At 48.3% G+C, this 57,671-nt stretch carries 42 protein-coding genes (1 of these 42 running past the window's edge); 29 read left to right on the top strand and 13 right to left on the bottom strand.

Annotated features, from left to right (window positions below; all coding sequences use genetic code 11):
* The 5 genes from BMZ54_RS33645 to sucD all read left to right on the top strand — a co-directional run.
* Positions 1–1,355: the 3' portion of an NADP-dependent malic enzyme gene (locus BMZ54_RS33645; protein WP_089920396.1), read on the top strand. It extends 955 nt beyond the left edge of the window; the window shows 1,355 of its 2,310 coding nt (coding positions 956–2,310); its start codon lies off the left edge, out of view; it ends in the stop codon at positions 1,353–1,355.
* Positions 1,356–1,435: 80 nt separating this feature from the next.
* The gene (locus BMZ54_RS29670; RefSeq protein ID WP_089920394.1) at positions 1,436–2,467 is read left to right on the top strand and encodes a hypothetical protein; all 1,032 of its coding nucleotides are present in this window, start codon (positions 1,436–1,438) and stop codon (positions 2,465–2,467) included.
* A 105-nt stretch (positions 2,468–2,572) separates the two neighbouring features.
* Positions 2,573–3,316 carry an MlaE family ABC transporter permease gene (locus tag BMZ54_RS29665; RefSeq protein WP_089920392.1) on the top strand — a complete coding sequence of 248 codons (744 nt, stop codon included), beginning with the start codon at positions 2,573–2,575 and terminating at the stop codon, positions 3,314–3,316.
* 107 nt (positions 3,317–3,423) lie between these two features.
* Positions 3,424–4,239, top strand: coding sequence for an ABC transporter ATP-binding protein (locus BMZ54_RS29660; RefSeq protein WP_089920390.1), 816 nt, complete (start codon positions 3,424–3,426; stop codon positions 4,237–4,239).
* Between the two features lie 189 nt (positions 4,240–4,428).
* The gene (gene sucD, locus BMZ54_RS29655) at positions 4,429–5,325 is read left to right on the top strand and encodes a succinate--CoA ligase subunit alpha (protein ID WP_089920388.1); all 897 of its coding nucleotides are present in this window, start codon (positions 4,429–4,431) and stop codon (positions 5,323–5,325) included.
* A 71-nt stretch (positions 5,326–5,396) separates the two neighbouring features.
* Here sucD and BMZ54_RS29650 read toward each other — a convergent pair whose 3' ends face one another.
* Positions 5,397–6,098, bottom strand: a complete 702-nt coding sequence (locus BMZ54_RS29650; protein ID WP_089920386.1) for a response regulator transcription factor — start codon at positions 6,096–6,098, stop codon at positions 5,397–5,399.
* A gap of 175 nt (positions 6,099–6,273) precedes the next feature.
* Here BMZ54_RS29650 and BMZ54_RS29645 point away from each other — a divergent pair, with 175 nt between their 5' ends.
* The 8 genes from BMZ54_RS29645 (at position 6,274) to BMZ54_RS29605 (ending at position 21,768) form a co-directional block, all read left to right on the top strand.
* Complete coding sequence (locus BMZ54_RS29645) at positions 6,274–12,273, top strand: alpha-2-macroglobulin family protein (RefSeq protein ID WP_162277702.1); 6,000 nt, start codon at positions 6,274–6,276, stop codon at positions 12,271–12,273.
* A gap of 117 nt (positions 12,274–12,390) precedes the next feature.
* Entirely contained in the window at positions 12,391–13,437 is a 1,047-nt protein-coding gene (locus tag BMZ54_RS29640) for an NAD(P)/FAD-dependent oxidoreductase (protein ID WP_162277701.1), read from the top strand.
* 127 nt (positions 13,438–13,564) lie between these two features.
* Complete coding sequence (gene aspS / locus BMZ54_RS29635; RefSeq protein ID WP_089920380.1) at positions 13,565–15,316, top strand: aspartate--tRNA ligase; 1,752 nt, start codon at positions 13,565–13,567, stop codon at positions 15,314–15,316.
* 254 nt (positions 15,317–15,570) lie between these two features.
* Positions 15,571–16,104 carry a glucosaminidase domain-containing protein gene (locus BMZ54_RS29625; protein ID WP_089920376.1) on the top strand — a complete coding sequence of 178 codons (534 nt, stop codon included), beginning with the start codon at positions 15,571–15,573 and terminating at the stop codon, positions 16,102–16,104.
* 112 nt (positions 16,105–16,216) lie between these two features.
* Positions 16,217–17,596 carry a GDSL-type esterase/lipase family protein gene (locus BMZ54_RS29620; protein ID WP_089920374.1) on the top strand — a complete coding sequence of 460 codons (1,380 nt, stop codon included), beginning with the start codon at positions 16,217–16,219 and terminating at the stop codon, positions 17,594–17,596.
* A gap of 43 nt (positions 17,597–17,639) precedes the next feature.
* On the top strand, positions 17,640–18,893 hold the full coding sequence (locus BMZ54_RS29615; protein WP_162277700.1) for a GDSL-type esterase/lipase family protein: 1,254 nt from the start codon (positions 17,640–17,642) through the stop codon (positions 18,891–18,893).
* A gap of 33 nt (positions 18,894–18,926) precedes the next feature.
* A complete protein-coding gene (locus BMZ54_RS29610) occupies positions 18,927–20,414 on the top strand; it encodes an MBOAT family O-acyltransferase (RefSeq protein WP_089920370.1) in 1,488 nt (495 codons plus the stop codon).
* Positions 20,415–20,451: 37 nt separating this feature from the next.
* Positions 20,452–21,768 carry a porin gene (locus BMZ54_RS29605; protein WP_238386723.1) on the top strand — a complete coding sequence of 439 codons (1,317 nt, stop codon included), beginning with the start codon at positions 20,452–20,454 and terminating at the stop codon, positions 21,766–21,768.
* A 60-nt stretch (positions 21,769–21,828) separates the two neighbouring features.
* Here the strand turns inward: BMZ54_RS29605 and BMZ54_RS29600 are convergent, their stop codons facing one another.
* The 8 genes from BMZ54_RS29600 to BMZ54_RS29565 form a co-directional block, all read right to left on the bottom strand.
* The gene (locus tag BMZ54_RS29600; protein WP_202909392.1) at positions 21,829–23,823 is read right to left on the bottom strand and encodes an FAD-dependent oxidoreductase; all 1,995 of its coding nucleotides are present in this window, start codon (positions 23,821–23,823) and stop codon (positions 21,829–21,831) included.
* Between the two features lie 159 nt (positions 23,824–23,982).
* Positions 23,983–25,713 carry a RagB/SusD family nutrient uptake outer membrane protein gene (locus tag BMZ54_RS29595; protein ID WP_089920363.1) on the bottom strand — a complete coding sequence of 577 codons (1,731 nt, stop codon included), beginning with the start codon at positions 25,711–25,713 and terminating at the stop codon, positions 23,983–23,985.
* Between the two features lie 11 nt (positions 25,714–25,724).
* Entirely contained in the window at positions 25,725–29,288 is a 3,564-nt protein-coding gene (locus tag BMZ54_RS29590; protein ID WP_089920360.1) for a SusC/RagA family TonB-linked outer membrane protein, read from the bottom strand.
* Positions 29,289–29,324: 36 nt separating this feature from the next.
* Positions 29,325–30,329 carry a FecR family protein gene (locus BMZ54_RS29585; RefSeq protein ID WP_089920358.1) on the bottom strand — a complete coding sequence of 335 codons (1,005 nt, stop codon included), beginning with the start codon at positions 30,327–30,329 and terminating at the stop codon, positions 29,325–29,327.
* A 114-nt stretch (positions 30,330–30,443) separates the two neighbouring features.
* Positions 30,444–31,067 carry an RNA polymerase sigma factor gene (locus tag BMZ54_RS29580; protein WP_089920357.1) on the bottom strand — a complete coding sequence of 208 codons (624 nt, stop codon included), beginning with the start codon at positions 31,065–31,067 and terminating at the stop codon, positions 30,444–30,446.
* Positions 31,068–31,106: 39 nt separating this feature from the next.
* Complete coding sequence (locus tag BMZ54_RS29575; protein WP_089920355.1) at positions 31,107–32,156, bottom strand: sensor histidine kinase; 1,050 nt, start codon at positions 32,154–32,156, stop codon at positions 31,107–31,109.
* A gap of 232 nt (positions 32,157–32,388) precedes the next feature.
* Positions 32,389–33,072, bottom strand: coding sequence for a response regulator transcription factor (locus BMZ54_RS29570; protein WP_089920354.1), 684 nt, complete (start codon positions 33,070–33,072; stop codon positions 32,389–32,391).
* Between the two features lie 152 nt (positions 33,073–33,224).
* Positions 33,225–33,974, bottom strand: a complete 750-nt coding sequence (locus tag BMZ54_RS29565) for a DUF1003 domain-containing protein (RefSeq protein WP_089920351.1) — start codon at positions 33,972–33,974, stop codon at positions 33,225–33,227.
* A 183-nt stretch (positions 33,975–34,157) separates the two neighbouring features.
* Here BMZ54_RS29565 and BMZ54_RS29560 point away from each other — a divergent pair, with 183 nt between their 5' ends.
* From BMZ54_RS29560 to atpA, 8 genes are all read left to right on the top strand, one after another.
* Complete coding sequence (locus BMZ54_RS29560; RefSeq protein WP_089920349.1) at positions 34,158–36,368, top strand: hypothetical protein; 2,211 nt, start codon at positions 34,158–34,160, stop codon at positions 36,366–36,368.
* A gap of 265 nt (positions 36,369–36,633) precedes the next feature.
* Positions 36,634–38,397, top strand: coding sequence for an ABC transporter ATP-binding protein (locus tag BMZ54_RS29555; RefSeq protein ID WP_089920347.1), 1,764 nt, complete (start codon positions 36,634–36,636; stop codon positions 38,395–38,397).
* A gap of 54 nt (positions 38,398–38,451) precedes the next feature.
* Positions 38,452–42,216, top strand: coding sequence for a DUF3857 domain-containing protein (locus tag BMZ54_RS29550; RefSeq protein WP_089920345.1), 3,765 nt, complete (start codon positions 38,452–38,454; stop codon positions 42,214–42,216).
* Between the two features lie 196 nt (positions 42,217–42,412).
* Complete coding sequence (gene atpB / locus BMZ54_RS29545; protein WP_238386722.1) at positions 42,413–43,570, top strand: F0F1 ATP synthase subunit A; 1,158 nt, start codon at positions 42,413–42,415, stop codon at positions 43,568–43,570.
* Between the two features lie 130 nt (positions 43,571–43,700).
* Positions 43,701–43,958 (top strand): ATP synthase F0 subunit C, encoded by a 258-nt coding sequence (atpE, locus tag BMZ54_RS29540; protein WP_089920341.1) that lies wholly within the window; start codon positions 43,701–43,703, stop codon positions 43,956–43,958.
* A gap of 147 nt (positions 43,959–44,105) precedes the next feature.
* Complete coding sequence (atpF, locus tag BMZ54_RS29535) at positions 44,106–44,600, top strand: F0F1 ATP synthase subunit B (RefSeq protein ID WP_089920338.1); 495 nt, start codon at positions 44,106–44,108, stop codon at positions 44,598–44,600.
* A gap of 67 nt (positions 44,601–44,667) precedes the next feature.
* Positions 44,668–45,228 (top strand): ATP synthase F1 subunit delta, encoded by a 561-nt coding sequence (gene atpH, locus BMZ54_RS29530; RefSeq protein ID WP_089920336.1) that lies wholly within the window; start codon positions 44,668–44,670, stop codon positions 45,226–45,228.
* 96 nt (positions 45,229–45,324) lie between these two features.
* On the top strand, positions 45,325–46,902 hold the full coding sequence (atpA, locus tag BMZ54_RS29525; protein WP_089920334.1) for a F0F1 ATP synthase subunit alpha: 1,578 nt from the start codon (positions 45,325–45,327) through the stop codon (positions 46,900–46,902).
* Between the two features lie 68 nt (positions 46,903–46,970).
* Here the strand turns inward: atpA and BMZ54_RS29520 are convergent, their stop codons facing one another.
* A complete protein-coding gene (locus BMZ54_RS29520) occupies positions 46,971–47,390 on the bottom strand; it encodes an SRPBCC domain-containing protein (protein WP_089920333.1) in 420 nt (139 codons plus the stop codon).
* Positions 47,391–47,769: 379 nt separating this feature from the next.
* On the opposite strand from BMZ54_RS29520, the gene BMZ54_RS29515 reads away from it, so the two are divergent.
* The 4 genes from BMZ54_RS29515 (at position 47,770) to BMZ54_RS29500 (ending at position 51,962) form a co-directional block, all read left to right on the top strand.
* A complete protein-coding gene (locus tag BMZ54_RS29515; RefSeq protein ID WP_089920332.1) occupies positions 47,770–49,923 on the top strand; it encodes a TonB-dependent receptor in 2,154 nt (717 codons plus the stop codon).
* A 40-nt stretch (positions 49,924–49,963) separates the two neighbouring features.
* Positions 49,964–50,611 carry a hypothetical protein gene (locus BMZ54_RS29510; RefSeq protein WP_089920330.1) on the top strand — a complete coding sequence of 216 codons (648 nt, stop codon included), beginning with the start codon at positions 49,964–49,966 and terminating at the stop codon, positions 50,609–50,611.
* 103 nt (positions 50,612–50,714) lie between these two features.
* Positions 50,715–51,017 carry a winged helix-turn-helix domain-containing protein gene (locus BMZ54_RS29505; protein ID WP_089920328.1) on the top strand — a complete coding sequence of 101 codons (303 nt, stop codon included), beginning with the start codon at positions 50,715–50,717 and terminating at the stop codon, positions 51,015–51,017.
* 96 nt (positions 51,018–51,113) lie between these two features.
* A complete protein-coding gene (locus BMZ54_RS29500) occupies positions 51,114–51,962 on the top strand; it encodes a class I SAM-dependent methyltransferase (protein ID WP_089920327.1) in 849 nt (282 codons plus the stop codon).
* Between the two features lie 171 nt (positions 51,963–52,133).
* Here the strand turns inward: BMZ54_RS29500 and pdxA are convergent, their stop codons facing one another.
* A complete protein-coding gene (gene pdxA, locus BMZ54_RS29495; protein ID WP_089920325.1) occupies positions 52,134–53,195 on the bottom strand; it encodes a 4-hydroxythreonine-4-phosphate dehydrogenase PdxA in 1,062 nt (353 codons plus the stop codon).
* A 75-nt stretch (positions 53,196–53,270) separates the two neighbouring features.
* On the opposite strand from pdxA, the gene rsmA reads away from it, so the two are divergent.
* The 4 genes from rsmA to BMZ54_RS29475 all read left to right on the top strand — a co-directional run bounded on the left by rsmA (position 53,271) and on the right by BMZ54_RS29475 (position 56,067).
* Entirely contained in the window at positions 53,271–54,023 is a 753-nt protein-coding gene (rsmA, locus tag BMZ54_RS29490) for a 16S rRNA (adenine(1518)-N(6)/adenine(1519)-N(6))-dimethyltransferase RsmA (protein ID WP_089920522.1), read from the top strand.
* Complete coding sequence (locus tag BMZ54_RS29485; protein WP_089920323.1) at positions 54,020–54,946, top strand: NAD(P)-dependent oxidoreductase; 927 nt, start codon at positions 54,020–54,022, stop codon at positions 54,944–54,946. The genes rsmA and BMZ54_RS29485 overlap by 4 nt, the downstream gene beginning before the upstream one ends.
* A 112-nt stretch (positions 54,947–55,058) precedes the next feature.
* Positions 55,059–55,532, top strand: a complete 474-nt coding sequence (greA, locus tag BMZ54_RS29480) for a transcription elongation factor GreA (protein WP_089920321.1) — start codon at positions 55,059–55,061, stop codon at positions 55,530–55,532.
* Positions 55,533–55,662: 130 nt separating this feature from the next.
* The gene (locus BMZ54_RS29475; protein ID WP_089920319.1) at positions 55,663–56,067 is read left to right on the top strand and encodes an HIT family protein; all 405 of its coding nucleotides are present in this window, start codon (positions 55,663–55,665) and stop codon (positions 56,065–56,067) included.
* Here the strand turns inward: BMZ54_RS29475 and BMZ54_RS29470 are convergent.
* Positions 56,042–56,812 carry a response regulator transcription factor gene (locus tag BMZ54_RS29470; RefSeq protein ID WP_089920317.1) on the bottom strand — a complete coding sequence of 257 codons (771 nt, stop codon included), beginning with the start codon at positions 56,810–56,812 and terminating at the stop codon, positions 56,042–56,044. The genes BMZ54_RS29475 and BMZ54_RS29470 overlap by 26 nt on opposite strands.
* Before the next feature lie 248 nt (positions 56,813–57,060).
* Positions 57,061–57,624 (bottom strand): crossover junction endodeoxyribonuclease RuvC, encoded by a 564-nt coding sequence (ruvC, locus tag BMZ54_RS29465; RefSeq protein ID WP_089920315.1) that lies wholly within the window; start codon positions 57,622–57,624, stop codon positions 57,061–57,063.
* Positions 57,625–57,671: the final 47 nt, after the last annotated feature.

Below are 57,671 nucleotides of genomic sequence, written 5' to 3'. Positions count from 1 at the left end.
ATAACGTGCTGGGTTTCCCCTACATTTTCCGCGGTGCGCTGGATGTAAGAGCCACGCAGATCAATGAGGCCATGAAGCTGGCAGCAGTACATGCACTGGCAGAACTGGCCAAGGAGCCTGTACCGGATATGGTAAACCTGGCCTATAATGAACGTAACTTATTTTTTGGCCCTACCTATATTATTCCCAAACCGCTGGACCCGCGCCTGCTTAGCATGGTAGCGCCTGCGGTGGCCCGTGCCGCCATGGAAAGCGGGGTAGCCCAGAAAGCCATCACTAATTGGGAGGCTTACCGGGATGAGCTGAATCACCGCCTGGGACTGGATAACCAGCTGTTCCGCGTAATTGGTACCAAAGCCCGCCAGGATCCGCGCAAGGTGGTATTTGCGGAAGCAGATAACCTGAAAGTGCTGAAAGCCGCACAGGTAGTACGTGATGAAGGTATTGCCTACCCAATATTGCTGGGTAACGAAGCCCGCATTCGCCGCCTGGCAGAGGAAAACGGTATTGAAATAGATGATACGGTGATCATTGACCCTAAGAGCGATGAAATGCAGGAAAAGCGACATCGCTTTGGGGAGCTGTTCTTTGCAAAGCGGCAGCGTAAAGGGTTTAATAAGTATGAGGCCAATAAGATCATGCGGGAACGTAACTACTTTGGCTGTATGCTGGTGGAAACCGGCGAGGCCGATGCCCTTATTTCCGGCCTTACCCGCAAGTACCCGGATACGATACGCCCGGCGCTGCACGTAATAGGTATGGAAGAAGGCGCCAAGCGCGTGGCCGGTATGTACATCATTAATACCAAACGCGGCCCGCTGTTCCTGGCCGATACCACGGTGAACTTTAACCCCACCTCCGAAGAGCTGGCAGAGATCACCATAATGGTGGCTAAAGAAGTGCGCCTGTTCAATATTGAACCGCGTATAGCCATGGTCTCTTACTCCAACTTTGGCTCCAGCCCCACGCCGGAAGCGCAAATGGTAAGCAAGGCCCGGGAGCTGGTAAAGAAAATGGATCCTACCCTGATAGTAGATGGGGAAATACAGGCTGCCATGGCCTTTAACCAGGAAATTTTAAAAGATAGTTATCCTTTTTCCGAGCTGATAGGGGAGGAAGTGAACACCCTCATTTTTCCAAACCTGAGCGCCGGTAATATTGCCTATAACCTGCTGCAGGAAGTGGCCGGCTTTGATGCCATAGGCCCTGTGCTGCTGGGTATGAAAAAGCCCGTGCATATATTACAGTTAGGCAGCACCGTACGGCAAATTGTGAACATGGTGAATATTGCCGTGGTAGATGCCCAGCATAAGTGCTGCAAGGAAGTAGAGGAACCGAAGAAAAAGAAAAAATAAGAGGTGCTAATATACTGATGTGCTAATGTGCTGGCTTATTTTGTATTAATTTACACGCCGGCATATTAGCACATTGATTTATGCAGCACATTTCCCGAAAAAAAATATTCTTTCCGCTCAACCCGGCATTCAGAAGATACCTGAAGCTGTATGAAAGGGAATTGCAGCTGCCGGTATCCTATGAGGAGCTGCGGTATTATGAAAGCGGTATACCGGTATATGATAAAAGCGGGAAAGATACTTTATGGGAAACCGTACTGTACCCGCAAAGCATGGTGGGGCAGCTGCACGCAGGGCTGAAGCGCATTTACTCCTTTCTGAAAGCCGGCGGCGACCAGGCTGCTGAAGAGCACCTGCATATAGAACGTATTGATTACTGCACCTTTGGTAACTCGCACCCTTTCCGTATTAAGATCGTCAATAACTATAATGAGGTGTACGACTATTTCTATATTAAAATAGCCGATGCCTCCCGTATTTACGGCCTGGAGCTGGAACACATCCTTTCCCCGTACTGGATGAACTTTTTGGTAGATGGGAATACCCTGGTGGAAGAGCATATTGCCGGGGTGCCGGGCGACCAGTTCATTCTGCACTACCTGCAGCGGCCGGAGTTTAACCCCAAACGTATAGCCAAGGAGTTTGTAAAATTCAATGAGCGCTGTTTTGTACGCCTGCTGGGCGATATGCGCTCTTACAACTTTGTATTTGATATTACGCCGGATTTTGATGACGTGCAGTTCCGCATACGCGCAATTGATTTTGACCAGCAGTTCTATGAAGGCAAGCGCACCCTGTACATGCCGCAGTACTTTAAGGAAAACCGCGTGTTTGTGGACCTGGCTATTAAACACCTGAATGCAGAAGTGGTAAAACAATACCAGCAGGAGGAGCGGGCGCTGATTGCCCGCCGTATTAAAGTACAGCGTCACCGTATTAAAGATCTGCGTGATGTTATTATGACGGACCATGTATCTTTCCCGGATAAAATTCAGCAGCTGGGCGATGAGCTGGCCCAGTATTATGAAGATCCTGTATTTGCCAAAAGTAAAACCATGGGGGAGATCATTGAGCGGAGCCTTAAGCGGCTGCTGGTACAAAGCCTGCGGTAGCAGCTATTAGCTTTTGGCTATTAGCTATTAGCTTTTAGCCAGGTTACAGCTAACAGCTAAAAGCTAATAGCTAACAGCTGTTAATTTTACTATCTTTGAAAATCTATGGAATTTAGATTCTTTTACCATTTTGGCGCTTATTTGCTGATGCTGAAGGGGATGTTCTCCAAACCGGAGAATCCGAAAATGTACTGGAAGCAGCTGATGCAGCAAAGCGTGGATATAGGCATTGGCTCATTAGGCATTGTGTTCATCATTTCACTGTTCATGGGAGGGGTTACCACCCTGCAAACCGCCTACCAGCTGGTAAGTCCCATTATTCCTAAAGCCACCATAGCCCAGATTGTAAGAGATACCATTATCCTGGAATTTGCGCCTACCCTCACCAGCATAGTGCTGGCCGGCGTGGTAGGGTCTAAAATAGCATCGGAGCTGGGTAACATGCGCATTTCCGAACAGATAGATGCGCTGGAGATCATGGGTATTAATACCAGGGGATACCTGGTGATGCCTAAGATCCTGGGCGCCCTGTTAACCATTCCCTGTTTGGTAGTCATTGCCGGTTTCCTGGGTATCTGGGGTGGTAAAATGGCCGGTGTAATGGCCGGTATTATTTCCAATGATGAATTTATACAGGGCCTGCGCCAGGAGCTGAAGGTCTATAACATCTTTTTTGCCCTCAGCAAATCGTACACCTTTGCGTTTATCATTTCCAGCGTATCTGCCTACTACGGCTACAATGTACAGGGGGGCGCGCTGGAAATAGGTAAGGCCAGCACCACGGCCGTAGTGGTAAGCTGCGTGTTGATATTGTTTTCGGATTATGCGTTATCGGCAATATTGCTGTAAAATAGTCCATTGTCCATGGTCGATAGTCCATAGCATACTCCGTAATACTTATACTACGATATATGCAATGGACCATGGACTATGGACCATAGACTTACGAAAGAACTATGATCGAACTAAGAGATATTAAAAAAGGATTTGGTGATAAGGAGATACTGAAAGGCGTGTCCGCTACCATGGAATCCGGTAAGGTGAACCTGATCATTGGCTCCAGCGGCAGCGGTAAAACGGTGATGATGAAGTGCATAGTAGGCCTGATGACGGTTAACAGCGGTACTATCCTGTATAATGACCAGGACTTTACTGCAATGGACGAACACGAAAAGAAAACCATCCGCCAGGAAATAGGAATGCTGTTCCAGGGATCTGCCCTGTTTGACAGTATGACGGTGGAGCAGAATGTGATGTTCCCCCTGGATATGTTTGGCAAAGGCAGCTACAAGGAAAAGAAGAAGCGGGTAATGGAGTGCCTGGACCGGGTGAACCTGAAAGACGCCGCCAAACGTTTTCCCGCTGAAATAAGCGGGGGTATGAAAAAAAGGGTAGGCATTGCCCGGGCTATTGTGCTGAACCCCAAATATTTGTTCTGTGATGAACCCAATTCCGGCCTGGACCCGCAAACTTCCCTGCTTATAGATAAGCTGATCAAAGAGCTGACCCTCGAATATACCATCACTACCGTGATCAATACCCATGATATGAACACCGTAATGGAAAGCGGGGATCATATCATTTACATGTATGAAGGCTACAAACAATGGGAGGGCAGCAATGAGGAGATCATTTTCGCAAAGGACGAGAAGCTGAACGACTTCATTTTTGCCTCCGAATTTCTCCGGGATGCCAAAGAAATGCGGCAAATGGAAATGTTCCGGGATAAAAACTGGCGCGACCGCCTGCAGGGCGGCAAACCGGAAAAGTAGTTGGCAGCCTGCAGTGGGCAGTTGGCAGTCAGGTGCCGCCGCTACAGCCAAAGTGAACTACTCCGGGACTGCCAACTGGCAATTGCCCACTGCCAACTTGCCAAAGGTTTGGTATTTGGCTTTGGTAGTTTTATTTTTGCCCCCTGAAAAGATTTAACTAATAATAGTATAACTAATAAACCAAGCGTAATGAGTGTTTTACTTAATAAGCAGAGCAAGGTAATAGTGCAGGGATTTACCGGTACAGAAGGTACTTTCCATGCTACGCAGATGATAGAATATGGAACCCAGGTAGTAGGTGGCGTAACGCCCGGTAAAGGAGGCTCCACTCACCTGGAGCGCCCGGTATTTAATACGGTGAAAGACGCGGTAAAAGCTACCGGCGCAGATGTATCTATCATATTTGTACCGCCTGCCTTTGCTGCAGATGCTATTATGGAAGCCGCTGAAGCGGGTATTGCGCTGGTAGTTTGTATAACGGAAGGTATTCCCGTGCAGGACATGGTAAAGGCCAAAGCTTACCTGCAGGGTCGCGAAACCCGCCTGATAGGGCCTAACTGCCCCGGCGTTATTACTGCTGAAGAAGCCAAAGTAGGCATTATGCCTGGTTTTATATTCAAGAAAGGCCGCATCGGCATTGTATCAAAATCCGGTACCCTTACCTATGAGGCGGCAGACCAGGTGGTAAAAGCCGGTCTGGGTATTTCTACCGCTATTGGTATTGGCGGTGACCCCATCATTGGTACTCCTACCAAAGAAGCGGTAGAGCTGTTGCTGAACGATCCTGAAACCGATGGTGTGATCATGATCGGTGAAATTGGCGGTAGCATGGAAGCTGAAGCAGCTTACTTTATAAAAGAGCAGCGCGAAAAAGGTAATACCAAACCCGTAGTAGGTTTTATTGCCGGCCAAACCGCGCCTCCCGGCCGCCGTATGGGCCACGCCGGTGCTATTATTGGCGGTGCAGATGATACTGCTGCCGCTAAAATGAAGATCATGGCTGCCTGTGGCGTGCATGTGGTAGAAAGCCCTGCAAACATCGGTAAAACCATGGCAGAAGTGCTGAAGAAAGAGCTGGTGAAATAATTTAATGATTTGTTCATAAAGCAAGCGCCCTGGTTGATGATAACCGGGGCGCTTTTTATTTGGAAGAAACATCAATGCATAAAAGCAGAAGCGTTAGGCCAGTGCAGAATGCGCACTACCAGCTCGCTTTTGGAATTTACATCCAGCTTGCGGTAAATGTTCTTGGCATGAAAACGTACTGTTTCAATGGAAATTTGCAGGTCGCCGGCAATGAGCTTATAGCTGCTGCCATTCATCAGGCGTTTTAATATTTCCAGCTCGCGCTTGCTGAGCAACGTAGTATAATTGCCGGGTTGCGCCATTACCAGGTCGTGAATAAATTGCTGTGTAATAAGCGGCGATAAAGGGAATCCCTGCTGCAGCAGCACATTACCGGCATATGCAGGTAATGCAGCATTTACTTCCTGCTTCAGCACATAACCATTAAAACCTGCTTTCAGGTAATTGATCACAATATTCAGATCACGGCAATCGGAGATACCTACTACCTGCATGGCATTGGGCAGCGCATGCCGGCTACCCATAAAACGTATAAGAGCAGCAGCTTCGTAAGAATCAATATCTATGAACAGTAACAGCTTATCGCCAAATTCATGGCTAAGCTGCAGGGCATGATCCAGGGATGCTGCGTGTATGCAAAACGGTTGCAGGTCAGGGATGGCAGTAATTAACGTATGATGAAAATGGGGATCAGCCGTAATAATAACCGGCTGTAATGAACTGCCGGTAACGGATGGTGAGGGGCCCTCCAGATGCCTTGAAGAATGCTGCATATTTATTTCAAAGGATATGTTTGGGGTGATCAAAAGCCTCTTCTACCTTGTAAATTTATGGTAATGGAAAGGAATGAAAAAAAATATTATGGGTATCTTAACATAAAATACACCATCCTATATGCGATGCAAATTCCTCTGGATACTTATTTTAGTTTGTTTTTATAAACCCGTTATGGCACAATACAACTATACGAATGAATGGAAAAAGGTAAGAGAGCTGGATGATAAAGGCCTGCCCCAATCAGCCCTGCAGGTAGTGGAGGGCATTTATAAACAGGCGGTAAAAGACGGGCGCGATACGGATATTGTAGCCTCCCTCATTTTCCGCATAAAATACCAGGAAGACCAGGAGAATGGCCAGGTAAAGAACCTGGAGGAAATAAACCGGCAGATAGCACAGTTTAAAGACCCGGTACGTGCAATACTGCAAAGCATAAAGGGGGAAATGTACTGGCGTTACCTGCAAAACAACCGCTACCGCTTTTATAACCGCACCGCGCTGGCCAGCGATACGGCTACGGATATTGCCAGCTGGGACATGACCCGTTTAAACCGGGAGATCACCCTGGCATATACCGCCTCCCTGGAAAATACGGAGCTGTTGCAAAAAACAGATCTGACAGTGTACGATGGCATACTGGAAAAAGGCAATGCCCGCGTGTTGCGTCCCACCCTATACGATCTGCTGGCGCACCGTGCGCTGGATTATTTTAAGTCCGGTGAAAATAACCTGAACCAGGCAGCTAATTTATTTGAGCTGGATGATGCGCAGGCTTTTGCACCTGCTGCTGATTTTGCAGCACATCACTTTACTGCAAGCGATTCCAGCTCCCTGCAGTTCAAAGCCATTTTGCTGTTACAGCAGCTGATCAGCTTTCACTTAAAAGATAATAACCGCGCTGCTTTGCTGGATGCAGACCTGGAGCGCATGCGTTACGTAAACCAGGTAGGCGTAATGGCAGATAAGGAAGAGCTGTATGTAAAAGCCCTGCAGCAAATGCAGCAGGCTTACGCGCAGGAGCCGGAAGTAACCCGTGTTATGTACATGCTGGCGCAGCTTTATTACCAGCAGGACCAGCAAAGTAAAGATAGCGCCACCGGCAAAGCTGCGCAGGCCGTGGCTTTGTGTAAGCAGGCCATACAACATGCGCCAGCCAGCTATGGCGCCAGCAATTGCAGGCAGCTGCTGCAGCAGCTGGAAGCCCATGAGCTGCAGCTAACCACAGAGCTGGTGAACCTGCCGGAGCAGCCTTTCCGCACGCTGGTTACTTACCGTAACCTGTCTAAAATATATTTGCGGGTGGCGCGTGTGAATGAATCGTTTATGGAGCAGCTGCGCAGCGCACAAAATGATTACCGCGATACCACTAACCGCTACTGGCGCCTGATCATTGACAGGAAACCCAGCCGCCAATGGGAGCAGGCCTTACCAGATCCTGTAGATTACAGGGAGCATAATACAGAAATAAAAGCGGAGGCTTTGCCGCTGGGCCAATACGTGCTGCTGGCAGGCACCACGCCGGATTTTGATATGGCGCAAAGCATACTTGCCGTGCAATTCATTCACATATCGCAGCTTAGTTACATTAACCGGAATAATGATTACCTGGCCTTGCACCGGGAAACAGGAGAACCGCTTTCCGGCGTAAAGCTGCGTATATGGGAAATGGTGAGGGACAGCCAAAGCGGGCGTATGGTAAGTAACCGCCTGCTGCAAAGCGCCACTACCAATAAAAGCGGACGCATTACTTTGGATAGGAGTGTGAATAAGCAAAACCGGAATGTACGGCTGGAATGGAGCCTGGGAAAAGATACCCTGTTCACCGATAACTATAAATACCTGTACCGGTATTACCAACCGGAGCCACGGGAAAAGGAAAAACCGCAAAGCTTCCTGTTCACAGACCGGGCTATTTACCGCCCGGGGCAAACAGTGTACTTCAAAGGAATTGTGGTTAAAACCAAGGATTCCACTAACGTTAGTAATGCAGTAGCAGATTATAAAACTATGGTGCAGCTAACGGATATGAATGGGGAAAAAGTAGATTCCATAGCCGTTACTACCAATGAATACGGCGCTTACAACGGTAAGTTCAAATTGCCGGAAGGTGGGCTGAATGGATCATTCACCATTTCAGATGTAATTACAGAAGGCCGCGCTTATTTTTCAGTGGAAGAATATAAACGTCCTAAATTTTATGTGGAGTTTGATACAGTAAAAGGCAGCTACCGTGTAGGCGATACCGTTACCATACATGGGAAAGCGCTGGCTTATGCCGGTAATAATATTGATGGCGCCGCGGTAAAATACCGGGTGGTGCGGGAAGCCCGCTACCCTTATTACTGGATGTTTATGTACCGGCCGATACCTGCGTTCGCATCCCGTGAAATAACGCATGGGCAGCTGCAAACCGGCGCAGACGGTACTTTTACCATTCACTTCAGCGCCCTGCCGGATAAACAGATAAAGCCGGAGCTGAAACCTATTTTCACCTACCGTGTTTATGCAGATGTGACGGACCTGAATGGCGAAACCCGCAGTGGTGAACAACGTGTATCCGCCGGTTACCAGCTCATGGAAATAAAGCTGGATGTACCAGATGAGCTATCTGCCAAAGAGCTGCAGCAGGTAAAAGTAACTACCGCTAACCTGAATGGTACTTTTGAACCGGCTACGGTGCAAATGCGCTTATTACCCCTGCAGCATCCCAACCGCCTTATGCGCGCCCGTTACTGGGAGGCGCCGGACCAGTTTGTATTAACGGAACAGGAATTTCTGCAGGCATTTCCGCTGGATGTATATAAAAGGGAAAATGAACCATCGCAGTGGCCGCGCAAAGCGCCGCTGCTGGAAAAAACATTCACCACCGCAAAGGATGGCCATACAGAGCTGTCTGTAAAATCACTGCCTCCAGGAGCTTATGAGCTGGAAGTAACTGCCAGAGACGCTGCAGGCGGTACTCTTACGCAGAAAAAAGTTTTTAACCTGGTAGATGCTGCTGCGTCCCAGTTGCCTTACCCGGACTACTTCCGCATACTGGCAGATGAGCAGCCGCATGAACCGGGAAGCGAAGTAAAACAGGTAGTAGGAACCACTGCCAAAGACCTGCATATACTGCAAACCATTGAAAGAATGGACCAGCAGCCGGTAGATGATTTTGTACAACTATCTGCCCAGCAAAAATCGTTTGCCTATAACATTACGGAAAAAGACCGCGGCGGCTTACGTATAACCTATACCGTGGTAAAGGATAACCGCGTATTCAGCCAAAAACAGGATATTGCTGTACCCTGGAGCAATAAAACGCTGGATATACAAATAGGCACGCACCGCGATAAGCTGCTGCCCGGAGAAAAAGAAAAATGGCAGGTGCAAATAAAAGGCTACAAAAAAGACCAGGTGGCTGCAGAGCTGCTGGCTGCTATGTACGATGCCTCCTTGGATGCTTTTGCACCGCAGCAGTGGACGCTGCCGCCGCTGTACCCGGTGTTTAGCCCGGGGCAAACCTGGCAGGATACGGATAACTTTACCAAACAACAATCCTTTAACCGGTACCCGCCGGTACCGCCGCTGGAAGATAGTGTGATCATCTATGATGCGCTGCGCTGGTCTGACTGGCTTGGCGGGTATGGTGGCGGAATGTATAAAAAAGAATTACGGGTGGGTGCCGCTGCACCAGGCCTTGCCCGTGACAGGGCTGCTGTGGCAGCTGCCGCTCCCCCGGCGCCGGTAATGGCGGAAGCGGCCATGGATAAAAATGCCTCGTTATCAGAGGTTGCAGTAGTTCAAAAGCCTGAAGCAGCCGCAAAAGAACTACCTGCCGCTGTTACACCGCGCACCAACTTTAATGAAACAGCCTTCTTCCTTCCGGACCTGCATACGGATAAAGACGGTAATATCACCTTTGAATTTACAGTGCCGGAAGCCCTTACCCGCTGGCGTTTCATGGGCCTGGCCCACACAAAGGAAATGGCTTTGGGCTATACGGAAACCAGTATTGTTACGCAAAAGCCATTAATGGTGCAGCCCAATGCGCCCCGCTTTATGCGCGAAGGTGACCGTATGGAATTCAGCGCCAAGATCAGCAACCTGGCAGATAGCACCTTGATAGGCCAGGCCCGCCTGGAGCTGCTGGATGCCACCACTATGCAGCCGGTAGACGGCTGGTTCCAGAACACTTTCCCGGTACAGCATTTTACTGCATACAAAGGGCAAAGCACCCTGGTAACCTTCCCGGTACAAATCCCTTACAACTTTAACAGCGCGCTGTTATATCGTGTGGTAGCACAATCCGGCCAGTTTAGCGACGGCGAGGAGAATGCGCTGCCCGTGCTTACCAACAGCATGCTGGTAACAGAAACCCTGCCGATGGCGCTGCGCGGCGATGGTAACCGCAGCTTTACTTTTGACAAGCTGCTGCATAGCGATACATCTGAAACCCTGCGCCAGCACGCCGTAACCGTGGAGTTTACCGGCAACCCGGCCTGGTATGCCGTACAGGCGTTACCGTATTTAATGGAATACCCGTACCAGTGTGCGGAGCAAACCTTTAACCGGTATTATGCCAATGCCCTGGCCACCCATATGGTAAATGCTTTACCTGGTATTAAAACAGTGTTTGACCAATGGGCTAAAAAAGATACCGCTGCCCTGCAAAGCAACCTGCAAAAGAATGAGGAGCTGAAAGCCGTGCTACTGCAGCAAACACCCTGGGTGCTGGAAGCTAAGAGCGAAGCGGAGCAGAAATCGCGCATAGCCCTGCTGTTTGACCTGCACCGTATGAGCAGGGAGCTGGAAAAAGCGCTGGGACAGCTAAAACAGATGCAGTTGTCCTCCGGCGCTTTTCCCTGGTTTACCGGTATGTGGGAAGACCGTTTTATTACCCAGTACATTGTTGCCGGCGTAGGCCGCCTGCAGCAGCTGGATGCGCTTTCCGCCGCACAAAAAGCAAGCTGCCGTGAGCTCACAGATAAAGCGCTCAACTATCTGGATATGCAGCTGGATAAGGATTACCACCAGCTGCTGCAGCAGAAGGTAAATATGAAAGAGCAGCATATTGGCGGTATACAGGTGCACTACCTGTACATGCGCAGCTTTTATAAAGACAAACCTTTAGCCGCTAAATACCAGGCCGCCTATAGCTATTACCTGGAACAGGCCAAAAAGTTCTGGCTGCCGCAAAACCGCTACGTGCAAGCGTTAGCAGCTGTTGCACTATATAAGAATAACGATAAGGAAACACCCGCCGCTATTTTAAGATCGTTAAAAGAACATGCTATTACCAATGAGGAAATGGGCATGTACTGGAAAGGGCAATGGGGCTACTGGTGGTACCAGGCGCCTATTGAATCACAGGTAATGATGATAGAAGCTTTTGACGTGGTAGCAAAAGATACCGCTGCGGTAGATGCTATGAAAACCTGGCTGCTTAAGAACAAGCAAACCAATAACTGGAATACCACCAAAGCCACGGCAGATGCTTGCTACGCCATGCTGCTAAGCGGTAACAACTGGCTGGCCGCCAGCCCGCAGGTAACTATACAGCTGGGGAGTGAAACCATTAGCAGCGCTAACCAGCATACAGAAGCCGGCACCGGTTATTTCAAAAAACGGCTGGAAGGTAAGGACGTAAAACCCGCTATGGGCAATATACAGGTAAGCATGCAGGGCAGCCAGGGGCAACCCTCCTGGGGCGCTGTGTACTGGCAGTATTTTGAGCAGCTGGATAAAATAACTCCTGCCGCCACACCGCTGAAGCTGGAAAAACAGCTGTTTATCCAGGAAGTAACTGACAAGGGCCCGGTGTTAACGGATATCTCAGACAACAAGCAGCTGAAAATAGGAGATAAGGTAAAAGTGAGGATCGTATTGCGTGCAGACCGTGATATGGAATACATTCACCTGCGCGATATGCGGGCCGCCTGTTTTGAGCCGCAGAATGTGATCAGCAGCAGTAAATGGCAGAATGGGCTCAGCTATTATGAAAGCACTAAAGATGCCTCCACTGATTTCTTTTTCAGCTATCTGCCCAAAGGCACTTACGTGTTTGAGTACACACTTTTTGTAACACATGAAGGCACTTTCTCCAATGGCATCAGCACCGCACAATGCATGTACGCGCCGGAATTCAGCGCGCATAGTGAGGGGCTGAACGTGAAAGTAGTGAAGTAGTTTTTTTAGTCCATGGTCCATAGTCCATGGTCCACTGCATATATCGTAGTACAATTATTACGGAGTATGCTATGGACTATCGACTATGGACCATGGACTTTTCACTACTTTCGCACTATGCAATTCGACTACCTCATAGCCGGCCAGGGCATAGCCGGCACTATGCTGAGCCACCGCCTGTTACAGGAAGGGCAGCGGGTGCTGGTAATAGATGCGTATAAACCCAACAGCGCATCGCGTATAGCCGCGGGGGTAATTAATCCTGTATCGGGCCGCCGTTTTGAAATGGCTTGGATGTATGAGCAGCTATACCCCTTTGCAAAACAAACGTACCGGCAGCTGGAACAGCTGTTGGGCGTACCGGTGTTTAAGGAAAGGGATATCTGGATGGCCCTGCCATCGGAGCAGCTGCGCACGGCTTTTAATAATAAAACCACACAGGGATTAGCGCAGCAATACACCCATCCGGCGAATGCCGCCCTCATGGAACCCTGGCTGTACCAGCCTTACGGCGCAGCCATAGTAAAAGGCGCTACCGTATTGCTGCATCACTTATTACCTGCATGGCGGCATTATTTAGCAGAAAAGCAATTGTTGCGGGATGAGCAGCTGGACCTTGCACAATTGCAGCACACTGCAGCCGGCGTACAGTATAAAGATGTGCAGGCCCGCGCTATTATTTTCTGCGAAGGGGCGCAGATCATTCATAACCCCTGGTTCAAACACATTCCTTTCCTGCTGAATAAGGGAGAGGTATTAAAGGTGCACATTCCCGGCCTGCATACAGAGAACATCCTCAAAAAAAGTATTACACTGGTGCCGCAGGAGCAGGAAGTGTTCTGGGCAGGCTCCACCTTTGTATGGGATTATGTAGATGAGGCACCCACAACAGAAAAAAGGCTGTTCCTGGAAGAAAGTTTGCAGCAGCTGCTGAAAGTGCCCTACACGGTGCTGGAACAGCAGGCCGGTATACGCCCCTCCGGTAAAGACCGCCGCCCTATTATGGGGTTGCACCCGCAATATCCTGCCCTGGGCCTGTTCAATGGGCTGGGAACCAAAGGCTGCTCCCTGGCCCCTTACATGGCGCATTTGCTTACACAGCACTTATTGCAGGGTGTGCCCCTGCTGCCGGAAGCCGATATTAAACGATATTTTAATAGATGAAGGGCTACAAATGCAGGCGTTAAAATGTATCTTTGCCCCCCATAAAATACTTTTTTGAGGTGTAATGTCTGGTGAACCATATCCACCAAACAGGCACTGTCAAAGTTCAAAACATCAACTTTTTTCTATGTATAGAACGCATACTTGTGGTGAACTCAGGTTGGAGCAGGCAGGCCGGCAGGTTACATTAGCCGGTTGGATACAAACAGTAAGGAAATTACATAAGACAGTTACGTTTGTGGACCTGCGCGACCGTTATGGCGTCACGCAATTGCTTTTTGGCGAATCCCTGGTTATCCAATTGGAAGAGCAACCCCTGGGACGTGAGTTTGTGATACAGGTAACCGGCACTGTTACAGAGCGTACCAGTAAAAATCCAAATATGCCTACCGGTGATATTGAGATCACTGTAAGCAATTTTTCTATACTGAATGCCGCCAAAACGCCTCCCTTTACCATCCAGGATGATACGGACGGTGGTGATGAGCTGCGTATGAAATACCGCTACCTGGATCTTCGCCGCAACCTGGTGAAGCAGAACCTGGAGCTGCGTTACCGCGTAAACCGCTCTGTACGCAACTTCCTGGATACCAGGGGATTCATGGATATTGAAACACCTTTCCTTATAAAATCCACCCCGGAAGGCGCCCGCGACTTTGTGGTGCCCAGCCGTATGAACCCTAATGAGTTCTACGCCCTGCCGCAGTCGCCCCAAACCTTTAAGCAGCTGCTGATGGTGAGTGGGTACGACCGCTATTACCAGGTGGTAAAATGCTTCCGTGATGAGGACCTGCGTGCCGACCGGCAGCCGGAATTTACCCAGATAGACTGCGAAATGAGCTTTGTAGAGCAGGAAGATATCCTGAACACCTTTGAGGATATGGTGAAACATGTGTTCAAAGAGATCAAGGGTATTACTTTCAACGAAGCTTTTCCCCGCATGACCTGGGAGCATGCCATGGAGTTTTATGGCAACGATAAGCCGGACATCCGCTTTGAAATGAAGCTGGTAAACCTTACTGATACTGTTCAGAACCAGGGCTTTAAGGTGTTTGACGATGCGGAGCTGGTAATTGCCATTTGCGCAAAAGGCTGTAGTGAATATACCCGTAAACAGCTGGATGAGCTGACCGATTGGGTGAAACGCCCCCAGATAGGCATGAGTGGCCTTATTCACCTGAAATATAATACAGACGGCACGCTGAAGAGCTCTGTGGATAAATTCTTTGACGAAACCAAGCTGAAAGGCTGGGCAGAAAAATGTAATGCCCAACCCGGCGATCTTATACTGGTATTGGCCGGCCGCGAAGAGCGTACCCGCAAAGCCATGAGCGAGCTGCGCCTGGAAATGGGCGAACGCCTTGGATTTCGCAACAAAAACGAGTTTAAACCGTTATGGGTCATAGACTTTCCGCTCTTTGAGTATGCTGAAGAGGAAAAACGCTGGGTAGCCCGTCACCATCCGTTCACCTCCCCCAAACCGGACCAGGTAGCGCTGATGGATGAACCATCCAGATATGGTGAGATCAAGGCCAATGCATATGATATAGTGTTGAACGGCACGGAGATAGGCGGTGGCTCTATCCGTATTTTCCAGCGCGAGCTGCAGGAGAAAATGTTTGCCGCCCTGGGTATGAGCCCGGAAGAGGCCCGTCATAAGTTCGGGTTCCTGCTGGGCGCCTTTGAGTACGGCGCACCTCCCCACGGTGGTATTGCCTTTGGTTTTGACCGCCTGTGCTCCCTGCTGGGCGGCAGCGAGAGTATCCGCGATTTCATTGCGTTCCCCAAGAACAACTCCGGGCGCGATGTAATGCTGGATGCTCCTAGTGATATAGACCAGTCTCAGCTGGATGAGCTGAAAATTGGGTTGATTAAGTAGTCTATAGTCCATGGTCCATGGCCTTTTGCGCAGTGCCGTACTACGCTCTATGCTATGGACTATCGACCATGGACCATGGACTGAGTGCCAATAGGCACGCTATTTGCGAGAGGCTGATGCTTTTGATAAAAGATCCCCTTTGGCGCCTGATCAAAAGGTACCAAAGGGGATTGGCACAATATAGAGAGCGTATTGATATTTAATTTATATTACATAAATTTGTAAATTATTAACACCACAAAAAATATACTGCCATGAGAGGCAACAAACTACTCAGTCGTGTGGTATGGTTTTGTGCAATGCTAATATGTGTGCTGATAGCACAAACAGCCTACCCACAACAGCATAAGAAGCGCTACCTCGACAAATACGAGGACCTGTCAGTGAAGCTGATGAATGAAACGGGTATCCCGGCCAGTGTAATACTGGGCATAGGCATGCTGGAATCAGGAATGGGCACCAGCCGCAACGCAAAAATGCTACATAACCACTTTGGTATTGTAGGGCGTAACAACCTGGCCAAGCGGCATGCCGGCTATCGTTCAAAATACAAGGAGTATAAAACGGATGAAGATTCTTATGAGCACTTTGTAAAGATCGTCCGTAAAAAGAAATGGTATGCAGAAATGAAAGGCAATACGGAATATTCCCTTTGGCTTAAGCATATGAACCATACCGGTTACAGTACTGCCGGTACAGAATGGATCAGAAGAGTAACAAACCTGATTAAACGATACAAATTGTATAAATTGGATGCGCAAATGGATTTTGCGAAACAAGACAATTAATTACGCAGAACGCATAATGCTCAACGCCGAACGCATAAAGCAAAAAGCAGAAAGCATAAAACAATCAGCGTTTAGCATTCAGCGTTAAGCCTTTAGCGTAACAACACGACTCATGCCAGCCAACAAATCCGCCCACCCGTTCTATATCATTGCCGGCACTATGATATGCTTGCTGGCCTTATCGTTTGTACATAACAGCTTCTCCTTCCAGGGTTTTACATCCCGGCAAATAGATCTGCTGGCCGATGTGAAAGCTACCCCGGCTCCTCCTGTTGTTAAGCACACCATTGTTGCCAAAGGAAAGCCAGGCGATTCTGCCAGGCAGGTTACCGGCATCCCGGAACCAGACCACCGCAGCTATGATTTTATGACCTACACCGGCATACAGGAGTATACGGATACGGTAGCAGTAGCCCCGGGCATGCAGCACTTTTTGCAGGCTTTGGAGGAGCTGAAAGCCGGTAAACGTAAAAAAGTGCGTATCGCCTACTTTGGCGATTCCATGATAGAAGGTGACCTCATCACCGGCGACCTGCGCGACAGCCTGCAAACACAGTTCGGCGGCGCCGGCGTGGGTTTTGTACCTGTAACCTCTGTAGTGGCTTCTTTTAGAACCACCATACAGCATACTTTTTCCAATAACTGGAAAGATTATCATTTCCGCAACAATCCCCCGCAGGACCTGCCGCTGGGCCTTTCCGGGCATACCTTTATACCTGCCACAGAAAGCTGGGCGCGGTATAGTCCTGTGCGTAAACATGGTTTGGACCGTTTCAGTGAAGTAGTTCTTTTCTATGGCCCGGGTAACAGTAATGTGATCATTAACGGTAAGCCCTACACGCTCTCCGGCGGCGACCCGGTAAATGAGCTGGCCTTTCAGCAGGACACTGCGCAGCCATCCGTACTGCTGAAGTACGCAGGCGGCAGCGCACAGCCGTTCTACGGGTTAAGCTTTGAAAGTAATAACGGGGTATATGTAGATAACTTTTCGTTCCGCGGTATTAGCGGCATAGAGCTGGGTAAGCTGGGCCGGGGCGTGCTGCAGCAAATGCAGCGCCAGCACCCGTATGACCTGGTAGTGCTGCACTACGGCGCTAATGTGCTGTTCCGCCCGGAGCTGACGGATTACAGCTGGTATGAACGCCCCATGCAAAGGGTAATAGACTCCCTGCGCAATAACTGGCCCCAAACCTCTTTCCTGATAGTAGGCACCGCAGATAAAGCTTACAAAAAAACAGACCGTTACATTACGGCGCCCGGTGTACCGGCCCTGCTGAAAGTACAGCATGAGCTGGCAGAGCAGCATGGCACCGCTTACTGGAACCTGTACGCAGCCATGGGCGGCGAAGGTTCTATGACGCACTGGGTAGAAGGGGATACCGTATTAGCTAATAAAGATTATACACATTTTAACAGGCAGGGAGCGGCCAGGGTAGGAGCGCTGCTGTATAAAGCGATCATGGATGAGTATAAGCAGGAGCTGCACCCCTAGCGGTTTTGTGAAAGCGCTTGTAAAAGCATATTTGGTTTTATTCATGGACAGTAAGGGTAAGAGCGCGAAGGTGCTGGTTTTTTTCATTGGAGTACTGTTGGTAACAGTTGATGCAGTGGCGCAACACGCCGCAGCAACAACTGCGTCCAATAATATCATACAGCAGGATACTGCCCTGTACCGATTTTTTGCAGCGCTGAACCAGGTAGATAGCAATGTGGTAAGCATATTACACCTGGGTGATTCTCATATACAGGCAGGCTTTTTCCCGGTTGCCACAGGTGGAGCGCTGCAGCAGCAGTTTGGCAATGCCGGCCGTGGATGGGTATTCCCCTATAACCTGGCAGGCACCAATGGGCCGGATGATTACCGCTGGAATAGTACGGTAAGATGGCAGACAGACAGGATCATAGATAAGCATAAAGACCAGGAGCCGGGACCCGGAGGTATTGTGATCTATTCACAAAGCGCCGCGCCCACACTGGCTTTCAACGGCCGGGGCGATAACGGGATGGAAGATGAGGTAACGCAGGCGCAATTGTTTTTTGATGCAGGAACAACTGATGTAAGTGTACAAACGCCGGGAGCGGAAGTAACGGTAATGCCGGCGCCCTATCCCGGTTCGCCTACGTTAAGCAGGGCTACCTTAAACTTTTCGCAGCCTATGTCTACTTTCCAGACACGCTGGGAAGATAATGGCAGCACCATTTTCAGGTTCTATGGCGCTATTCTGCAGAACGGGCATAACGGCATCCTGTACCATGCCATTGGTATTAATGGCGCGCAGTACCAGCATTACGTGGAAATAGATAATACGCTGGCCGCACAATGTCAGGCGCTGCAGCCGCAGCTGGTGATCATTTCACTGGGCACCAATGAAGCATACAGCGGCCTGGGAGCAGCGGCCATCCGCGATCAGGTGGATAATGCAGTGCGTTTAATAAAAGAGCAGCTACCCAATGTGAATATTTTACTGACCACGCCCCCGGATTGCATGCGCACATCCAAAAAGGCGTTCAGGAAAAAGGCAGGTAAAAAGTACCGCACCTATTACCGCATTAATTTCTATCCTAATCCGGCCATTAACATGGTTACGCAGCTGCTGATCGATTACAGCCGTGAGCATGGGCTGGCCTACTGGAATTTTAATGCGGTGAATAAAGCTATGAAAAGCAGCTTTGCCGGCGCCTGGGCGCCTGATCATATTCATTTCAGCGCAAGGGGTTACCAGCTGCAGGGACGCTTGCTGTATGAAGCGCTGCGCCGCTCATACGCCCTGTACCTGGACCGGAGATAAGAAGTAATAAGACCGTTAAATTGAACCGTTTAAATGATTGATGTTACTAAACTGTTGTCAACCTTGTTGTACGATCCTAAGGATCCTGTACTGTTCAACAGCGCATTTTTCTTTTATTACTTTGCCATTTTCCTGTTCTGCTACCTGGCGGTATCCGGCAGCAAAACCGGGCGGGTATGGGTTTTTACCCTGTTCTCCTTATACTTTTTTTACAAAGCCTGCGGGTTTTATGTAGGGCTGGTGATCTTATCGGCCATCGTGGATTTTAATCTTTCCCGGTGGATCTACCGCGCGCAGCAGCGATCATTGCGCGTGTTCCTGCTGGTGTTCAGCATTGTCATTAACATAGGACTGCTGTTCTATTTTAAGTATACTGATTTCTTTATCGGCATTGTGAACGAGGTAACGGCCGGGCATATACGCCCTTTGCATTTGCTGCTGCCTATCGGGATCTCCTTTTATACGTTCGAGAACCTGAGCTATACCATAGATGTGTACCGTAAGGAGTTTCCGCCAGTGGACAATTTTATGGATTACCTGTTCTTCCTTTCCTTTTTTCCCAAGCTCATGATGGGGCCTATTGTGCGGGCGGCAGACTTTATTCCGCAAATATCCCAGCCTTATGTGCTGGACCGGGAGGATATAGGCACCGGCATGTACCTTATTATCAGCGGACTGTTTAAGAAGATCGTAATATCGGATTTCATTTACCTCAATTTTGTACAATACATTTTTGACGATCCTTCCAAGCACACCGGCCTGGAATGCCTGCTGGGCGTATATGGTTACGCATTGGTGATCTACTGCGATTTTTCCGGCTACTCTGATATGGCCATTGGTATTGCCCGCTGGACCGGTTTTAAAATACCACCCAACTTTGCCACGCCTTACCAGAGCGCCAGCATTACAGAGTTCTGGCGCAGATGGCATATCTCCCTTTCCTCCTGGCTGCGCGATTACCTGTATATTCCGCTGGGTGGTAACCGTAAGGGCAGGGTGCGCCAGTATGTGAACCTGGCGCTGACCATGCTGATAGGCGGTTTCTGGCACGGGGCCAGCTGGAATTTTATTTTCTGGGGCGGCCTGCATGGCGTGGCCCTGGGGCTTGATAAAGTAAGGATAGACTGGCTGAAAAAGACCGGTAAGGTGTACACCGGTTTTAGCAAGTACTTTTTTAAAGTGCTGGGCATTCTCATTACTTTCCACTTTGTATGTTTCTGCTGGATCTTTTTTAAGGCATCTTCCTTTCACGATGCCTGGGCGCTGATACACCAGATCGCATACGACTTTCAGCCTGGTATCTGGTATGATCTGTATCAGGGTTATACCGCTGTATTTGCCTTAATGCTGCTGGGTTTTGTGCTGCATTTTGTAACGGCTTCCGGCGGCCAGCAGGTGATGGAAAAAACCATGGCGCGGGTACCTGTATGGGGCAGCGTGGCCATTATGGTAGTGTTCATCTGGCTGCTGATCCAGGTAAAATCCACCCAGCCCATGATCCCGATCTATTTCCAGTTTTAAAGGTTTCTGTTACATTTGCCCCCAAATAGCTATCAACATGCGAATTTCGAGGCGCCTGACGGCGTTATGCCTGTTCCTGTTACTGTCTGCCACTGCCGCCAGGGCTCAGTTCCTGATGGATATGATAGATACCACTACCGAATTGGGTAAGGGCATGTTTTCCATGTACAAGAAGTACGATGCGCTGCGCTTTAGCGGTTATATACAACCCCAGTTCCAGTATAGCAGCGGCAAAGGCGCTAAAGGCTTTGCCGGAGGCGATTTCCCTGCTGCGGTTGATAACCGTTTTACCTTACGCAGGGGCCGTCTGCGGGTAGACTATGAACGGGATAATGATAACCACATGCCGGTTGTGCTGTTTGCTTTCCAGTTTGACGGATCGGAGAGAGGGGTATTTATCCGTGATTTTTACGGCCGTTTCTTTGAAAATAAGTGGGATGTGCTATCCATTTCCGCCGGTATGTTTGCCCGGCCTTTTGGGTATGAGGTGAACCTGGCTTCCGCCGATAGGGAAAGCCCGGAAAGAGGGCGTATGTCGCAGCTGCTGATGAAAACGGAGCGTGACCTGGGCGCCATGCTTAGCTTTGAGCCCCGCCGTAAAAGCCATCCCTTACGCTATATAAAAATAGATGCCGGCTTTTTTAACGGGCAGGGTCTTTCCGGTACCACGGATTTTGATAGTCACAAAGACCTCATTACTCGTATATCACTGAAACCGGTAAAGCTGAATGCAGGCGGTATGCGGCTCTCCGCCGGTATCTCCTGCCTGTACGGCGGTATGCAGCAGTTCACAAAATATATTTACCGGTCAAACGGCGCCGCTGGTTTTAATATTGATTCCACAGCTGCCAATGAAGGCAAAATAGCGCCCCGCCATTATTATGGCGCAGATGTGCAATGGAGGATCCCTAACCGGAAAGGATTTACAGAGCTTAGGGCTGAATATATACGCGGCACCCAAACCGCTACTGCTGCCAGCAGTGAAACACCGGGAGTGATCCCGGTAGATGCTGCAGGGCATCGCCAGCCGTTATACATCCGTAAGTTCAATGGAGCTTATGTTTATTTTTTACAGCACCTGGGCAGTGAGCAGCACCAGCTGGCGCTGAAGTATGATTTTTATGATCCCAACAATGAGCTGCATGGTCACCAGATAGGGCAGGCTAACAGCAATACTACGGAAGCGGATATACGGTTTGATACTTTTGGCGGCGGTTATTTATACTACGTGAACGAGCACCTGAAGCTCACCCTCTGGTACGACCTGGTGCGTAATGAAGCTACCGACCTGCAGGGGTATACTAAAGATGTGGCGGATAATGTATTTACCTGCCGCCTGCAGTTCAGGTTTTAAATGCAAATGTGCCGGCAAAGCAAGCTTCCCGGCACATTTGCATATTAACAGATCAGCACATTATTTCTTCGGTACAAACAACAATGCATCTGCCATCAGGTTGCCCTGCGTACCAGGTGGCAGGCTGATATCCACATAATAAGGGGCTCCATTCTTATATTCAAAAGTGCCCAGCGGCAGCCATTCATTCCCTTCTTCCTGCAGGGGCAGCGTAACTGTTTTCTTTTCACTGCCGGCGGTAATGGTAAATACAGCGGTAGGCGCTTTCTCTTTCTGGTGAATATTGTAATAGTAAATAGTATAACGCCCGTTATGCTGCATGGGCGGGGTAAACCGCACACTGTTATTTGCGCCGGTAGCATTCAGCACCGACATGCCATAGTTACCGGGCGCTTTAATTTTTTGCCAGCTGCCTATGCGTTTTACATAAGCAGTGTCAGTATCGTCTACCAGCACTTCAGGTATGCTGCCATCTGCCAGTGGATCCTGTTTCAGCTTTTGCTGCAAGGCGCTAACATCAATATCCTGAATAGCCTGTTTGTTATTAATAGCCATTACTGCTGCTGCGGCAGATGACTGGCCCAGCACCATAAACACCGGTTCCATACGGATAGAGCCATAGGCAATATGTGTGGCGGATAAGCAAACCGGCACCAGCAGGTTTTTGCATTCGCTGGCTTTAGGTATTAAGGAACGGTAGCTAATGGGGTAGGGACCGGGTGTGCCCATCTGCACATCGCCTTCATTTTTTACCATACCGTTCACCACTACACGCTGGCAGTTGTGTGAATCCATGGTGTATGCTGCCATGCCAATGCCATCCTGCACTTGAGCATGCCCTTCGCAGTTAGCCTGCGTCATTACATAATCACCTACCATGCGGCGCGCTTCCCGTACATAAAGCTGAAAGCTCCAGTTGCCATTATCGGTATATTCATCTTTAGGGTAGCCCCATTTTAACATGAGCTGGCGTATGTTGGCAGGCACGCGCGTATCATGCCCCAGGAAGTACAGCAGGCCTTTGTTATAGTCCTCATGCATTTTAATGATCTTTTGCCGGGTGGCATAATCAGCTTCCGGGTAATCATAGTTCATGCCTATCATGTCTGTTGAAATAGGACCGTTGTTGTTGATGTCTGTTTTATGGTTAGGCATCAGGTCAAACTTAAGGCCGTTCCAAAGGCTGGTCCAGGGCGTTTTTTGCATGTAGCGGAGCACCAGCTCAAACTGCGTGGAATCATAATTATCCGGTTTGGTAATAGGTACCAGGTTATCCGGATCATCGGTAAGGCATATACGATAATTATAGGCCTGCACCTTTTTATCGCCGCTGCCATGCTCTGCTACCGGCGTAGGGCTAATACCCCATACCAGACCGCTTTCCGGCTTGCCGGGTATTTTATAAGGGTCTACCCCATCGGCAAACTGGTGTTTGTTCAGCAGCTGTACGCCGTTGTAGGTTTCCTGGTACTGGCTGTTGGCTTCGCGCCCTACTGTATAGCTTACGCCTGCTTTGGCCATCAGATCGCCCTCATAGCTGCAGTCAATAAACATTTTGGCCTGTATGGTGCGCTGTGCAGCGCCGGTGCCGCTTACTTTGGTAAGCGTAATGGATTGCAGGTTGCCCTGCTCTTTAGCGGCATTAGTAATGTAGTAGTGATATAACACCGGTACCTTTCCCTTTTGGATGTAGCTTTTAATAATATCCTCCGCTACATGCGGCTCAAAGACCCATTGTTCAAACTTACCATAGTGCTGCCCTATGCGCCGGTAAAAATCCCGCGCCAGCCCGCTGATGGCGTATTTGTTACCAATATCCGTATAACCTAATCCGCCGGTGGTCATACCGCCCAGGTGCGTACCCGGTTCAACAAGCAGTACGGTTTTACCCATTTTCTGCGCTGTATAAGCGGCTATTACCCCGGCTGCCGTGCCGCCGTACACACAAATGTCATAACTATTGGCCTGCTGCGCCAGTGCCGGTTTTGCCGGCATTAAAAAAGGCAGCGTTACCGCCAGCATAATTGACCTGCTAATTTGTTTCCGTATATTCATTACTGTTAGTTTATATTCCTGTTTAATAAAACAATCACTTCACCGTTTTATACACAACACAATCTCCGCTGCATTCTAATTACTCACATCATAATTTATTTTCAATGGCATTCGTGAATGCTTCGCATTTCGTAATTTGTAATTGAACAATTCGTAATTCTACTTGTATCCCGGGTTCTGCTGCAGCGTTGCCTGCCCGTTCACATAACTGTTCTGGATCTCTGTTTGAGGAATTGGGTAATATTCATCTTCATTTTTGGTGAACGTGGCGCCTTTAAGATATACTCTTTTAATGGATTCTTTAGCCAGGTAGGCATTCAATTCTGTATCGGCAATACCCCAGCGTACCAGGTCAAAAAAGCGGTGCCCTTCCATGGCCAGCTCCAGCTTGTTCTCAAAACGTATAGCCTTCAGTGCGTCAGTGCGGGATGTCCAGGGTGCCTGGTAAATATCCACATGATAATCTGCGGCCGGCGTGCCATCCGGCTGCTGTACATAACAGCCGTTGCGGGCGCGGGTGCGCAGCTGGTTCACGTAGCTGCGGGCTTTATCCGGATCGCCAATTTCCGCTTCGCATTCTGCGGCCCACAGGATCACTTCTGCCAGCCGCAGCAGCTTAATGTTGTTGGCCACAGCGGTAGGGCTGGATGCATCGGAGAATTTGCCCTGCTGCTCTTTATAATACACATTCTTTTTAGGGCTGTAAGGGCCGGCATAGGCCTGGTTACGGATCCAGGCAGCGCCCGGGTGCGGACCCCAGTCCAGGTAGGGAATGCCCCGGCGGCCTACGGTCCAGTCTACCCGCGGATCCAGCTGGCCGGTGTAAGGCGTGAACGGCTGGTCGGAAGGAATACCTTCATCGTTCTTCACATCTTCATCGCCATAGTTCACTAACAGCGGTAACCCGTTCACATCTGTTTTATAGGAATTTACCAGGTCCTGGCTGGGCTGAAAAGTGCCGCAACATTTACCCGGGCCGCCGGTGTAAGGGTAGTTGAGCACATCCGAATTACCATTGGCGCCGTTTGCACCGTCGTTTACAGAGGTTTGCGCTTCCAGGATGGCTTCCGGGCTGTTCTTGGTAGCGGGGTTAAAGTTGTCCTGGAAACAGTTGTTCAGCTGGTACTTAACGCCACGGGAATTTTTACCACTGGTGAGTACCGCTTCTATTAAAGGTTTAGCTTCTGCAAACTTACGCTGGTACATATACGCTTTTGCCAGGAAGGCGGTGGCGGCCCATTTGTTTACCCGCCCTATCATATCCTGTGTTTCCGGCAGGTTATCGGCAGCAAACTGCAGGTCGGCAACAATATCCGGCCAAATGTCCCGGTTGTTGGGGATCTTCGGGTTCAGGTCTGTAAGGCTATCGCTCAGGTAAGGCACGTTATTCCATAGCTTTTTGGCTTCAAAATGGTAAAAGGCCCGCAGAAAGCGTGCCTGCGCCGTTACGTTCTTCTTTTCATCGTCCGTCATATCATTCACCAGGCGTAATACTTTCAGCGTATTATTGGCCCGTACCACCCCTTCGTATATGGTACGCCATTTACCCAGGTAATAATTATCCGTTGGGTTGGATTCATATCTTTCAATGTTATTAATATCCGGCTGGCTGCTGGGATCTGCGCCTTTATGAGCATCCCCGCCGCGTATGCTGCCAAAGCTCCAGTTGGAGGTGGTGTTCTCGTAGCTGCCTCCTGCGCCCCTGCCTTCCAGCAGTGAGTAGGCGCCTATGAGGATGGCATTTACCCCTTTTTTATTGGCCAGCGCTGTTTGGTCCAGTGAAAGCGGCTGCTTATCTAAAAAACCATCAGAGCATTGCACGTGGCAAAACAGCAAAATACACAGGCCGCTAATGAGCGCTATTTTATGATGTTTGAAAAACTGTTGCATAACCATACACATTAAAAAGTAAGTGAAATACCCACCAGCACCTGCCGGGAGTTGGGATAAAAACCATAATCCACACCTTTGTTCAGATCTCCACTGCCGCCAAAATCGGCATTCATAATATCCGGGTCCAGGCCGCTGTAACCGGTGATGGTGAACAGGTTGGTGGCCTGCACATACAGGCGCAGCTGATCTATTTTTGCTTTTTTCAGAAGGGATGCCGGCAGTGTATAACCGATCTGCAGATTCTTCGCGCGCAGGTAAGAGCCGTTCTCTATATAATAGCTGTGGGAAATGCCGTTGCTGATGTTATCATTAGCATCCAGTATAGGGAGTTTTGCATTGGGATTATCCGGCCGCCAGGAATCATATAGCATGCGCTTGCTGCGGTTACCGGCAAAGGTCTGGAAGTCTGTATAATACTTGGTGATGTTGTAAATATCGTTGCCCTGAGAGCCATATAGGTACAGGTTCAGATCAAAGTTATGCCAGGCCAGGCTAAGGTTAAAGCCATAGGTAAAATCAGGATGCGGATTGCCAATGAAGGTACGGTCGTTCAGGGTTACTACGCCGTCGCCATTCACATCTTTCAGCTTATATTTTCCTACAAACTTGGCCGGGTTATTTTTATCCATACCGGTTTGCAGGGCATGCGTTTTTACTTCGTTCTCATTCTGGAAAATGCCTTCTATCTGGTAGCCATAGAACATGGATACGGGCTGCCCTTTCTGGGTAAGTGTAATGGTGCCGTAACGGGTGCCGCCGCTGAAGATCTGCTCTGTACCGCTATCGCCTAAACGAAGCACTTCATTTTTATAGTGGCTGAAAGTAACGCCCACTTCATAGCGGAGGTCACCGCCTATTTTATCGTGGTAGTTCAGGTTCAGGTCTATCCCGGTATTCTTCATATCGCCAATGTTCACAAAGGGCGCATTAGCACGGCCGGCCAGCGCAGTAAGCTGAGGCTGGGTAAGCATGCCGTTGGTGCGGCGGTCATATACTTCTGCATTCAGCTCCATACGGCCATTGAGAATGGTAAGGTCCAGGCCAATGTTGGTCATTACCGTAGATTCCCATACGGTTTCAGGATTGCCTAGGTTAGCCAGGTAATACCCGATCACGGTGCTGTTGCTGGTACCGCCCAGGTCATAGTTGGAGGTACCGGGGCTGGTGCCGTATTCATAGGCGTAGTTATATGCACGCGGAATTTCCTGGTTGCCCGTAGCGCCCACACCGGCGCGCAGCTTCAGCTCATCTATCCAGGTTACGGATTTCAGGAAAGGCTCTTCAGACAAACGCCATCCCACACTGGCAGCAGGGAAAATACCATAACGGTGGTCCGGCGCAAAGCGGGAAACCCCATCCCGGCGCAGGATGCCGGTAAACAGGTATTTATCATGGTAAGCATAATCAACCCGCCCGAACATAGATGCCAGCGCCGTTTGCGTACGGTTGCTGCCGTTGGTTTGTGTACTGGGATCGCCATTATTCAGGTCCCATACAAGCGGCGATGTGCTGAAATAATTAAAGCGCCCGGCTTTCAGGTTACGGCCATTTTCTGAAATGGCTTCTGTGCCTAATAAGACGTTCAGCGAATGATAACCAAAGTTCCTTTTATAATTGAGCGTGTTGGTAAATACCCAGCGCAGGTTGTAGTTGGATGATTCGTTGAAAGAGTTATTGGCCGCAGGCTCTGAATGTTCCGGGTTCAGGTAGGAGAAGCTATAGCCGGTGCTGTTGGTATAATCAATACCAAAGCTGGATTTGAACTGCAATCCCTTCAGCAATGTAATTTCCGTATAGGCATTACCGAATGCGCGGAAGCCTTTTGTTTTATTATCCTTACCGCGGTATAACATTGCATAGGGGTTAGAAGCATTGCCCAACCCCGCCCCGCGGGTACCGGCAAAATTGCCGTCAATATCATACACCGGTATAATGGGCGGCAGGCGCATGGCATTTACAATGGCATTGCCTTCCCCGCTGGCATAATCCCCGCCGGTAGACTCTGTGAAGGATACCTGCAGGTTCTCCCCAAAACGGATATGCTCCTTTACATTCAGCGCCGTATTAATGCGGGCGGAGTAACGTTTGAAGTTGGTGTACTTTAAAATACCCTGCTGGTTAAAATAGTTGAGCCCAAAAGCATAATTGCCTTTGTCAGAACCGCCGCTGCCGGTAAGCTGGTGGTTCTGGATAGAAGCGGGTGCAAATATTTCCTTATACCAGTTAGTGCCTGCCTGGTTAGCCTTTACGATCTGGTTGGTGCTAAGGTCGTATTTACTTTCATCCACCGTACCCTGCGCTTTGCCGGCAGGTAATATGTAATAAGGCACTACCGGCTGCGCGCCATTGCCAAACTGCGGATGATTGGGATTGCCGTTGCCGCTTACCTGGCCTGCATTTTTAAGGCCGGTCCAGATCAGGTTTGCCCATTCATTGGTGTTCAGCAGATCCGGTCCTTTGCCGGGGTACTGCATACCGTAATACGCATCGTAAGATATTTTAGATACGCCGGCCTTACCTTTTTTAGTGGTGATGATCACTACGCCGTTGCTGGCCTGTGCGCCGTAAATAGAGGCGGATGCAGCATCCTTCAGCACCTGTATGGATTCAATATCGTTCGGGTTTAAGCTGTTCAGGCTTTGACTGCGGGTAGATACCCCGTCAATTACATACAGCGGGCCATTATCATTAATGGTACCAATACCACGTATACGCATGGATACGCCGGCGCCCGGGGCTGCGTTGCTGGTAACGGTTACACCGGCTGCCCTGCCCTGCAGCTGCTGTCCGAAGTTGCCGGCCGGTACCGATAGCAGGTCTTTAGTATTCACCACTGCAACGGAACCGGTAATATCTTTCTTTTGCTGCGTGGTATAACCGGTTACCACTACTTCTGAAAGTGAGCTGGTGCCGGATGACAGCGCCACGATGGCGGTTGCCTTATCCGTAGCGGCCAGCTCCCTTGAATCAAAACCAATGTATTGATACAGCAGAATGGCATTATGGTCTGGTACCTGTAAATGGTACACACCATCTGCATCAGACACTGCGCCTTTATTACTGCCTTTTACCAATACGCTTACACCTGGCAGCGGCTGCCCGTCTGCGGCAGATACAATGCGGCCCTGGATAGTGGTATCAGCCGGTAGGGGAGCAGCAGGTGCAGTGGTGCTGTTTAACCTTTGCACAGGCGGCGCTCCGGGGATATAGATGGTATAGCTGCTGCTGCCAAACTGCTTTACCTTCATCCCAAAAGGGGAGAGCAGGTCTTTTAACAGCGTATCCAGCGTAGTGTACTGGCGGTTATTCCTGATGTGTTGCAGCACCTTTTCAGCCGTAACCTGTTTTTGCTGCAGGGCTTCACTGTCATAGTCAAAAGTAACATGGTAGCGGCTGGCAATGTTGGATAGCGCTTCTGTAAGCAGCATGCTTTTAGACGCTGTTTTGCCCTGGCGCTGTTCCCCGTGGCTGTTCCAGGAAAGGTCCTGGGCAGCGGCCGCCTGCTGAAAGCACAGGCAGCACCCCAGGAAAAATAAGCGCCCGGAGCATCTTTTGTGAAAGACGTTCTTCATAACTGGAATATTTATTAATTGCGGTTGTTGTACTAACTAATGCTTGCTGCTTTTGCTGATAAATACCGTGTCGGCACGGCGTTCCATCTTTAGTTGATAAATGGTGCTGATCTTTTCCAGCAGCTGGCCGGGGGCATTTGCCGGCGCAGTGCCATTAAAACGTTTATTCCCCAGGGTTAGCTGGTCCTGTATAACAAATTGCCATCCGTAAACATCCGTGAGGTAAGTGAAGATCTCTGCCAGCGGCGCGTCGGAAAACAGCAGCTGGTTATTACGCCAGGCCGTGTGCCATGCGGCGTGTACGCGTTTGGTATGTAGTCCGTGCGCATCCATCGTAACCATTTCCCCTGGCTGCATTTTTTTTGCAGGCAGCTTGGGGTTAGCGGGTACTACCTGCACAGCGCCCTGTTCCAGCACTACTTTTAAGAGCTGCTGCTGCGTATTTACATTAAAAGCGGTACCCAGCACCTGTATATTGCCCCGGCTGCATTGTACGGTGAAAGGGGCATGGGCGCTTTTTTGTATAGTAAAATAGGCTTCGCCTTCCAGCTGTACCGTATAGGGATGCCGGTTATTATACCGCAGGCGGGATTGCTGGTTCAGCACTACCTGTGAACCATCTGCAAAAGTAATGCGGCGCATTTCACCGGCACCGGTTATTACCACGGTGTTTACTGCCCTGAAATGGCGGTAGCTGAAAATGCCGGCTGTGATCAGTAACAATATAGCGGCTGCATAACGCCACTGTTTGCCAAGCCTGCGTAACAGGGAGCTGCGCTGAGATATATTTTCCTGTGTAAGCTGCAGCTGCTGCCAGATGTTTTCCACTACTACCGCATCTACCGGCGCCGGCGTAAAGGTGTAGTGCAGCAGCAGGGCACGGGCTTCCCGCAGGGTAGTGGCTTTGTGCGGATGATCGGCCAGGAATTTTTCCCAGAAGCTATTGTCCGCCGCATCCGGTGTTTTTACCCAGCGGATAAAATCATCGTCCAGCGCCAGGTCACAGGCAGTATATGTTATATAGGCGGCAGTTGTTTTCATGCAGGCCGGGCATTTTTACACAGAGTATCGGAAGCGCTGATTTTATCCCTCCGGATCTCAAAAAATTTTAGAATTGGATCTTTTTCAAAAAAGAGAGGATTCTTTGAATACTATTTAATGAAAGGAGGTACGGAGGAGTAAGTATAACCAGGCGAGTGCGGGCCCCGGCACTATCTGGCGCAGAGCTTCCAGCGCTTTATACACGGTTTTGTAGGCCGATTTCTGGTCTATCTCCATTATTACGGCAATTTCCGCATAGCTGAGCCCATGAAAAAAGCGCAGGTAGATGATCTCTTTTTGCCGGGCTGGTAAGCGGTTAATATATTGCTGCAAGGCGGCCAGCTGCTCTTTCTGTAAAAAAGCATCTAACTCCGGCGGCTGTGTGGTGGCTGGTTCCAGCTGCAGCACGGTTTCAAACAATTGTTCCCGCTGCTGTTTGCGCAGCAGCTTTAACAGCTCATTACGCACGCAGCGCAGCAAGTAGAATTTAACGGATTGCGGCAGGGGTAATTGCTGCCGGTGCAGCAGCAGGTAGGTGAATACATTTTGCACGGCATCCTCTGCCAGCGCTTTTTCCAGGCATATTTTATAGCTGTAATCCAGTAAGGTGTGAATGAAGTGCCGGTACAGCCATTCAAAGGAGCTCAGGTCATTGTCATGGGTAAATGCCTGCCAGGCAAGCTGGTCTGCTGCTCCCGGCAAAGGAACGTGGTCATCATATTTGTCCCTGGTTGACATCCAGCAACAATATAACGTGTAGATATGCAGATATGCAAATTATTCTCTTCCGGTATCCAGGGTAAAACCGAAGGTGGAGCCTATTTCCGGTTTGCTGCGTACGTTTATGGTTTGGTTGTGGGCTTCTATAATGTGTTTTACAATGGCCAGCCCCAGGCCGGTGCCGCCAATATCGCGGCTGCGGGCGCGGTCTGTACGGTAAAACCGTTCAAACACCCGGGGCAGGTGTTCTTCAGAAATGCCAATGCCATCGTCCGATATTTCCACCAGCACCTGCTTATCGTCCATCACATAAATGCTGGCAATGGTATGCCCGTCGTTCTTACCGTATTTAATGGAATTATCCACCAGGTTCATAAGCACCTGCCGGATCTTTTCCTTATCGGCCTGCACAGCTACCGGTGCTTCGCAGCCTTTTTTAATATTGAACTTAATGCCTTTGGTATTGGCTTTCAGGGAAAGGGTATCAAAAATATCCTTTATCATATCCTGGATCACAAAGGTTTCCTTGTTAATGGTCATTTCCCCGCTTTCCAGCTTGGATATTTCGTCCAGGTCATCCAGCAAATGGCACAGGCGGTCAACATTTTTGGTGGCGTTTTTCAGGAATACCTTGTTCACATTCGGATCGTCTATAGCGCCATCCAGCAGGGTATGTATATAGCCCTGCACGGCAAAAATGGGTGTTTTCAGCTCATGGCTCAGGTTCAGCAGGAACTCTTTGCGAAACTCCTCGTTGCGGCGTAAAATATCCAGCTCCTCTTTTTTCTGGATAGCCCATTTCTCTACATCCTCACTTACTTCCTCAATGGTTTTCAGGGGCAGTATGTTCTTGTTAAAGAACTCCTCCCGTTTGGATGCCTTGGTCTGGTAAATGAATTTGTAAATGAGCTTTATTTTCCGGTAAATAAAGTTCTGTAACGTGTATAGGTACAGGTAGTACGAAACCAGGAAGGTAAGTATAAAGGCGGTGAGCATTACCTGCCAGGAACCATCTGCGATCAAACTACCGAGCGCTATTACGGCAGAAATAATAAGCGCTGTAAATCCCGCCAGCTTTTGAGGCGATAAATTCTTTGCTTTAAACATACTCCAAAGTGAGTAATTATTGTAATAACGGGAAATTAAGGTAAATTTTTTAGAAGCGGAAAGCATAAAGCTAAAGGCGCAAAGCAAAAAGCATAAAGCAGAAAGCACAAACCCAAAAGCTGCTTGCTATTTGATATGAAAATAAATGAGTTGGATAAAATAGGTTAATGAAAATGCAGATCAGCAAACGGCAGGCAGCTTTCAGCTTTATGCTTTGCGCTTTCTGCCCGGCTTACATTTCAAACTTATAACCTACTCCCTTTACGGTGGTTACCAGGTCAATTCCTATTTTCTGGCGTATTTTACGGATATGTACGTCAATGGTGCGGTCGCCTACAATTACTTCGGTACCCCATACCTGGTTCAGGATCTCGTTGCGCAGGAACACGCGGCCTGGTTTGGATGCCAGCAGCTGCAGCAGCTCAAACTCTTTTTTAGCCAGTATTATTTCCTGTCCTTTATAGGTTACGGTGAATTTTTCGCGGTCAATGATCAGGTCTCCCAGCTGCATCTGCATTTCTTCTGTTTTATGCAGGCGGCGGAACAGGGCATTGATGCGGCTTACCAGTAATTTGGGTTTAATGGGTTTGGCTATGTAATCATCGGCCCCCATATTCAGGCCGTCTATTTCAGACTTTTCATCATTCAGGGCTGTGAGGAACAGCACCATGGTATCTTTAAATTCAGGTATTTTTCTGATCTCCCGGCAGGTATCTATCCCATTCTTATTAGGCATCATAATATCCAGCATAATAAGGTCGGGGCGGAAGATGCGGGCTTTCTGGATGGCTTCACTTCCATCTTTGGCGGTTACGGTATCGTACCCGGCTGATTTGAGGTTGTAGCTGATAATTTCCAGTATATCCGATTCATCATCCACCACTAATATTTTACCTACTACCGCTTGGTCTATCATAAAAATTGCACTTTATTAAGATGCCACAAAATTAAACAGCCGCTGCGTTAAGTTAACATTATCTAATTGTTAATTAGTTGTCACCAGGCTGTTTGGCCTACTGTAAGTTACGATAATTCCAGGTACCCGGACAGGGTGGCAGGGCTACATTATTATTTAGGCACATTTGTATCCTTTTGGTTATGATCGGTGTTTTTGCCATGCAATTGCTTCAGGGCATGTGTAAGCTCATTCAGCATCTCTACCTGCCCCTGTTGCAGCTCCAGCACGTTCTGTTGCTGTTTTAACTCCATGCGGTCTATTTTTTCATTCAGCAAACGTATTTCCAGCTCTGATTTCAGGTTGATCATATAGTCATTTTTAGCCCGCTGCCGGTCTTTTTCCTCCTGCCGGTTCTGGCTCATCATGATCAGGGGCGCCTGCAGCGCGGCCACACAGCTAAGCAGCAGGTTCAGTAAAATAAAAGGGTAGGGGTCAAAACCTTTGTTACTAAGCCAGTAAATATTTACGCCCGTCCAGGCCAGTATAAAACCCATGAACAGCATTATGAAGGTCCAGCTACCGCCAAAATCGGCTATCTTATCCGCCAGCCGCTGCCCATAGGTGAGCGGTATTTTTTGCATGTCTTCTTCCAGCTGCTCTGTAAGGGTTTCATGGTCGCGCAGTTTTTCCATCACCGTTTTTTCCAGCTCCGTCAGCTCTCCGATCTCTTTGGCAAAAAAAGCTTCATAATACTGCTGCCGGTAATGGTTCAGCTCCGGCATAGCCAGGCTGCATTTAATATTAAAGTGTGGATGATCTTTCCTGATCAGGTCAAACAGCTCTTTTTTAATAGACCGGCCACTTACCTTTTGAGAGGTAGGAAAGTGCTCGCCGGAAAGATCGCTCACAAAGGTTTGCATAGTATACTATTCTTCTAATATTAAAACGTTCAAGTATTTATAACTGTCATGCCGCACGCAGCATCTGGCTGCAATTTATTAAACTCTGGCCATCAACAACCATCTAAAAATAGCCGTCCCGCGGGGCAGTAAGGAAATTGGTCGTAAATTTGCTATAAGGGAAAGCGAAAAGTATAGCTATAAATGAATAAATTTTTAATACTCGTATGCCTGGCTGCCTTACAGGGCGCTGTGGTATATGGACAGAGCGAGCAAAAGATAGACATCCCTATCGGCCGCCAGGGTTTTCACGATAACATAGACAAAGAACAGGCAGCAGCAGCTAAATTTGACGGGAAGGCAGATGACCTGGTAAAAGTTTCCGACGACCAGACCATTAACCTGCAGGTAACGAATGCCCTGATAAAACAGGTGGATGATATGCAGCTGGATATAGAACGGGATACCACCCTGGATCACCGCCTCAAGATCCGCTACCTGTCTGGCTTATACAGCGTGCTGCACGACTACAATAATAAACGCGCCTACCATAAAATAGACCCGGCAGAAGCCCCCGCTATAATACAGGCCTACAGGAATATGATGCAGGCTAACATTAAGGGAGAAAGCATTCTGCCCATAGCCCGCGAGCTTTCCTTTAACTCCGGCGAGAACCTGATAGAGATCTTTAAGGAAAACCCCGGTTATAAAGAGGCCCGGGGCGTTATGTTCGGCAAATACGCCTTTCAGAACCTGGAAACCGTAATGGCGGAAATAGGCAACTACCTGGATTATCCGGTAACCGATTCTGTAATAGCCGCTGTGGCCCGTAAATATCCTAACCAGGTGCTTACCTATGCTACCTCTTACACACCGGTAGCTACTGCCATAAAAAAGAACCAAGACCCTGTAGTGCAGCTGATCGTAAAGATCGGCAACTCCGGCCAGTCAACCCGTATACTGCCTTTTATTGATGAGCTGATAGACGGCTCTATGAGCATAGATTCCCTGGAAACAGTGGTGGATAGTGACTATCCTTACTTTAAGCAGATGGTGAAAACCTCTGTTGTATTACAGCAAAAGAAAAGTAATGGCCAGAATCCGCTGGGGTTAAAAGCCATGATGGAAAATATGCAGGCCCGCTCTCTGCGCTACATTCGTGAGGTGAACGACCTGCACGAAGAACCGGCGCCCGTACGCTTCCGCGTGGTAAAGGATTTTACGCCGGAAGAGCTGTACTACCTGATCGTGAACGGGCAGGAAGAATTATTTACCTCCAGCTACACCAACCATAACAACGCCGGTTTGTACGACCAGATGATGGCTCGCATGAAACCTGCGCGTGGCGACAGCCTGCTGATGGTAGTAAGCTTTGACCGTTTTAAGAAGTTCATTGCCATGGCAGCCGGTTTTAACACCCTGGATAACTTCCTGAAATCCATGGAGCCGGAAAATGCCAATTACCTGATGAAAAAATACATCAGCAGCCTGGAAAAAACAGAGGACCTGGAAGATGCGGTGGATGTAGCCAACTCATTTGGCAGTATCCGCGATCCCAAGCTGCTGGACTTTTTGCGGGAGGAAGTGAAAAAGAACTACCTGTTTGTATCTAAAAAAGGTGATAAGCGCGGTACCGTGATCTATGAGCTGCTTTCCAGCCTGTTTGATACAGAGGTGAGCAAGGGCAGCGACTCCACCAAAGCTACTGATATGGCGGCCAAGTTTAAGCTGCCCCCGGTGAACTATGTAGATTTCAGCGGCCTGGTGAGCGACAGCGGTACGGTTTACCAGCAGGTATTTTTCTATGGTGATAAAGACGGCCAGGAATCTTATGCCAGCTTTATGACCAGCTTTTCCGGCGGCGACTGGAGAGTGAGCAAAGGCCCCTCCTGGACCACCATTACCTCTGTAAAAGGCAAGCCCATTACCATTTTTGCCAACCTGCCGCTGGATGAGCCCAAGGATAAGGAAGCCATTCAAAAGCTGAGCGATTACCTGGACGAAAAAGATATTCACCCAACAGTATTCATACACCGCGGCCATAGCTACCATGTAAATACTACGCTGGATAATCTGCAAAGCTCTGCCAAGATAGTGGTGCTGGGCTCCTGCGGCGGTTATCATAACCTGGCGGTAGTATTGCAGAAATCGCCGGATGCGCACATTATTTCTTCCAAACAGGTAGGTACCCGCTTTGTAAACGAGCCTATTATCCGTACACTGGAAGAGGTGATCCGCAGCGGTAAAAATGTTGACTGGGTAAAAATGTGGGCCAGCCTTAGCGCCCGTTTTGCCGGTGACGCCCGCAACAAAGAGCTTTTCAGCGATTACGTACCCCCGCATAAGAACCTGGGCGCTATTTTCATAAAGGCGTACAAGCAGATTATGAAGGATGATAAGATAGTGAGTAGATAGTCCATAGTCGATGGTCCATAGCCTAATTCGTATAGTAGATTAGCGTGGTATACCATGGATGATCGATGATGGACAACGGTCCACAGCACAGAGTTCACTGCCATACAATATCTGCAGTAAACCGTGGTCTGTGGACCGTTGGCATTTCAGGTGCCCTGCTTGACAAGTATAGCCTATAAACGTAGGACGCAATGGACTATGGACCATCGACCATGGACCCCAACTCACCCACTTTTAAGCAAAAAGCCGTAGGTTTGCATAACCCATGGAGAATTTTACAATCAAGCGGATTTTTGACTTCAGTTTGTTACGGCGCCTCTTCTCTTTTGCAGTACCTTACAAAGGCTCCTTTTACTTGTCTATGGCGCTTACCATTGTGCTGGCGGTACTATCGCCCCTGCGCCCTTACCTGATACAGGTTACCGTAGATAAATATATTACCAGCCAGTGGATGCAGATGCTGATAACCATTACCATTATCCAGATCCTACTGCTGCTGGTGGAAACCGTGGTACGCTTCTTTTTCTCTTACCTTACCAACTGGCTGGGACAGTCTGTAGTAAAGGATCTGCGGGTGGCAGTGTATAAAAAGATCGTGCACCTGAACCTTTCCTTTTTTGACAGAACCCCCATCGGAACCCTTACTACCCGCACCATTAACGATATAGAAGCTATTAACGACGTTTTTTCCGAAGGCATTATTTCCATTGTGGCTGATCTGCTGATGATCGTAGCCATCCTGGTAGTGATGTTTGCGGAAGACTGGCGCTTAACCCTCATCAGCTTATCGCCCTTCCCGGTGCTGATCATTGCCACCTGGATGTTTAAGGAAAGCGTGAACAAATCTTTCCATGCCGTAAGAAATGCCGTAGCGGCACTGAATGCTTTTGTGCAGGAGCATATTACCGGTATGGTGGTAGTGCAGGCCTTTTCTGCAGAAAAAAGGGAATACGCCCGCTTTAAAAATATTAACAAGGAACACCGCAAAGCCAATATACAGGCCATTTTTGCCTACTCCGTATTTTACCCGGTGGTGGAAATTATACTGGCCATTTCCCTGGGCCTTATGGTATGGTGGGGCTCCAACAAGGTACTGAGCTATGAAGTAACGCAGGGGGTGATGATCGCTTTTATCATGTACCTGAACCTGCTGTTCCGCCCGCTGCGGATACTGGCCGATAAGTTTAACACCCTGCAAATGGGCATGGTAGCCAGCGAGCGTGTATTTAAGGTGCTGGACAGCGAAGAGCATATACCTGATAACGGGACAGTGAAAGCCACTAACATGCAGGGCGATATTGTGTTTGATCATGTATCCTTTGCATACACGGAAGACCGTTATGTGCTGAAAGACATTTCCTTCCATGCCAAACCCGGTGAAACGATTGCCATTGTGGGCCATACCGGCTCCGGCAAAACCACCATTATCAGCATACTGAACCGCCTGTACGAGATCCAGAAAGGGCAGATAAAGCTGGATAACGTGAACATACAGGATTATGCGCTAGATGAGCTGCGCAGTAAAATAGGGGTGGTGCTGCAGGATGTGTTCCTGTTCTCCGGCTCCATTTATGAGAACATTACCCTGCGTAATTACGCTATTAGCCGGGAGCAGGTGGAACAGGCTGCCCGCCTCATAGGCATGCACGAGTTTATTATGCAGCTGCCGGGCGGCTACGACTACCAGGTAATGGAAAGAGGCAGCACCCTTTCACTGGGCCAGCGCCAGCTGATCTCTTTTGTACGCGCATTATTGTATAACCCTGCTATACTGATCCTGGATGAGGCCACCTCCTCTGTGGACACCGAATCTGAACTCCTGATCCAACAGGCCATAGACAAGCTGATTGCCGGCCGTACCTCCATTATAATAGCTCACCGTTTAAGTACCATCAGCAAAGCCAGCCAGATTATAGTGCTGGATAAAGGCGAGATCCGGGAAATGGGTACGCATGAGGAGCTGCTAAAGCAGGAAGGTTTTTACCACAAGCTACATAGCATGCAGTTTAAGAAAGCAGTAAGTATTTAGAAAAATCATATATTTATATCGTTTTTTAATTCGTAATTCAATCCTATACCTTTTATGAAGTTCTTTCTACGCAACGTGGGGGCTGCGTTATTGCTATTGTTACCCATTACACTGTTAGCCGGTGATTATGAAAAAGCCTGGGACGCTTTACACCGCAACGATAAGCAGCCTGCACGCGAATTTCTGCTTAAAGCAATTAAAAATAATGTGAACCGCGATAATGCGGTGGCAACACTGATCCTGCTGGAAACCTATGATGGCATTGGCACCAGCTATCTTGAAAGATATCCTGATCCGCTGGATCAATGGAGCCAGCCAGGTCCATATGCCTATGCATTTTGGTTCAATTACGCTGTGCTGGGTGAATACGGCAAAAAAAGCGGTAAGCAGCTGGCCAACCTGGAAAGGCTGGCAACAGACACTACCTTCAATGGCTCTCTGCGCGCGGCAGCCAATTATTTTAAAGGCTACCATTTATTCTTCTGTCAGCAGCAACAGCAGTCCAGGGCTATGTATCCTAAGATGGGAGCTTTGGAAGACTGGCAATGTGTGGGCCCGTTTGATAATATATCCCGTAGCGGTTTTAATAAGGAATATGGTCCGCTGAAGCAGCCTGCCACCGGCAAAGGATTTACCTCCTATAACAATGCCGAAGTTGATTGGTTTACCCCTCTGCATGGTACGGGCCAGGGCTGGATCTTTGTAGGCGCTTCTTTTCCCGCCACGGATGCAGTAGGATATGCGCAAACCTTTGTGCTGTCGGACCGTGAGCAGGATGCTGTACTGGCGCTGGGCGGAAACGGCGCGCTGAAAGTATGGATGAATGATAAGCTTTTACTGGCGGAGGAGGAAGAGCGGGCTACAGAGCTGGATGCCTTTAAAGCACGCTGCCACCTGCGTAAAGGATACAACCGGGTATTGGTGCAGATCGGTTTTACCCATGGTAATAACCTGCCCAATTTTATTGTACGCCTCACCGATGATCAGTACAATCCCCTGCGGAATATTTCAAGCACCTCCGTCTTACAAACCTACCAGGCAGATACCACTACAGCAGCCCCGCAAACCATTATGCATTTTGCGGAAGATTTTTTCCGCCGCCGTATGACGCAATACCCGCAAGATCCTGCGTATGCATTTTTGCTCAGTAAAGTATATGTGCGCAACCAGGAATATGACAAGGCCAAAGCCATAATGCATGACCTGTATAAAAAATATCCAAACAACCCGATTGTGCTGAACCAGTATGGGGAATGCCTTTCCACTAAATATGATGCAACAGAATTACAGGAGCTGCAGGAAAACATAAAGCAGCAGGACCCTGATAACTACTGGGTGCTGTACAGTAAAACCAATAAGCTGGAAGAAGAAAAGAAATTCCAGGAAGAGCTGGAAATAGTGAATGAAATGATAGCCCAGCAGGGGGAAACCCAGCTGACCCGCCTGAAGCGTATAGGCATTTATGCCAATCTGGAAAGAATGGATAGTACAGTATATCTTTTAAAAGATGCTTACGAGCGCTATGCCGATAAAGAGGATGTTATACTGGTAATGTACTATTACTATAAAAAGCTGATGAAAGACCCGGCCGCAGCGCTGGAAGTAATGGAGAAATTTTCTGAGCATAACTATTCCTACAAGGTTACCAAAGCCATGGCAGAGGAATATTTTGAACAGAATAAAGCGGATAAAGGCATTGCCGTGCTAAAAGCCATTATAGCCTCCGCACCTTATGATACAGATACCTATGACCCGCTGGCGGTGTATTTCTTCAGCAGGCAGCAATACGATTCTGCTATTTATTATATGAATGAAGCACATGGCATTAGCCCTTACTACCACAAAATAATGGGCGATATTGCCAGCTGTTATATGCAGCAGAATAATAAACAGCAGGCGCTGGCTTATTATAAAAAGGCGCTTAGCCAGTATGCCGGGGGCAGTAACTACCGCCGTAAAATAAGGGAGCTGGAAAACAAGCCGGATATTTTCTCCTATTTCCCTAAGCTGGATAATTACGGGGAGATCAATAAAGCATTAAAACAGCCCCGGGACACTGTGCAGCCCTACTATTTCATTTTTGATGAAAAAAACGTGGTGCTGTACCCAGAAGGTGCCAATGAGCAAATGATCAGCACTGCGGTATACATCAATAACAAAAACGGCATTGACAGCTGGAAAGAAATATCCGTGCCCTACAACAGTGTGTACCAGGATGTGACGATCCTGAAAGCAGAGGTTATAAAAGCTAATGGCGCCCACGTGCCGGCAGAAACTTATGAGAACAGCATTGTATTTACCCGCCTGGAAACCGGGGATGCTATTTACTACAATTATAAGCTCAGCAGCTTTGGCATTGGCCGCCTGGGCCGTGAGTACTGGGATAAGTACTATTTCACCGCTTCGGTACCTACAGGAATGGCCCGGTATAATATGCTGGTGGCTGATCAGCTGCATATAAACTATGTTTTCAGGAACAATGAAGCTGTCAAACCGGTAGAAAGCAAGCATGAGAACTTTCACCTGTATACCTGGGAAATGAAGAATGTGCCGGCTTATAAAAAGGAAAGCTACATGCCCAACCTGGATGATATTGGGCAGGTGCTGCATATCTCCACCGTGAAATCATGGGATGTGATCGCAGAATGGTATAGTGACCTTACCAGGGAGCAATGCCAGGAGGATTTTGACCTGAATGCCGCTTTCAAGGAAATATTCCCCGATGGAGCCGGGCAGCTGAATGACTGGCAAAAGGCCCGCAGCATTTATGAATATATAGAGCAGCGTATTGCCTATAGCTCTATATCCTTCCGGCAGGGAGCTTACATTCCGCAACGGGCATCCAAAACATTGAGCACCCGCCTGGGGGATTGCAAGGATCTTTCCGCCCTGTTTGTGTCTTTGGCGCGCAAGGCCGGGCTGGATGCTAACCTGATGCTGGTGAGCACCCGCCGGAATGGCCGCCATTCCATGGTGCTGCCCTCCATGGAGTTCAACCACTGTGTGGCGCGCTTTAAGGCAGATAATGAATATCATTACCTGGAGCTTACGGATAACCAGCTGCCATTCAATGCGCTGCCACAAAGCCTGGTAGCTGCCCAGGTGCTGAATATTCCTTTCAATTACAAGGGGAGTGAGAAAATAGAGCTGCTGCCGGAAGATGATAAGCATAAGACAGTGGTGCTACGCAAAACCAAAGTAGTGATAAACGATACCGATCAGCAGGTAGTAACCAGCAGCCGCCGTTCCGGTGAGCTGGCGAGCTTAATGCGCGGCCATTATGCCCATAAAACTAAAGAAGAGGTATCTGAGGGCCTCACATCCAGCCTTTCCTCGCAATCTAAAAATCCGGTGGTGCTGGACCAATATACCTTTAACAACCTGGATAATCTGCAGGATACCGTGAGCCAGGAGCTGCATTATACCATCAAAAATGATGTAATTAATGTAGGTGATTTCAGCATGATAAAACCGGTATTTGTAGATGTGGTGGCCACTGCCGACATTTTTAGCGCCGATGCACGGCAGTATCCCTTTGAATACTGGAACTACGAGAACACAGATCAGTATGTTACGGATATAGATGTAGAAATCCCGGCCGGTAAAGCGTTTGACCAGGTGCCTGCAGATGTGGAGGCCGGTTTTAATAATATGAGCTACCATCTGACCTATAAGAAGTCGGCGCCCAATAAGCTTAGTATCCGGCGCAGCTTTGCCACCAACCGTAACCAGCTTATTGAAGCAACAGATATGGGTAATATGAAAGATTTCTTTACTAAGATCATGAACGCAGAACAGAAATATATTTCATTTAAATAACTGGGTACCATACACTAAACCGCCTCATCAAAAAGGGGCGGTTTTTTTTGTTTTCTGAAGGTCCGTTAAGAGAAAATAAGTTATTGTTTGTCAATAAGTTAGGGTTTGTATTCCCTTTTTTTTAAAACCACTACCATTTTGAGTTAAAATCGGTTATCTTTGCGCAAAATTTCAGAAAACGGTGATTTCCTGCAACTTGCTCAAACATAGTCTGATAGCGCTGTTACTAGCCCTGAACATTATCGGTGTTAGCTCTTTTGCACATGCACAACCGCATGAAGAAAAAGAAACACATGATGGTTCCCAACATGCATTGGCCACTGCGGATGAACCGGGTGAACAAAAAAGCGGTTTTGATGCCAAGGAAGTGATCCTGGGCCACGTAAAGGATGCCCATGACTGGCACCTGGTAGATTTCGGAGAAACGCCCGTTACCATACCGTTGCCGGTGATCATTTACAATAAGGAAAGGGGCCTGTCTGTATTCTCCTCTTCCCGTTTTCACCACGGCCACGCTGCTTTTGACGGTTACCGCCTGGTAAATAGCCATTACCTGCATGAAAAGGGCCTGGACCCTACTAAATATATGGATGGTAAAGTGATCGCAGTAGATGAGAATGATAATCCTACCGGTGCAGAGATCTACGATTTTTCCATGACCAAGAACATTACTTCTATGCTGCTGGCCGCTGTGCTGCTGGTAATACTGATGCTGAATGTAGCCAAAGCATACCGTATCCGCGGATCCAAACAAGCCCCCAAAGGTTTCCAGAGCCTGATAGAGCCGGTGATCATTTTTATGCGGGATGAGGTAGTAAAACCTAACATCCCCGGCAAACACTACGAAAGATTTACTCCTTTTATATTAACGATCTTTTTCTTTATTCTCATTAACAACCTGTTGGGCCTGCTGCCGGGTTCTGCAAACGTAACCGGCAACCTGGCGGTAACCGCTGCGCTGGCTATCATTAGCTTTATAGCCATCCTGCTCAGCTCCAACAAACATTTCTGGGGTCATATCTTTAACCCCCCGGTACCGTTTGGTGTAAAGATTATTCTGGCGCCGGTGGAGCTGATCGGTGTGTTCACCAAACCTATTTCCCTGATGATCCGGTTGTTTGCCAACATCCTGGCCGGTCACATTATTATCCTGAGTATTATTTCCCTGGTGTTTATATTTGGCGCCATGAACAGGGTAGCTGGTTATGGATTTTTACCGGTAACCATTGTCTTTAACATTGTGATGATGATGCTGGAGGTGCTGGTAGCTTTCATTCAGGCTTTTATCTTTGCTAACCTTACGGCCGTGTTCATTGGGCAGGCTATGGAAGGCGCACATGATGAACACCATTAGATAGTTGGCAGTTAGCAGTCAATAACTGTTTTATACAGAGGCTTTTGACTGCAAACTGCCCACTGCCAACTGCGGACTAAAACAAACTGCGAACTAAAAAACATTCATTAATTAAATACATATAATAATCATGGCTCTTTTAACAATTTTATTGCAGGCTGCTGCAGGTGCTGGTCTGGCTAAAGCTGGTGGTGCTGTTGGTGCTGGTATTGCTGCTATCGCAGCTGGTATCGGTGTAGGTAACATCGGTAAAAGCGCGCTGGAATCCATCGCCCGTCAGCCCGAAGCTGCTAACGACATCCGCGCAAACATGATCCTGGCTGCGGCGCTGGTAGAGGGTGTGGCCCTGTTCGGCGTTATCGCAGGTCTGTTGGCAGTAGTGATGTAAGACAAAATTGATTACTGCATCCGGCGCACAGGGCAAAGGATGCAGTAATTATAATTACGAAAGATCAGTTATGTTATGCGAACTAAAACATATAATTTGATATCTGCCGTAATTCCGAATTAGTAAATCGTAATTAAAATAATAATCATGGATCTGTTACAGCCCGCGTTAGGCTTGTTTACCATTTCATTCTTAATATTCATCATTGTTTTCCTCATCCTGAAAAAATTTGCCTGGAAACCTATCCTGTCTACTTTAAAGGAAAGGGAAACTTCCATCTCAGATTCTATTGCAGCTGCAGAAAGGGTAAAGGAAGAAATGGCGCAGATGAAGGCAGAGCATGAGCATGTGCTGGCAGAAGCCAAGGCTGAAAGGAGCAAGATCCTGAAAGAAGCCAAGGAAGCCAAGGACCTGATCATTGGCGAAGCCAAGACCCAGGCCCAGGCAGAAGCGAAAAAGATCATTAACGAAGCCTATACCGCAATAGAGAACCAGAAAATGGCCGCTCTTACGGATGTAAAGAACCAGGTAGGCCGGCTGGTAATTGAAGTGGCAGAGAAAGTGCTGAGAAAAGAGCTGTCTGATAAACCTGCCCAGGAGCAGTTCATCAAACAACAGGCTGAAAGTATTAAATTGAATTAAGAGCTGTTGGCTGTTAGCATTTAGCCGCTAACCGCTAATAACTAAAAGCTAAAAGCTGATATAAAAAATGCAAAATCCCCGTTTAGCATCCCGATATGCAAAATCTTTGGTGGATCTGGCCGTTGAAAAGGGCCAGCTGGAAGTTGTCCGTGCAGATATGCAGGTGCTGCAACAGATCACCAAAGGCAATCCCGATGTGGTGACTTTGCTGAAAAGCCCTGTCATTAAACCGGACAAAAAACAAAAGATCCTGGCAGCCATCCTGGAAGGTAAAATAAGCAACATGACCTCCATGTTCATTCAGCTGCTGGTAGCAAAAGGCCGCGAAAGCAACCTGCCGGAGATCACTACGGAATTTGCCCGGCAGTACAACGTGTTAAACAATATCAGTAAGGTAAAGATCACTACTGCCGTACCGCTGGATGCCGCCATCCTCAGTACTATCAAGCAAAAGGTAGAAGCCGGCTCTGATAAAAAGATAGAGATGGAAACCGCTGTGGAGCCGGACCTGATCGGTGGTTTTGTACTGGAAACAGAAGACCGCCTGTTTGATGCTTCCATTCTGCGCGACCTGAAGGACATTAAAAAACAGTTTGCACAGAACATTTATACGCCTAATATCAAATAATAACGATATACCGGTTTTAGCAGCATGGTTTCCGGAATTGGAACGCAGCCTGAAACCTGAAAAATTCTTAAAGCACTCTTTTTAAAAAGCATAATTATGGTTGAGATAAAACCTGATGAAATTTCGGCAATATTGCGCCAGCAATTGAGCAATTTCAATGCCGCAGCTGACCTGGAAGAGGTAGGCACGGTATTGCAGGTGGGCGATGGTATTGCCCGTATATATGGACTGAATAATGTTCGTTACGGTGAACTGGTGGAGTTTGAGAATGGTGTAAAAGCCATAGCCCTGAACCTGGAAGAGGATAACGTGGGTGTGGTACTGATGGGTGAATCCGGCGAAATAAAAGAAGGCAATAAAGTACGCCGTACCGGTTTGATCGCTTCCATTAAAGTGGGCGAAGGACTGGTAGGCCGTGTTGTAAATACCCTGGGTAACCCTATAGATGGTAAAGGCCCTATTACCGGCGAATTATATGAAATGCCCCTGGAGCGTAAAGCACCGGGCGTTATCTATCGCGAGCCTGTAAAGGAACCCCTGCAAACCGGTATCAAGGCTATTGACGCTATGATCCCTGTTGGCCGCGGCCAGCGTGAGCTGGTGATCGGTGACCGCCAGACCGGTAAAACCGCCATCTGTATTGATACCATCATTAACCAGAAAGAGTTTTACGATGCAGGCAAGCCTGTATATTGCATATATGTAGCTATTGGTCAGAAAGCCTCTACCATTGCAGGTGTAATGAAAACCCTGCAGGATAACGGCGCTATGGCCTACACTACCATCGTAGCTGCATCTGCCTCTGAACCGGCTCCGCTGCAGTTCTACGCTCCGTTTGCAGGTGCTGCCATCGGTGAGTTCTTCCGTGATACCGGCCGTCCTGCGCTGATCATTTATGATGATCTGTCTAAACAGGCCGTTGCTTACCGTGAAGTATCCCTGCTGCTGCGCCGCCCACCGGGTCGTGAAGCTTACCCTGGTGACGTATTCTACCTGCATAGCCGTTTGCTGGAGCGTGCCGCTAAAGTGATCGCTAAGGATGAAATAGCCCGCCAGATGAACGACCTGCCGGATTCAATTAAGCACCTGGTAAAAGGTGGTGGTTCCCTGACCGCATTGCCGATCATTGAAACACAGGCCGGTGACGTATCTGCTTACATTCCTACCAACGTGATCTCTATTACGGATGGTCAGATCTTCCTGGAATCCAACCTGTTTAACGCCGGTATCCGTCCTGCTATTAACGTGGGTATCTCTGTAAGCCGCGTAGGTGGTAATGCACAGATCAAATCCATGAAGAAAGTGGCCGGTACCCTGAAGCTGGACCAGGCGCAGTACCGCGAAATGGAGGCCTTCTCCAAATTCGGTGGTGACCTGGATGCGGCTACTAAAGCCGTACTGGACAAAGGTGCCCGTAACGTGGAGATCCTGAAACAAGCTCAGTTCAGCCCTTATTCAGTGGAAAAGCAGGTAGCAATGATCTACCTGGGTACACAGGGTTTGCTGCGTGAAGTACCGGTAAGGAATGTACGTGCCTTTGAAGAAGCTTTCCTGCATGAAATGGAAGTACGCCTGCCTGAAGTGCTGGCCGAATTCAAAAAGGGTAACCTGGCAGATGATAGCATCAAAAAGATGGTGACCTTAGCCAACGAGCTGAAGCCCAGATTTGCATAAGTAATAAGGTAATTTAGCATAATGAAGATCCCGGTCAATTGGCCGGGATCTTCATTTTACGCCGGCTGTTATTTGCCTTCCGCATATTTTTTAAAGTTGTCGATCACCGATTGGGTAAACCATTTTTGCATTTCAAGCGGGGTTTCTTTTTCCGGTACAAAGGTTTCTGCTACGGTAGTTTTATTACCATCCGCTATGAATTTAATGGCGGAAGTTCTGCCATCGGAAACTATATATTCAATAAGCTCATGAGGTATTATCCTGCTGTATCTGCCGCTATGGTCAAACCCAACATTGCCATCTTTAGTTTCCATTCTGAAAGAAAAGGTTCCGCCTTCTTTCAGATCGGCTTCCGCGCCTGGGCAATGCCAGTCATCGGAAGGGGCGTTCCATTGCATAATGTCGGCAGGCGTTGTCCATAGTTTCCAAACTTTTTCTACCGGAGCGTTTACGGTAGTTTCAACGGTGAAGGGTGCTGGGTTGTTCATAAATTTTTGTTGATTGACTTTCCTTTATCAGATATTTAAAATTATCACTTTCCTGCTTGCTTCCGTCAATTTAAACATTGCTTTTTAGGTATACTGATCTTGTTGAACTTTTATTCCATTGCCATTATTGCCATAATCACTGCTTGAGTCACTGGTCTTTTAAATGCCGGCTGTAAGCATCAGGCTAAAATTCTTAATATTGCCCGCCTCTGATTTCAATGTCACATCCCGCCACCCTTAACCCCTTGCCAATCCTCTCCATTTTCCCCGATCCTTTTCCACCTTTCACCGCTCGCCATCCCCACCTTAACCGATTTGTTTATATCGTAACTTTGTTTACAAAATAAACTAAATTAGCTTTGTTGTAAATCCCCGACCCATGTGGAAACATTCATTTAACCTATTGCTCTGTATATGTTTACCCGCGCTGGTACTGGCGCAGCAAAAAATTAGCGGTAAGGTCACCGATGCTAAAAAACGCCCATTGCCCGGCGTGAATGTTTATATAAAAGGCAGCTATGATGGCGCCACAGCCGGGGCAGACGGTACCTTTTCCTTTACCACCACTACCACCGGCCCGCAGGTGCTGGTAGCCAGCTTAATGAGCTTTCAAACGCAGGAACAAGCCATAAACATTACCGGTCCGGTGCAGGTAACGCTTATGCTTAAAGCAGCTATGAATGAGCTGAAAGTGGTAACTATTTCCGCCGGTAGCATTGAAGCCAGCAGTGATAAGAATAACACGGTGCTTAAGCCCCTGGACATCGTAACCACTGCCGGCGCCACCGCCGATATTGTGAACGCGCTTAAAACGCTGCCCGGCACACAGCAAACCAATGACCGGGAAGGCCTTTTCGTACGTGGGGGCACTGGTTATGAAACACAGATCTTCATTGACGGGTTAATGGTAAGAAATCCCTTTTTTACCAGCCTGCCGGATATGCCGGGCCGGGGCCGGTTTTCGCCCTTCCTGTTCAAAGGCACCACCTTTAGCAGTGGTGGTTACTCCGCCCAATACGGACAGGGACTTTCCTCTGCGCTGGTGCTGGAATCGGAAGACCTGCCCGCCCGCTCATCCTACAGCCTGGGCGCCTCTGTGCTGGGTGTGAGCGGCGGTTTGGATGAATTGTCGAAAGACAAAAAAGGCTCCTTTGGCATAGAAGCGGATTATACAAACCTGGCACCTTATTTCAGTATAGCCAAGCCTAAACAGGAGCCTACCGTAGGCCCGGAAATTATAGGTACTTCCCTGAACTTCCGCCGCAGAACATCCTCCACCGGCATCCTTAAATTTTATGGATATGGTAACTGGAGCCGGATGGGTTTTAAGAAGAACAGCATTGAATATCCCGGTTACCAGGAGCAAACAGATGTGCGTAACCAGAACGTATATACGAACCTCACATACAAAGAAAGCCTGGGCAGCGGCTGGCGTATGAATGCCGGCTTCTCTTACAGCTCCAACATTGATAAGATAAAGCTGGATACCATTCAGAAATCGCCGGTAACCAATGTGCATGCCCGTTCAGACCTGAGCCAGCTGAGATTAATGCTTACTAAAAGCCTGGGCGCTTTTTCCCAGCTGCGGTTGGGCGGTGAATACCAGTATGCAGTAGAACGTTCTGAATTTAACAGCTATCGCGCTAATTATGTAGATAACTATTCCGCAGGTTTTGCAGAAAGCGACATTTATTTCACTCCCCGCTTTGTAGGCCGCTTTGGCGGACGCCTGGAATACTCTACGGTACTGGCAAAAGTGAACCTGGCGCCCCGCGCTTCCTTAGCTTATAAGCTGGATGATTACAGCCAGTTTTCCCTGGCCTACGGCGATTATTACCAGAAGCCGGAACCACAGTACCTGCGCTTTAAACAGGACCTGAGCTACATGAAAGCTACGCACTATATAGCCAGCTTCCAGCGCCTGTCAAGCAACTATACTTTCCGTGTAGAAGCATTCTATAAAAAATATAAGGACCTGGTAAAAACAGTACCGGATACCCTTACTAACGGTACCGGCTATGCGAAAGGTATAGAGCTGTTCTGGAGAGACCGTAAAACCATTAAGAACCTGGATTACTGGATCTCCTACTCTTTCCTGGACACCAAACGTAATTACCTGTTCTACCCTTACGAGGTGCAGCCTGACTTTGCAGCCAAACATACCGCCAGCCTGGTAATGAAGAAATATTTCCCCAAGATCACTACCAATATTGGGGTAACTTACAGCTATGCCAGCGGGCGGCCCTATTATAATCCCAACCTGCCGGAAAGTAAGTTCATGTCGGAAAAAACCATTGACTTTAATACATTAGGTTTAAGCGCCAGCTACCTTACCACCGTTGGCAAAGCATTCACCGTATTTGTAATATCCGTTACCAATGTGTTTGACTTTAAGCAGGTATATGGTTACCGTTATTCCACGGATGGGCTGCGCCGGGAAGAGATAGTGCCCAATGCGCCCCGCTTCCTGTTTGTAGGCATGTTCATGAACTTTGGTATAGACCGCCGCCAGGATGTAATTAATAATCTTTAAACATATCATTCAAACCATCAACAATAAAAACAGATCGTATATGAAACATTTCCTCCTTTTGCTGTTACCGGTTTTTGCGGCCGTAGTTACCAAAGCCCAAAGCCCCCAATACCAGGATGCTATGACCAAGCAGGTAGGCCTGCTGGATGTACCGGCCAGCTACACCCCGCAAAGTATGCTGGATATCTCCAATACCTTTGAGCGTATTGCAGCAGCGGAAAAAAATCAGTGGCTGCCTTATTATTACGCTGCTTACACACAGGTAATGTCTGCCCTGATGACGCAGGATAAAGATAAGATAGATGGCCTGGCAGATAAAGCAGAAGCCAACATCAACAAAGCTGATTCCTTAAAGCAGAATGATGATGAAATAGCGTGCATCCGTTCCCTCATTGCCACTTCACGCATTATGGTAGATCCGCAAAGCAGGGGACAGCAGTACGGTCCGGAATCCGGTATGCAGATACAAAAAGCCAAACAGATAAACCCTGAAAACCCGCGTGTATACCTGCTGGAAGGCCAGGCCCTGTTTTATACGCCGGAACAGTTTGGTGGCGATAAAGCAAAAGCCAAAGAAGTATTACAGGTAGCCCTGCAGAAATATGCAGCCTTTAAACCCGCCAGCAGCATAGCACCGCACTGGGGCGAACCCCATGCAAAAGATCTGCTGCAACAGGCAGGCAAATAATACAGGAGAAAATGTGAAGTGCGAAAGGTGAAGTACCGCCATGCTTCACCTTTCATTTTCTGCCTTCGCACTTTAAATTTGATATTCGTTAATTATAGTTGTGATGATGTATTTTAAAGACCTGGACCCTGTTCTGCATTCACAACTGCGCCTGGCCATTATGTCGGTACTGGTCAGCGAGCAGGAGGCGGAATTTACGCTGCTGAAAGAAAGGACCAATGCCTCTGCCGGAAACCTGAGTGTGCAGATCAATAAGCTGAAAGAAGCCGGTTATATTGATGTGATCAAACAATTTAAAGACAACTATCCGCAAACCCTTTGTAAAATAACCACGCAGGGCAGCAAAGCCTTTGCAAGCTACGTAACCTCCATACAATCCTACCTGAACGCGGGTAAGCACAAATAATTGCTGCAGCCGGAACTGCGATGTTACTTCAGTTCTAACCGCTAATTTTATAGGAAGCCATAGGATCGGCCTTTTCATTCCAAAAATGTTACTCCCATGAATACCCCTGCATCCATGTTGAGAGTGGCGCCCACTTCAGCATTGATACTATCTTATGCCAAAGAAATGTATACGGACCCGTTAAGCCGTAAATACATGCAGTACATAGATCTGGGCGATGTACAACCCCTTGTGGCAGCTATCAGCCAGCTAAATGTCCCGCTGGAGGGCATGATACAGCTGCGCAAAAAAATGGTGCGTTACCTTGTACGGCAGTTCATCAGCCGGTACCCACAGCAACAGATCTGTATTATGGCAGCCGGTTTGGATCCCCTGGGATTACAGCTGGCCGCGGAATACCCGCAGCTGATCAACGGTATCTATGAAATGGACCAGGCCTGGATGGAGGATAAGGGCCGTATTTACCGCAACATTGCGCCCCAGCTGAGCTTACCCGTTACCCTGCTAACAGACATTACCCATACTATACAATGCAAGCGGCAGCTAAGAGATGCGGGTTACGACGCTTCGCAGCCTGCCATCATTATCCTGGAAGGCATTGTGCCCTATATAACGGAGGAACAGTTTCGCGACATTATACAATGTTTTAGTACAAAGAATGCGCGGAACACTGTGATCATAGATTACCTGCTGCCGGCGGAAGATATCAGACCAGCGGCCACCAGGCATGCTTTTAACGAAATAAAAGACCTGCTGCAAAAGAGCCTGGGTGTGGACCTTTATTATTACAGCCGTAAAAAGATCCTGAATATACTGGAGCTGATGCAGGCAGAAATACACGATGTGTATGATATGCATACCGTGGAGAAGAAGCTATATGGCTATAACAACATTTATCCCCACCGGGGCGATAGCTGGATGGAAATGGCAGCATTTCATTTATAGCTGTTAGCAGTTGGCTGTTAGCTATTAGCTGTTGGCCGTTATGAGGCAAGCCCTAAAGTAAAAGGCCTGCAACATTTTACAATGTTACAGGCCTTTTTATTGAAATACATTTATTACTGAAGTACATTTTACTGCTAACAGCTAATAGCTAACGACTAACAGCTAGCTAAGTTACTCCGATGCCAGTTCCATCTTCTTCAGCGGGTTCCGGGTATTTTCCGCATAGATCTCGCGCTTTTCCAGGATATCCAGGCAGCTGAAAATGGCCTGCCGGAAAGAGGCGGCATCTGCCAGGTTCTTACCGGCAATGTCAAACGCGGTACCATGGTCCGGAGAGGTGCGTACAATGGGCAGCCCGGCGGTGTAGTTAATACCTTCGCCGCTGGCCAGTGATTTAAAGGGTATCAGGCCCTGGTCATGATACATAGCCAGCACCCCGTCAAACTGGGCATACATGGTACGGGCAAAGAACGCATCGGCACTATAAGGCCCAAAGGCCAGAATACCGTTGCTTTTAGCTTTATTAATAGCAGGGAGGATCTCTTTAATTTCTTCCTGGCCTATCAGCCCATCATCGCCGGCATGGGGGTTTAAGCCCAGCACCGCAATACGGGGGCTGTCAATCCCAAAGTCTTTGATCAGGCTATCCTGCATCAGCTGCAGCTTGGCCAGTATATTTTCCTTTGTTACATATTTGGCTACTTCCGCTACCGGCACATGTTCTGTAAGCAGGCCAATGCGCATATTATCGGCCGTCATAAACATCAGCACATCCTTTGCATTAAAGGCATCCCGCAGGAAAGGCGTATGACCTGTGTAATTGAAGTCGGCGCTTTGTATATTCTTTTTGTGAATGGGCGCGGTTACCAGCCCTTGTATAACGCCATCTTTCAGGCATTGGATAGCCACGGCTAAGGAGCGGGCTGCATATTTGCCGCCGGCTTCATTCAGCGCGCCCGGCATAATCTGCACTTCCTCTTCCCAGCAATTGAAAACATTCACCTGCTTGTGGTTCAGGCGGGCAAACTCTTTCAGGCTCTGGTAATTGAAGTTGTTCTCATTCATCAGCTTCCGGTAGAAGTTGATGGTTTTATTGGAAGCAAAGATCACGGGAGTGCAGAACTCCAGCATCCTGTTATCCGTAAAGGTTTTGATAACGAGCTCCGTACCAATGCTGTTCAGATCACCTACGGTGATGCCGATAACCGGTTTGTTAGTGTGCGTATTACTCATGGGTGGATAAAATACCAAGATACAAAGATACCAAATACAAAGTACAATGCGGTATTTGGTATCTTTGCCGGAATCATGTACACATTAAAGAAATCGCTGGGCCAGCACTTCCTCAAGGATGAGAATATGTGCAAAAAGATTGTCCAGTCGTTACCTGTAATCCAAGGCCAGCAAGTGCTGGAAGTAGGCCCCGGCGCGGGCGCCATTACTAAATACCTGCTGCAGGTACCGGGTATTAACTTTAAAGCCGTTGAGCTGGATACGGAAAAAGTACAGTACCTGGAAAAAACTTATCCTGAAATCAAGGACAAGCTCATTCACAAGAGCTTCCTGGATATGGAAGTACCCTTCCAGGGCCAGTTTAGCGTTATCGGCAATTTCCCTTACAATATATCTTCCCAGATCATGTTCCGGGTACTGGAATGGAAAACCCAGGTACCGGAAGTAGTAGGTATGTTCCAGAAAGAGGTGGCGCTGCGCATTGCTGCCAGCCACGGCAATAAGGATTATGGTATCCTGAGCGTGTTGTTACAGGCCTGGTACCGGGTAGAGTACCTGTTTGAAGTACATGAGCAGTGCTTTAACCCGCCGCCCAAAGTAAAGTCAGCCGTAATAAGGCTTACCCGCCTGGAACAGCCTTATGAGATTGCCAGTGAGCGCAAGTTCTTTAACCTGGTGAAAACCGCTTTTAACCAGCGCCGCAAACAGCTCCGCAACCCGTTAAAAACATTATTTGATAAGGAATACCTGCAGGACAGCCTCTTCAGCAAAAGGGCAGAAGAGCTGACTGTGGCCGATTTTGTAGCATTATCGCATAAGATGATATGAAGAAGAAAGTATTAATTACCGCCAGGGTACATGAATACCTGGTGAACAGACTGGAAGAAAAAGGATACGAAGTAAGCTACCAGCCTTCCATTACATATGATGAAGCGGTTGCTGCCATACATGACTGCACCGGCCTCATAGTTACCACCCGCCTGCGTATAGACAGATCATTTATAGATAATGCCCCGCAGCTGCAATGGATAGGACGCCTGGGATCGGGCATGGAGCTGATAGATGTGCCTTATGCTGAAAGCAAGGGCATACAATGTGAAAGCAGCCCCGAAGGCAACTGTGATGCAGTAGGGGAGCAGGCCCTGGGCATGCTGTTAGCCCTTATGAACAATATCTTAAAAAGCAACCTGGAGCTGCGCCGCGGCATCTGGGAGCGCGATGGTAACCGGGGTTATGAGCTGAATGGCCGTACCGTGGGCATCATTGGCTATGGGCATACGGGAGGCGCTTTTGCACATAAGCTGCAGGGCTTTGATGTGGAGATCCTGGCCTATGATAAATATAAAAAAGGCTTCAGCACGGATCATGTAAAAGAAGCTACTATGGATGAGCTGTTCACAAAGGCAGACGTGATCAGCATTCACCTGCCTTTAACAGAAGAAACACACCACCTGGCCAATGCTGCTTTCTTTAAGTCGTTCCATAAAAAGATCTATTTCCTGAACACGGCGCGTGGTAAAATAGTGAACACGCCGGACCTTATTGAAGCCCTGGAAGCAGGTACCCTGGCGGGCGCAGGGCTGGATGTGCTGGAAAATGAAAAGCTGCCTACCTATTCGGAAACAGAGCAGCAACAGCTGGAACGTTTGCTGCAATTACCCAACGTAGTGCTTACCCCGCACATCGCCGGATACTCTCACGAGGCAAGTATTAAAATGCCCCGATATGTGTTGGATAAGCTCGGAATTTAAGTTGGCCGAAATCGAAAAATAGTTATATTTGCCTAAATACAAACATAGTACCAACGCTTCTGTGAAAATGGAGGCGTTGATTTTTTTTTCTTATTTCTAAAACCCAAAAGATATGTCTGGCGTCAACTATGTTACGAAAGAAACCCTGGATCAAATGAGGGATGAGCTGAATGCCCTGAAAACGAAGGGCAGGGCAGAAATTGCCAGGGCCATTTCAGAAGCACGGGAAAAAGGCGACCTGAAAGAGAATGCCGAATACGATGCGGCTAAAGAAGCACAGGGATTGCACGAAGCTAAAATTGCTACCTTGGAAAATGCGATTGCTACTGCCAGGATAGTAGAAGCAGATACTATTGATACCTCCAAAGTATCCATTTTATGTAAGGTAACTATTACCAATGTAGCCAATAAAAAAACCGTTACCTACCAGCTGGTGTCTGAAACAGAGGCTGATCTGAAAGCGGGTAAGATATCTGTAACTTCTCCTATTGGTAAAGGTTTGTTAGGCAAACAGGTAGGCGAGGTGGCCGATGTACAGGCGCCTAACGGGCACATCAAATTCAAGATCGATAATATAAGCGTTTGATAAACTGATACACTGGTTACACCACCCCGGCCTTGCGCCGGGGTTTTTTATTTCAGATCTTAGATCTGCATTTCAGATTTGTTCAAATCCCCGTAGGTTTAAAATCGTAAATCTAAAATCGTAAATCATCATGTCTGTTTCCGTTTTCACTAAGATCATTAAAGGAGAGATCCCCAGCTATAAGATAGCAGAGAATGACCACTTCTATGCTTTCCTGGATATTTTTCCGCTGGTAAAAGGGCATACGCTGATTGTGCCCAAGCTGGAAGTTGATAAATTCTTTGATGTGCCGGATGAGCTGCTGGGAGAGTGGCTGGTATTTGCCCGTCCCATTGCCAAAGCCATGGAGCGCTCCTTTCCCTGTAACCGGGTAGGCGTTAGCGTAGTAGGACTGGAGGTAGCGCATGCGCACATGCACCTGATCCCGATCAATTCGGCAGATGATATGAACTTTGCTCATCCCAAGCTAAAGTTGACGGAGGCGGAGTTTAAAGCAGTGCAGGAAAAGATCAGGGCAGAGATGTTGACACATTAGGCGTGTGGGGCACATTAAAACGGAAGCCTACGCCATGCAGGGTTTCCAGCTTTATCTCAGGGTCTGATTTAAAATACTTCCTCAGTTTGGTAATAAACACATCCATGCTGCGGCCCAGGAAGTAATCGTCCTTGCCCCATACATTAAATAAGATATCTTCCCGCTTGAGCGCTTTATTGGCATTATCACACAGGAACCGCAGCAGGTCGGCCTCCTTTTGGGTAAGGGTGAACGACTTGTTCTGCGTACTGTCATGCAGCCTCAGGTCGGCGTAGTCAAAGGTGAGCTTGCCAATTACGTACTGGGTGGGCTTTGCCGCCTGGGTAGCCTGCACCATGTTCTTGGTCCTTTTCAGGAACACCTCTATACGCAAAACCAGCTCCTGCAGGTTAATGGGCTTGGTAATGTAATCATCCGCACCGGTTTTAAACCCGGCGATCTTATCCTCCATCATAGATTTGGAAGTAATGAACAGGATAGGGATCACATCATTCCGCTTGCGGATCTGCCTGGCCAGCTCAAAACCATGGTCTTTTTCGGAAATGCCGCCCTTTTCAGGGCCCCCGCCTTTTTTAGGGATCATCACATCCAGCAGGCAGATATCAAAAGTCCGGTGCTGGAACTCTTCCCAGGCCATTAGCCCGTCTGTACAATGCCGTACTTCATAGCCCTGTTCCTCAAGTCTTCGTTTCGTGGCTGCACCAACATTCTGATCATCTTCCACAAATAGGATTCTTGCTTTCATAGTTGCAGTGATGCTGAATTAATATAAATGTCTCGTTTTCTACGAATAATCCGGTTTGAATTAGTAATCATTGTAGCAATGGCGCTGTCCCCGGCCCAGTTATTCATGGAGTTATCAAGGAGATTTTTAGTCAAAATAAATACAATTTATGAACTTATAAAATAACCTTTTTAATGATGGATTGTATAACTTCCTCACTGTTACCAGTTTGCAGTGGGCAAAATGGGGCTGCCTCAGGGCTGGGGAAGCTACTTGCTCACAATCCGGTGGGGGTGCTGTTGCAAAAATTGTTCCCATCCTTTTGCTTTGGGCAGGCCGGCCAGGGGGCTGCTTTCCTGGAAATGATGGCACACGGCTACTGCCAGGGCATCGGTTGCATCCAGGTAATCGGGCCGTTCTGAGAACGTAAGTATACGCTGTAACATCTGCCATACCTGTTCCTTGTCGGCATTACCGTTACCGGTAATGGACTGTTTCACTTTTTTAGGAGAGTATTCAGCTACAGTAAGGCCAGCCTGCATAGCAGTAGCAATGGCTACCCCCTGTGCGCGGCCCAGCTTTAACATACTTTGAACGTTCTTACCAAAAAAGGGAGCTTCAATTGCACAACAATCAGGTTTGTGTAACAGTATAAGCTCATTAATACAGGAATGAATCAGTTGTAGCCTTTCATAGTGGTCTTTACGATTGGATAGTTTCAGCACATCCATTTTTATAAGACTGGCATTTTTGCCTTGAACCTGTATAAGGCCATACCCCATTACCAGCGTACCCGGGTCTATCCCCAGAATTATTTTTGACTTGTTTGCCAACCGCGGTTTATTTTTGCCAAAATCTTAATGTCTGAACAAAAGTACCA

Origin of the sequence: Chitinophaga rupis (assembly GCF_900109685.1) — a bacterium.
Classification (GTDB): Bacteria; Bacteroidota; Bacteroidia; order Chitinophagales; family Chitinophagaceae; genus Chitinophaga; species Chitinophaga rupis.
This window is presented reverse-complemented; position numbering and strand designations above follow the sequence as displayed.

Excerpts from the sequence above, each read along its gene's own strand:
- pdxA (WP_089920325.1), bottom strand. The coding sequence starts at position 53,195 with ATGAGTAATACGCACACTAACAAACCGGTTATCGGCATCACCGTAGGT.
- atpE (WP_089920341.1), top strand. The coding sequence starts at position 43,701 with ATGGCTCTTTTAACAATTTTATTGCAGGCTGCTGCAGGTGCTGGTCTG.
- atpH (WP_089920336.1), top strand. The coding sequence starts at position 44,668 with ATGCAAAATCCCCGTTTAGCATCCCGATATGCAAAATCTTTGGTGGAT.
- BMZ54_RS29515 (WP_089920332.1), top strand. The coding sequence starts at position 47,770 with ATGTGGAAACATTCATTTAACCTATTGCTCTGTATATGTTTACCCGCG.
- BMZ54_RS29565 (WP_089920351.1), bottom strand. The coding sequence starts at position 33,974 with ATGCAAACCTTTGTGAGCGATCTTTCCGGCGAGCACTTTCCTACCTCT.
- BMZ54_RS29595 (WP_089920363.1), bottom strand. The coding sequence starts at position 25,713 with ATGCAACAGTTTTTCAAACATCATAAAATAGCGCTCATTAGCGGCCTG.
- BMZ54_RS29645 (WP_162277702.1), top strand. The coding sequence starts at position 6,274 with ATGGCACAATACAACTATACGAATGAATGGAAAAAGGTAAGAGAGCTG.
- BMZ54_RS29650 (WP_089920386.1), bottom strand. The coding sequence starts at position 6,098 with ATGCAGCATTCTTCAAGGCATCTGGAGGGCCCCTCACCATCCGTTACC.
- greA (WP_089920321.1), top strand. The coding sequence starts at position 55,059 with ATGTCTGGCGTCAACTATGTTACGAAAGAAACCCTGGATCAAATGAGG.
- BMZ54_RS29580 (WP_089920357.1), bottom strand. The coding sequence starts at position 31,067 with ATGTCAACCAGGGACAAATATGATGACCACGTTCCTTTGCCGGGAGCA.
- atpF (WP_089920338.1), top strand. The coding sequence starts at position 44,106 with ATGGATCTGTTACAGCCCGCGTTAGGCTTGTTTACCATTTCATTCTTA.
- BMZ54_RS29575 (WP_089920355.1), bottom strand. The coding sequence starts at position 32,156 with ATGTTTAAAGCAAAGAATTTATCGCCTCAAAAGCTGGCGGGATTTACA.
- BMZ54_RS29605 (WP_238386723.1), top strand. The coding sequence starts at position 20,452 with ATGCGAATTTCGAGGCGCCTGACGGCGTTATGCCTGTTCCTGTTACTG.
- BMZ54_RS29615 (WP_162277700.1), top strand. The coding sequence starts at position 17,640 with ATGGACAGTAAGGGTAAGAGCGCGAAGGTGCTGGTTTTTTTCATTGGA.
- BMZ54_RS29670 (WP_089920394.1), top strand. The coding sequence starts at position 1,436 with ATGCAGCACATTTCCCGAAAAAAAATATTCTTTCCGCTCAACCCGGCA.
- BMZ54_RS29640 (WP_162277701.1), top strand. The coding sequence starts at position 12,391 with ATGCAATTCGACTACCTCATAGCCGGCCAGGGCATAGCCGGCACTATG.
- BMZ54_RS29475 (WP_089920319.1), top strand. The coding sequence starts at position 55,663 with ATGTCTGTTTCCGTTTTCACTAAGATCATTAAAGGAGAGATCCCCAGC.
- atpA (WP_089920334.1), top strand. The coding sequence starts at position 45,325 with ATGGTTGAGATAAAACCTGATGAAATTTCGGCAATATTGCGCCAGCAA.
- aspS (WP_089920380.1), top strand. The coding sequence starts at position 13,565 with ATGTATAGAACGCATACTTGTGGTGAACTCAGGTTGGAGCAGGCAGGC.
- BMZ54_RS29505 (WP_089920328.1), top strand. The coding sequence starts at position 50,715 with ATGATGTATTTTAAAGACCTGGACCCTGTTCTGCATTCACAACTGCGC.
- BMZ54_RS29570 (WP_089920354.1), bottom strand. The coding sequence starts at position 33,072 with ATGATAGACCAAGCGGTAGTAGGTAAAATATTAGTGGTGGATGATGAA.
- BMZ54_RS29660 (WP_089920390.1), top strand. The coding sequence starts at position 3,424 with ATGATCGAACTAAGAGATATTAAAAAAGGATTTGGTGATAAGGAGATA.
- BMZ54_RS29470 (WP_089920317.1), bottom strand. The coding sequence starts at position 56,812 with ATGAAAGCAAGAATCCTATTTGTGGAAGATGATCAGAATGTTGGTGCA.
- BMZ54_RS29620 (WP_089920374.1), top strand. The coding sequence starts at position 16,217 with ATGCCAGCCAACAAATCCGCCCACCCGTTCTATATCATTGCCGGCACT.
- BMZ54_RS29590 (WP_089920360.1), bottom strand. The coding sequence starts at position 29,288 with ATGAAGAACGTCTTTCACAAAAGATGCTCCGGGCGCTTATTTTTCCTG.
- BMZ54_RS29625 (WP_089920376.1), top strand. The coding sequence starts at position 15,571 with ATGAGAGGCAACAAACTACTCAGTCGTGTGGTATGGTTTTGTGCAATG.
- BMZ54_RS29610 (WP_089920370.1), top strand. The coding sequence starts at position 18,927 with ATGATTGATGTTACTAAACTGTTGTCAACCTTGTTGTACGATCCTAAG.
- BMZ54_RS29500 (WP_089920327.1), top strand. The coding sequence starts at position 51,114 with ATGAATACCCCTGCATCCATGTTGAGAGTGGCGCCCACTTCAGCATTG.
- BMZ54_RS29560 (WP_089920349.1), top strand. The coding sequence starts at position 34,158 with ATGAATAAATTTTTAATACTCGTATGCCTGGCTGCCTTACAGGGCGCT.
- sucD (WP_089920388.1), top strand. The coding sequence starts at position 4,429 with ATGAGTGTTTTACTTAATAAGCAGAGCAAGGTAATAGTGCAGGGATTT.
- rsmA (WP_089920522.1), top strand. The coding sequence starts at position 53,271 with ATGTACACATTAAAGAAATCGCTGGGCCAGCACTTCCTCAAGGATGAG.
- BMZ54_RS29510 (WP_089920330.1), top strand. The coding sequence starts at position 49,964 with ATGAAACATTTCCTCCTTTTGCTGTTACCGGTTTTTGCGGCCGTAGTT.
- BMZ54_RS29585 (WP_089920358.1), bottom strand. The coding sequence starts at position 30,329 with ATGAAAACAACTGCCGCCTATATAACATATACTGCCTGTGACCTGGCG.
- BMZ54_RS29520 (WP_089920333.1), bottom strand. The coding sequence starts at position 47,390 with ATGAACAACCCAGCACCCTTCACCGTTGAAACTACCGTAAACGCTCCG.
- BMZ54_RS29485 (WP_089920323.1), top strand. The coding sequence starts at position 54,020 with ATGAAGAAGAAAGTATTAATTACCGCCAGGGTACATGAATACCTGGTG.
- BMZ54_RS29600 (WP_202909392.1), bottom strand. The coding sequence starts at position 23,823 with ATGAATATACGGAAACAAATTAGCAGGTCAATTATGCTGGCGGTAACG.
- BMZ54_RS29550 (WP_089920345.1), top strand. The coding sequence starts at position 38,452 with ATGAAGTTCTTTCTACGCAACGTGGGGGCTGCGTTATTGCTATTGTTA.
- BMZ54_RS29555 (WP_089920347.1), top strand. The coding sequence starts at position 36,634 with ATGGAGAATTTTACAATCAAGCGGATTTTTGACTTCAGTTTGTTACGG.
- BMZ54_RS29665 (WP_089920392.1), top strand. The coding sequence starts at position 2,573 with ATGGAATTTAGATTCTTTTACCATTTTGGCGCTTATTTGCTGATGCTG.